This is a genomic window from Amycolatopsis orientalis DSM 43388, from assembly GCF_000411975.1.
Lineage (GTDB): Bacteria > Actinomycetota > Actinomycetes > Mycobacteriales > Pseudonocardiaceae > Amycolatopsis > Amycolatopsis orientalis_D.
The window spans coordinates 55,916-111,743 of record NZ_ASXG01000126.1; the positions used below are offsets into that span (position 1 = coordinate 55,916).

Here is a 55,828-nt window from a genome sequence, read left to right on the forward strand (position 1 = left end):
CGCGCACGGCGCCTTGCAGGGCGAGCACGCCGACCGCCGGCCGTGCTCCCGTAGCTGTCGCCACCAAACCTCCCGTGAGACGTTCACTCCAGCTTAGGGGGACCGTCCGGAACGCAACCGGGCAGGTCAGGCGGGCAGCGCCGGGGTGCCCGCCCACCCCGGGAGCGCTCCGGCGGCCGGTCGCGAGCCGGCGTGAAGTGGACTGCTGAAATCTGTCGCCAGTGGCCACCTCAAAGGTGATCTCCACCGGTACCGGACCGGCTCCGGTGCTTCGGGCCGGTCCCGTCTGCCATGGTAGGCCGATGCGGAAGACCCAGGTCAACGCTTCCCTCCCGAAAAGTGACCCAACGCAAGCAGAGCGATCAGCGCCGGAAGTGGCCTTCCGAGATAGCCGCGAAATGGCCTGCCTCAGCGGTCCACCGTCGTCTTACGCTGGAAGAGAAGACCACTTCCGCTCCCCCGAGAAAGGCCCGCAAGGTGTCGCAGCAGCAGAACGCCGAACCCCAGACCGTCACCGGCACCGCGAAGGTGAAGCGCGGCATGGCGGAGATGCTCAAGGGCGGCGTGATCATGGACGTCGTGACCGCCGAGCAGGCGAAGATCGCCGAGGACGCCGGCGCGGTCGCCGTTATGGCGCTGGAGCGCGTCCCCGCGGACATCCGCGCCCAGGGCGGCGTCGCGCGGATGAGCGACCCGGACCTGATCGACGGCATCATCGAGGCCGTCTCCATCCCGGTCATGGCCAAGGCGCGGATCGGGCACTTCGTCGAGGCCCAGGTGCTGCAGTCGCTCGGCGTCGACTACATCGACGAGTCCGAGGTGCTCACCCCCGCCGACTACGCGAACCACATCGACAAGTGGGCGTTCACCGTGCCGTTCGTGTGCGGCGCGACCAATCTGGGCGAAGCCCTGCGCCGGATCACCGAGGGCGCGGCGATGATCCGCTCGAAGGGCGAGGCGGGCACCGGCGACGTCTCGAACGCGACCACGCACATGCGCAAGATCCGCGCCGAGATCCGCCGCCTGCAGTCCCTGCCGGAGGACGAGCTGTTCGTCGCGGCCAAGGAGCTGCAGGCCCCGTACGAGCTCGTCCGCGAGGTGGCCGAAGCGGGCAAGCTGCCGGTCGTCCTCTTCACCGCGGGCGGCATCGCCACCCCGGCCGACGCGGCGATGATGATGCAGCTGGGCGCCGAGGGCGTGTTCGTGGGTTCGGGCATCTTCAAGTCCGGCAACCCGGCGCAGCGCGCGGAGGCGATCGTGAAGGCGACCACCTTCCACGACGACCCGGACGTGCTGGCGAAGGTGTCGCGCGGGCTGGGCGAAGCGATGGTCGGGATCAACGTCGAAGACGTCCCGGAACCGCACCGGCTCGCCGAGCGGGGCTGGTGACCGCTCGGCCTGAGGCAGTTTCCGACGCGAACGGCGAGGGCATCGTCCCTCGCCGTTCGCGTGCGGCCGGCCCATTCGCCAGGTGCGCTCAAACGGCGCTTTTCACCCGGAATTCCTTCGCCGATCTTCCGCCGGAAAAGCACCAGATCGCGATCACCGGGTCGCAGATCGCGCAGCCCAGCGACGAGGTGTGCGCGAACGGGAGGATCGGCGCGCCCTTGAGGTGGTGCAGCACGTCCAGGGTCGTGTGCAGCAGCCAGGCGACGCCGATGAACGCCCAGGATTTCAGGCCGCGGTCGGCGCAGTAGGTCACCGCGGCGGTGAAAGCCAGCTCCCAGGGCCCGAACGCGCCGCTGCTCAGGTAGGCGGCTCCGGCGCCCGCGACCATGACCGCGTTGAGGCGGCGGCGGTGCGGCTCGGCGATGAAGGAGTTGAGCACGCAGTAGGCAATGCCGATGAGGATGGCGGAAACAACGATCACAGCGGAACGCTATGGTCGCCGGCCTCGTCGCGGAACCGGCCGGAGAGACAGGTTCCGCCGGGATCTTGCCACCTTTATTCTCCCTCCGGCACATGCCGTGCCTGCCATTGCCCGGGGCGGATGCCGGTCTGGTGCCGGAAGAACGCCGAGAAGTTCGACGGGTCGGGGAATCCCAGCCGCTCCCCGCAGCGGGCCGCGCTGAGCCGGTCGTGTGCGAGGAGTCGCTTGGCCTCCAGCACCAGGCGTTCGGACAGGTAGTCCTTGCCGGTGCGGCCGGTCGCCGCTTGGACGCTGCGCGTCAGGGTCCGCGAGGAATAGCCGAGTTTGCGCGCGTAGTGGGCGACGTCGTGGTGGCCGCGGAAATCCTCCTCCACCGCGGCGCGGAATCGGTGAAAAAGACGGTGTCCGGTGTCGACGCCGGATGGCGGAGCGAGTCGCAACAGCAACGCGGACAGCACCAGGCCGAGCAGATCGCCGGTGTGCGCGTCCGGCGCGCCAGTCTCACTGCGGAGATGCGCGAGCGCGGCAGTGATCAGCGGCCACTGCTCGGCGTCGGCGGTCCAGCACGCCGACGCACTCGGGCCGGCCGCCAGTTCACGCCCGCCGGCGACCGGCGCGGTGGGCACGAACAGCACCAGATCTCCGGCTAGGTCGCCGAGGTCGTCCCAGCGGTGCACGACGCCGGGCCGGATCCACACCACGCTTCGAGCGGCCAGCGGACAGTCGGCGAAGTCGGCGGAAACGCTGCCGTGTCCGCGTCGGACCACCCCGAGGACGTGGAAGTCGGCCCGTTCGGTCGTTCCGCTGTTCAGCCGCCGCAGCTTGGCGAAGGACATCATCTCGACCGGCGCACTCCGCGGCGGCTGATAGGTGAGCTGACGAATTCGGGGCACGTTATCCATTTTTCACCATGCCCGGTCCCTCCTCAGCAATGCGCCCGCGCACCCCGCCCGGTTGACTCGATGCTGCGAAATCGACCGAGACAAGGACATCCCTATGACCACGAGCACCTCGCTCCAGCTTCCCCGCTACGACTACCGTCCGGGCAACGGTCCAGTGCTGGTCTTTCTTCACTACTGGGGCGGCTCGGCGCGCACCTGGCAGCCGGTGCTCGACCGGCTGCCGCGGCGTGCCGCATTGACCGTCGATCTGCGCGGGTGGGGACGCTCGCGCGACCTGCCCGGCCCCTACACCCTCGAGCAGCTCGCGCACGACACCCGTGCGGTGCTCGCCCATGCCAGGGTGAGCGAATACGTCCTGGTCGGGCATTCGATGGGCGGCAAGGTGGCGCAGCTGGTGGCCGCGGCGCGTCCCGCAGGGCTCGCTGGCCTCGTCCTCGTCGCACCGGGACCGGCCAAGCCCGCCGCGGCGGTGACCCCCGAGTACCAGGAAGCGTTGTCGCACGCCTACGACTCCGACGAGTCGACCGCAGCCGCCCGCGACACGGTTCTCACCGCCGCCCCGCTGAGCGAGACACTGAAAGCACAGATCGCGGAAGACTCCCGTGCCAGCAACGAAGAAGCCCGGCTCGTCTGGCCACGGCAAGGAATCGCCGCGGACATCAGCGACGCGGCGCGCGCCATCGACGTTCCCGTCCTGGTCGTCGCGGGCGAGCACGACCGAGTGGAGCCGCCCGAGGTGCTGCGCAGCAACCTGCTGCCGTACCTGGCCAACGCGAGCCTGACCGTCCTCCCCGGCTGCGGCCATCTCGTGCCGCTGGAAGCGCCGGACGCACTCGCTCAGGTGCTCCGGCGACACGCTCGTGCGCGTGGCCGGGCCTACCTCCACAATGGACAAACGGCACCCCTACCGCACCCCCTGAACGACGGGAACGTGCGGTATCATCTCGGTTACCAACGGTAACGTCGGGCGCATGAAAATCGGACTTAACATCGGCTATTGGGGCGCCGGCAACGACTCGACAAACCTCGAACTGGCCCGGGAGGCCGACCGGCTCGGGTTTTCGGTCGTGTGGGTGGCCGAGGCGTACGGTTCGGACGCCGCGACGGTGCTCGGCTGGCTCGCCGCGCGCACCGAGCGCATCGACCTCGGCAGCGCGATCCTGCAGATCCCGGCCCGCCGCCCGACGATGACCGCGATGACCGCCGCGACGCTGGACAATCTGTCCGGCGGCAGATTCCGGCTCGGGCTCGGCGTTTCCGGTCCGCAGGTGTCCGAAGGCTGCTACGGCGTCCCGTTCGGGAAACCGGTGCAGCGCACCCGGGAATACGTCGACATCGTCGGCAAAGCGCTGCGCTGCGAACGGGTCCGGCACCACAGCACGCACTTCCAGCTCCCGCTGCCCGGCGGCCCGGGCAAGGCGCTGCCGCTCGCCGTGCCGCCCGTGCGCGAGCACATCCCGCTCTATCTCGCTTCCCTGGGCCCGAAAAACCTGGAACTCACCGGCGAAATCGCCGACGGCTGGCTCGGCCTGTTCTTCTCCCCCGAGCACGGCCGGGAATCCCTGGACCGGATCCGCGCCGGCCGCGCGAAAATCGGCGCCACGCTCGACGGATTCGACGTGGTGACCACCGCCCCGCTGGCCGTCGGCGACGACTGGCGCTCGGCGGCCGACCACGCCCGCCCCTACGTCGCCGGATTCGTCGGCGGAGCGGGCAGCCGCAAGCAGAACTTCTACCGAGACCTCGTGGCCCGCATGGGTTACGCGTCCGCCGCGGACGAAATCCGCGACCGGTACCTGACCATGGACTACGCCGGGGCGATGGCCGCGATCCCGGCGGAATTCCTGGACGCGACGTCGCTGCTCGGCCCGAAGGACCGGATCGCCGACCGGATGCGCGCCCTGGCCGAAGCCGGGGTCACCACGCTCGCGCTCTCGCCCACGCATCCGGAACCGGAGGCCAGCAAGGCCGCGTTGCGCGTGGCGGCCGAAGCCCTCGACGCGTCCGGGGTCGGTGACTGACCCCATGGTCGAGTTCGAGAGGACAGTCCACAATAGACTGTGAGGTGTTTGGTTCCCGCCGCCGCGGTCGGCCAGGTCGCGCTCAGTCCGTCCGGCCCGGCGGCAGACGACCCCGAGTTCGCCAAAGCACTGATCAGGTCACCAACCTTTCAGGACACGATCCAGCGCGGCCCGGCCCAACGATCCCCAATGCGATTTGCCGCCGGGCAGGCCCTTCTCTCCGTTCTGTCCCATGAGGATCAGGAAAAGGCACTTCATCGCGGCCAGCCCGCGGGCGCGCCGGATCGCCGATTCGTCCGCGCGTGCGTAGCTTTCGAAGAACCGCGCGGCTGTGCCCGCCGGCAGCAACACCCAGGCGGCGGCGAGGTCCCACGCCGGATCCCCGGCGAACAGGTCGCCGAAGTCCACGACCCCCGCGAGGGTTCCTTCTGAGACAACGACATTCGCCGGATGGAGGTCGCCGTGCACCCACACCGGCGGACCCTTCCACCCGCGGGCCGCGACAGCGTCTTCCTATACCGCTCGGGTTTCGCTCGCGATGTCGTCGAGAGCGACCGCCTCGAGGAATTGTTCGAAGCCGCCAGTGCACTCCTTCGGATGGGCACCACGATCCGGCGAGATCGGCGCGTCGGCGGGGGCCTCGGCGTGAAGGGCTCGGAGGAAGCCCGCCAGCGTGTCGGCCGCGTGGGTGCCGCGGCTGATCGTGCCGTGGTCGAGCGGTTCGCCGGCGACCCAGGTCATCACGGTCCAGTGCTTCGGGAAACGCTTGGACGGTTCCCCCAACCGCACCGGAACCGGCACCGGGAGCGGCAGGTGCGGGGCCAGGACCGGCAGCCACCGCCGTTCCTTGAACTGGAGCCGCGGCGTGGGGTCCCTGCGCTGCATGCGGACAGCCAGTTCGTCCCCGAGACGCCACATCTGGTTGCCCCAGCCGCCCGCGACCTCGCGGATCGGCAGACCGGCCAGGTCCGGATGCTGGTCCCGGAGCAGGTCGCGGACCAGGTCCGCGGTGATCGCGATCTCCGGGCCGGTCATGGGGGCGACAGTACCGAGACGGCCGTCGAGGCGGTGGCCGCCCTTCCAGACAGGCCAAAATTATCTCGACTCGCTGCTTGACACAATCTCCAGCCCGCGCTATAGAAATTTCTAGACGCGAGAACTGACCTGGGTGCCGGAACACGTAGCCGGGGAGTGATCGACGATGCCGGACGCCATCGGCCGCACGGACGCGACCGCCCGCGAATTCGCGGAGCTGGTCTGCGCGGACGCGGCCTGGCTGCGCGCCGAGTTCGAGGCGATCATGGCCGCCGGGTTCGGTCCGGAGCCGGTGCTCCCTCCGTTGCCCGGCAACGGTTCCCGCCCGCCGAATCCCGGAGGCGTCCCCGCCGGCCGGCAAACACCCGCGAGCGTGTGGCGGACGTGGCCGCCGGAACGCCGGGACCGTTCCCCGCCGGTGCGAAGCACGAACCGGAAATCCGCGCCCTCGCCTGGGAGGTGATAGTGGACGCGGCCAGCCGGGAGGCCTGCCACGACGCTTGGCCGAAGCGGCTCGCACAGCCCCGGCATCGCGTCTCGTGACGTGGTCTCGCGGCCACCCGGCAGCACTGGCCCGCACCATAGATCGTCAGCACGGTTGCTTTCACCCGAACTGGTTCCGGCCCCGCCGCAGCGTCCGGCGGGGCCGGATCTCCGCGAAGAGGGATTCGGAGCGAGTCGTCAGCAGAGCAGAGGGGACTAGCGAGCGCCCGCCCCGGCCGCGGGCACGAGGGAAGGAGAAAGGGAGGCGCATGGTCATGTTGATGCGAACTGACCCGTTCCGGGAGCTCGATCGGCTGACCCAGCAGTTCTTCGGCGGCAACGGCACCACGACCCGTCCGGCGGTGATGCCGATGGACGCCTACCGGTCCGGCAACGACTACGTGGTGCAATTCGACCTGCCCGGCGTCGCGCCGGAGTCGATCGACCTGGACGTCGAGCGCAACGTGCTGACCGTGAAGGCCGAGCGCAGGCCCGACTACGGCGAGGACGCGGAAGTCCAGGTTTCCGAGCGGCCGCGCGGGGTGTTCTCCCGGCAGCTGTTCCTCGGCGACACCCTCGACGCCGACCACATCAAAGCCGACTACGACGCGGGCGTCCTCACCCTGCGGGTGCCGATCGCCGAACAGGCCAAGCCACGCAAGATCGCCATCGGCAGCAGCGGCGAAGCCAAGCAGATCCGCTCCTGACCGTCCCGATGCCGGCCCCGTTCCGCAGCGAGCGGGGCCACGGCTTCCAGCGGGAGGTCCCCGCGCGGGCAAAAGCACCGCCCTGACCGCCGCTACCCCCGCGCGACCGCTGTGCCGGAATCGCGGTTCCCGGCTCGCTAACCGGTCGGCAAGCTCTCGCCGCTGCTCCCCCTCGGCCGCTGTCCGTCCACTCGCGACCTCGCCGACGTCCTAACCCGGCCCAGTCCGATGTGGACAGTTCGGGCGAGCACGGACTAGGGGCACCTCCGGTCGGCGGTAGCGCGCCGGTCCCCGGCTCCGTCACCCTGGGCAGTCGAGGACGGGAGGCAGCGGGTGAAGGTCGTCATCGTCGGAGCGGGCGTCGGCGGGCTGACCGCGGCCCTGCGGCTGCACCGCGAAGGCATCGAAGCCACGGTGTACGAACAAAGCACCCGGATCGGCGAACTCGGCGTCGGGATCAACGCGTTGCCGCACGCGGTCGAAGAGCTCGCCGCGCTCGGATTGCTCGACCAGCTGGACGAGATCGGGATCCGGACCCGCGAGCTGTTCTACACCCACCGGCTCGGGCAGGTGATCCTGCGCAGGCCGTGCGGGCTCGACGCCGGATTCGCGCTCCCGCAATACTGTCTGCACCGGGGCCGGCTGCAAAGCATGTTGCTGCGAGCCGTCCGGTCCCGGCTCGGGCCCGCAGCGGTGCGGACCGGGCACCGGCTGATCGGGTTCGAGCAGGACTCGCGAGGCGTCCGAGCGCACTTCGCCGATCGGGACAGCGGCGAGCCGGTCACCGTGGCCGGGGACCTTCTGGTGGCCGCCGACGGGATCCACTCGGCCGTCCGGTCCCTGCTCTTCCCGCAGGAAGGACCGCCGCGCTGGAACGGGGTCCAGATGTGGCGCGGCGCGACCGACTGGCCGGAATTCGGCGGCGGCGCTTCGATGATCGTCTCCGGCGGGACGGCGGCCAAACTGGTGCTCTACCCGATCGGGCCGGGCCGGACCGCGGGCACCCGGCTCACCAACTGGGCGGTCTGCGTCCGGACCGGGAAGCCCGGCGACCCTCCCCCGGACCGGCAGGACTGGGCCAAACCCGGCGACCGCGCCGAGCTGGCCCGGCACCTCGGGCGGTTCCGGTGCCCGCAGGTCGACCACGCCGCGCTGGCCGAGGCCACCGAGGAGATCTTCGAGTTCCCGATGTGCGACCGCGACCCGCTGCCCGCCTGGTCGCACGGACGCGTGACGCTGCTCGGCGACGCCGCCCATCCGATGTACCCGATGGGGTCGAACGGCGCCGGCCAGGCGATTCTCGACGCGTCCAGCCTCGCCTCGCAGCTGGCGCGGCACGCCGGCCCCGCCGAGGCGCTGCGCGCGTACGAAACCGACCGGCTGGCGGCCACCAGCGAGATCGTGCTGCGCAACCGCCGGGGCGGCCCGGAAAACGTCATCGACGAGGTCGAGCGGCGCGCACCGAACGGCTTCGACCGCCTCGAGGACGTCATCGACGCGGCGACGCTCGAGGAGATCGTCAGCGGCTACGCGAGGGTTTCCGGGGCGTCCTAGCAGCAGGTGCACCGCGCCTGAGCCGGTTCAGGCGCCTTCCACCGAACCCGGCGGCAGGAAGTCGACGTCGTGCAGTGCCGACACCCGGACCACCTCGGCCGGGTCGGTCAGGTTGTGCAGTTTGTCGAACAGCGTCGCGAGCTTCCCGGCCGGGCTCACCCAGAACAATCCCCGGGTGATGCCCTCGCTGCGGTTGTAATAGGCGTGCGGAAGCCCCTTCGGCATCCGCACGGTGTCGCCGGGGCCCGCGGTCTCCCATTGGCCGTCGAGGTAGAGCGTGAAGACGCCCTCCAGGATGTAAATGTGCTCGTCCTGGGTCGGATGGACATGCGGCGGCACCCCGGTGCCGGGCGGGTCGAGGGTCTCGAAGGCGAAGCTCGACTCGCTCGCCGCCTTCATCGAGTAGGTGTGGCCGAGCACGTTCCAGACCTTGTTCCGCATGCCCTCGCGGGCGGGCGTGATCCCCTTGGGCAGGGGACCGAGCACGATTTCCTCGCCGGTCATCACACCTCCTGGCCGATGGTTTCTCCGCCAGGGACTCTGCGCCATCCGGTCGCGCGTGTACAGCCGCCAGTCCGCCGACCTCGCGGGAACGACCGAGCCAGCGGCAGGAGGTCAGTTGTATTCGGAGATCTCCACGCCGAACGTCCCCGGCTCCAGTGCCTCGAAGATGTGCGGCACGTCCCCGGGGTAGCAGATGTAGTCCCCGGGCAGCATCTCCACCGGATCGTCCATGATGCCGATCCTCGCCCGCCCGGCGCACAGCACGGTGTGCTCCACCACGCCGCTCATGTGCGGGTCCGAGCGCCGCGGGGTGCCGGGTTCCGCGCTGACCAGGTAGATGTCCCGGCGCGCCGCGGACGGACAGGCGGACAGCAGGGTGCACGCGTAGTCGGCGTGTTCGGCGAACACCGTGGGGCCCTTGCCCGCGCGGATCACCTTCACCTCCTGCCGTTCCGGTTCGACCAGCCGGGAGAACGGGACGTCCAGCGCGACGCCCAGCGCCCACAGCGTCTCCACGCTCGGGTTGCCGGAGCCCGATTCCAGCTGGGACAACGTGGATTTCGCCAGCCCGGCGCGCCGGGCGACCTCGGTCAGGGAGAGGCCGGCGCGGGCCCGTTCGCGGCGCAGGGACGCCGCGATGATGTCCAGCGGCGCGCCGGTGCTCTCGTTCGGCATGTGTTCGCTCCATCAGTCTTCGCGTTCGCCTTGACGAACAGGGCCGGACCTGTTCAGCATAGGACACTATGCGTTCGATTTGGCGAACACTCGATCGCGGCCTGGCCCGCGACATCGGTCTCGTGTGCCTGGCCGACGCCCTCGTGGGCGTGTCCTACGGCGCCATCGCGGTGGGCTCCGGCTTCCCGCTGTGGGCGCCGATGCTGCTGTCCCTGCTGGTCTTCGCCGGCGCGTCGCAGTTCATGTTCGTCGGCATCGTCGCCTCGGGCGGCAATCCGCTCGCCGCGGTCGCCGCCGGGCTGCTGGTGAACGCGCGGCACGTGCCCTTCGGGTTCGCGGTCGGCGACGCGCTGGGGCGCGGCCTGCTCGGGCGGCTGGCCGGGAGCCACCTGATGATCGACGAATCGGTGGCGTTCGCGCTGGCCCAGCGCGACGCGGACCGGAGGCGGGCGGCGTACTGGGCGTGCGGCGCCGGGCTGTTCGTGTGCTGGAACCTCGGCGTCGTGGTCGGCGCGTTCGCCGGCGCCGCGATCAGCGACACCGACGCGTTCGGCCTGGACGCGGCCTTCCCGGCGGTGCTGCTGGCGCTGGTGCTGCCGTCGCTGAAGGACCGGGCCTCGCGGCTGCCGGTGCTGATCGGCGTGGTGGTCGCGCTCGCCGCCACTCCCCTGCTCCCGGCCGGGCTGCCGGTGCTGCTCGCACTGGTCGGCGTGGTCGCCGGCGCGGCGGCGAAAGAGCCGAAGTCGCTGGAAGGAGCGCACTGATGGACGGCGCGGACCTGATCATCGCGACCCTCGTGCTGGCGGCCGGGACGTTCGCGTTCCGGCTGGCCGGACCGATGCTGCGGACGAAAGTGCGGCTGTCCCCACGGGCCGAACGGCTGATGACGCTGTCGGCGGTGGTGCTGCTCGCCGCGCTGGTCGCGACCAGCGCGCTGACTCAGGGGCACGAATTCGCCGGGATCGCCCGGCCGGCCGGAGTGCTGGTCGGCGGCGTGCTCGCATGGCGGAAGGCGCCGTTCGTGGCGGTCGTGATCGCCGCCGCGGCGACCGCTGCTCTGCTCCGGCTCGCCGGGGTGCCGTAAATAGTTCCCGGGAATTGCGCCGCATCTTTCGCGGACTGAATTCGCGGCAAAAGAAACCCGCCCGGCAAGCGATAATGCCGCGGGAGGGAGAGACGAGTGCTCGCCTCCCCCTCCCGCCGGCGGGAAATCAGTTTCGGTTCATCGCGCGGAAACCGCCCGCGAACTGACCGCGCCGCACGTCGGTTCGTCCGGCTGCGCGGACACGCTCACCGCGTCCCAGGCCGCCTTGACCGTGTTGAATTCGGTGCAACCGTTCGGGAAAAGGTTCTTCGCCGCGGTCAGCGTCCAGGTCCGGTAGCTCTGGTAAGAGCTGGCGCTGGTCTTGAGCAGCATCGCGTTGTAGAAGATCTTCACCGCGGTCTGCACGCCGAGCCCGGCGACCGTGGAGTTGTTGCAGGTCGGGCTGGCCGGCTGGCCGTTGGCCGGGTTCGTCCCCTCGGCGAGGAGGTAGAACCAGTGGTTGCCGGGGCCGGCCGCGGCGTGCACCTCGGTGCCCGGGATCGAGTCGTCGTAGCAGTTCGCGTGGCCGAGCTGGGACGGGTCGTACATGTTGCGGATCGGCCCGCTGCCGGTGAGGTTCACCTGGTTGCCGACGAGGAAGTCCGGCACCGCGTAGGGCGCGGGCTCGTTGGCGAACCATTCCGACGATGCCCCGAAGACGTCCGCGACGAATTCCTGGGTGCCGCCGCCGGACATGCTGCCCGGCGTGTGGTCGTCGATGCCGTGGCCGAACTCGTGCCCGATCACGTCGAGCGAGCCGATCCACTGGCCCGCGGTGTTGTTCCCGACCTGGACCTGGGTGCCGTCGTAGTAGGCGTTCTGCTCGTTGAGCCCGACGCGGATCGGCCAGGCGCCGCCGTTGCCGTCGAAGCTGTTGCGGCCCAGCCATTGCGACAGCATCTTGTTCTCCTGCTGGATGCCGTAGAGGGCGTCGGCGCAGCCGGTTTCCTTGTCGGTCTCGTCGCCGTTGCCCCAGCTGTCGCTGGACTTGGTGAAGGTCTGCTGGGTGGCGGCGTCCTGGCAGCTGAGGTTCGCGATGGCCGGGTCGGTCATCGAATAGCCGCCCGCGCCGTCCGAGGACGTGTCGAGGTGCAGCGGCTCCGGGCCGTTCCACACGCCCTGCGCGTCGCCGTAGGCCACGTGTTCCTGGGTGTGCAGCACCTTGCCGGTCATCGCGTCGACGACGACGTCGAGCTTGCTGGGCCCTTCCGCGTTCCGCCCGGTCACGCGGGTCGTCCACGCGAGTTTCGGCGTTCCGAGCGCATACGTGGCCAGCGTCGCGGGCTGCACAGTGTCCACAGTGGGCACTTGGGTGCGGGCGATCGCTTCGGCTTGCTTCGCGGACAGCTTCGGCGACGTGCTGGGCAGATCGATCGCGGCGGTCTGCGCGACCGACGTGGCGAGGACCTGGCCGGCAGAGTTCGTGGCCACGACGAAGTCGCCGCCGATCACCGGCAGGCCCCGGTAGGTGCGGTCGTAGGGCACGTACTTCAAGCCGTTGGTCGACGAGATCACCTTGTGCTGCTGGAAAACGTCGTCCTTGCCGGCGTGCAGCGCGGCGGGCCGGGACGCCACCAGCGCCTGCGCGGCGCTGGCCGCCATGGCCTCGGCGGCCTGCGGACTCTGCGGTTCGAGCGGTTGCGCGTGGGCGGCGGTGGCCGTGGTGACGGCCCCGGCCAGCACCCCGGCTGCGAGCAGCACGAGCGGTCGGCGCGATTTCATCGGCGGTGTTCTCCTCCGGACAGGCCGGATCAGGCCCGGGGGTGGGGGCCGGATTCGGAGGTGGAATGGGATCGAACCCCGCCAAGAGTCGGGTTTTTCCCAACTCCGGACAACCGACGAAGGTCGTTAAGTTATCAACTTCGGCGCATCGGTCCGCATTTCCGGCGCTCGATTCCCGGGATTCCTCTTTCGCCCAAGAATCACCGTCCGCCCACTCCGGCAGGAGCCCGGCTTTCCGGATGAATCCGGCGGTGAACGGCCCAGGAATTCCTTTGTGGACAGTCGGTGCCGGGTGGCGTCCACAATGGAATCGGGCGTCCCGGGCGTCGCGGGCGGCCGGTCAGCGAACGGCTGGTCCCGGGCCTCCCGCCTTGCTTCCCGGCGGGTCGCGGGTGTGTGATCGGAGACACAGTTCTTCCATCCGCGTCGCTGAGGAGGCCGTCATGGCCGACAAGCAGAACAGGAGTGCCGACCCCGGGGCCGCCGTCGCTGTGGACGACCCCGCCAAGGTGCGCAACGTCGTCCTGGTCGGGCCCTCCGGGTCCGGGAAGACCACGCTCACCGAGGCACTGCTCGCCGCGTCCGGCACGGTGCCGCGCGCCGGCTCCGTCGTGGAGGGCACCACGGTGTGCGACCACGACCCGGCAGCGGTGCGCCAGCAGCGCTCGGTCGGGCTTTCCGTCGCCCCGGTGCTGCACGCCGGGCACAAAATCAACCTCATCGACACCCCGGGGTACGCCGATTTCGTGGGCGAGCTGCGCGCCGGGCTGCGGGCCGCGGACGCCGCGCTGTTCGTCGTCTGCGCCGCCGAGGGCGTGGACGCCGCCACCATCGCGGTGTGGGAGGAATGCGCGTCGGTGGGCATGCCGCGCGCCGTCGTGGTGTCCCGGCTCGACCACCACCGCGCCGACCCGCTCGCCGAGATCGCCGCCTGCCAGGCCGCCTTCGGCGCGGGCGTGCTGCCGCTGTACCTCCCGGTGCCGGACGGCCTGGTCGGGCTCGTCACCCAGCGCCGCTACGACTATTCCGCCGGCTATCCGCCGCGCGTGAGCGACCCGGACCCGGGCGGGTCCCAGGAGTTCGCCGACGCCCGCAACGAGCTGATCGAGGGCATCATCGCCGAGAGCGAGGACGAGACGCTGATGGACCGCTACCTCGGCGGCGAGGAGATCGCCGAGGACGTGCTGATCGCCGACCTCGAGACGGCCGTCGCGCGCGGGTCGTTCCACCCGGTCATCCCGGTGTGCGCGACCAGCGGGATCGGGCTCGCCGAGGTGCTCGACGGCATCGTGCGGGCCTTCCCCTCGCCGCTGGAGCACACTCCGCCCGGGGTGACCAGCCCTGACGGCGCCGAGCACGCCGCGTTGTCCGCCGATCCGGACGGACCGCTCGCCGCCGAGGTCGTGCGCACCGCTGTGGACTCGTACGTGGGACGAGTTTCGCTCGTCCGGGTGTTTTCCGGGACGCTCCGGCCGGAGAACCCGGTGCATGTGTCCGGCCACGGGCTCGCCGAACGGGGCCACGAAGACCACGACGCCGACGAACGCGTCGCCCACCTGTACTCGCCGCTCGGGTCGAACCTGCGCGAGGTGCCGTTCTGCGTCGCGGGCGATCTGTGCGCGCTCACCAAAGTGGGGTCCGCGGAAACCGGCGACACGGTGTCTTCGCCGGATGATCCGCTGTTGATCAAACCGTGGCGGATGCCCGAACCGCTGCTGCCGGTCGCGGTGGTCGCGAAGTCCCGCAGCGACGAGGACACGTTGTCCCGCAACCTTTCCCGGCTCGTCGCGGGCGATCCGACCCTGCGGCTGGAACGCAATGCCGAGACCGGGCAGCTCGTGCTGTGGTGCATGGGCGAGGCGCACGCGGAGGTCGTCCTCTCGCGGCTGCGCGCGGGCGGGGCGGACGTCGGCACCGAGCCGGTGCGGATCAGCCTGCGCTCCACGTTCGCGAAACCCGCGCGCGGGCATGGCCGGCATGTGAAGCAGTCCGGCGGGCACGGGCAGTTCGCGGTGTGCGACATCGAGGTCGAGCCGCTGCCCCGCGGCGCCGGGTTCGAGTTCGTGGACAAGGTCGTCGGCGGCGCGGTGCCGCACCAGTTCATCCCGAGCGTCGAGAAGGGTGTGCGAGCGCAGCTGGAGCGCGGCGTCCAGGACGGCTACCCGGTGGTGGACGTGCGCGTGACGCTGACCGACGGGAAGGCGCACAGCGTCGACTCGTCGGACGCGGCCTTCCAGACCGCCGGCGCGCTGGCCCTGCGCGAAGCCGCCGCGGCCAGCCGGATCTTGCTGCTGGAACCGCTGGACACGGTCGAGGTGAGCCTGCCGGACGAACACCTCGGCACCGTGCTGGGCGACCTGTCGTCCCGCCGGGGCCGGGTGCTGGGCACGGAATCCGGCGAGGGCGGGCGCACGGTGGTGCACGCCGAGGTGCCCGCGGCGGAACTGCTGCGGTACGCGGTGGATCTGCGGTCGCTCACCTCGGGGACGGCCACGTTCACCCGGCGGCACGCCCGGTTCGAGCCGATGCCGGAGGGGGCGGCGGTCCCTTCGTGAGTGTTCGCGCCGGTTAGAACCGGCACCGCCACTCACGACGGCCCAGACGCTCAGGACCGAGCTGACGGCAGCGGTGCAGCGAAGCTGGTGGCTCGTGAGTGCCTAGGCCGGTTCTAACCGGCCTAGGCACTCACGAGTCAGAACTCGAAGCCGCCCGGTCGCCCGTTCCGGTCCGCCACCAGTCCGGCCAGCGTCGCCACCGCGATTTCCGCCGGGGTGCGCGAGCCGATGTTCAGCCCGACCGGCCGGTGCACCCGGGCGATGTCCGGTTCCGGCACGCCCAGCGCGCGCAGCGCTTCCACGTGCGGGCCCGGATGCCGCGGGTTGCCCAGCACGCCCACCCACCGCGTCGGCGTCGCCAGTGCGGCTTGCAGGACCGTCCCGAGCTCCGGGCGGTGATGGTCGGTCACGACGACGTCCGCGTCCGGACCTGGCGAGGGCGGGGTCGTGCGGACCTCGACGCCCTCGGGAGCGTCGCTGGCCCGTGCCTCGTCCGGTTCGAACAGCACGGCTCGATAGCCCAGATCGGTCGCGTAGCGCAGGAGGTACTTGGCCACCGGCGAGGCGAACACGGCCACCAGGGTGCGTTCGGCGGGCGGCTCTTCGACCTCGCCGTGCGCGACGGCGCAGGCATCGGGTTCGGTCGTCATGCGCCTCAGTCTGCCTCAGAGGTCCGGCTCGGCGAATTCGAAGTACTCCGGCAGCGGCGCGGTCCCGGCGAGCTTGAAGTACCGGACCTTCCGCCGCCGCCGCAGCGCCAGCGTGTCCCGCACCGCGTCGTTGTGCACCCGGCGCGCGATCACGACCCGGTGCTCGGCGTCAGTCAGTTCCTCGACCAGCGCTTCGGGCAGCCGGGACCGGTCGATCCGCGCCAGGACCAGCGTCAGTTCGTTCTCCGCGGCCTCGCGGTCCGGGCGCGCGGCAGCCTCGGCCCGCGCGGCCGCGGCGTGCAGTTCGGCTCCGTCGGGCAGAACCGCGGCGACCGCCCGGGCGACCACGGCTCGGCGGGCCAGGGCGGCTTCCAGGGCGGCCCAGCCCGCGTCGGTCCGGACGTGCAGGCGGTCGAGCCGGTTCGCGGTCGCGACCAGGAACAGCCCGCCGAGCACCACGATCGCGGCCGCCGCCCCGAGCAGCCACCCGAGCACCGTCACGCCAGCTCCCGCTCCCCCGCGGCGACCAGCCGGGGGTCCGCCGCGATCGCCGTCTCGTACACCCGCAGCACCTGCGTGACCACGACTCCCCAGTCGTACGCCGTGACCCGTTCGCCCGCGGCGGCCGCGAGCGACGCCCGGCGCGCCGGGTCGCCCAGCAGTTCGCGCAGGCCGTCGGCGAGGGAGGCCGGGTCGCCGGTCGCGTGCAGCATTCCGGCGTGGCCGTCGTCGAGCACGCGGCGGAACGAGTCGAGGCCGCTCGCGAGCACCGGAGTGCCCGCGGCCATCGCCTCGGTGAGGATCATCCCGAAGCTCTCGCCCCCGGTGTTGGGCGCGCAGTAGACGTCCACGCTGCGCAGCGCCCGCGCCTTCGTCTCGTCGTCGACCTGGCCCAGCAGCTCGATGTGCGGCCACAGCCGCGGCCCGGCCATCCGCCGCAGCTGGTCCGGCTCGCCGCGGCCGACCACGAGCAGCCGCAGGTCCTCGAACTCCGGCAGCAGCCGCCGCGCGGCCTCCAGCAGCACGTCCATGCCCTTGCGCGGTTCGGTGAACCGCCCGACGAACCCGATCGTGCCGCCCGCGCGCGGATAGCCGTCGAGCGGGGTGGCCCGGGAGAAGAACTCGACGTCGACCCCGTTCGGGATCTCGACCGCGTCGCCGCCCGCGTGCTCCACCTGCACCCGCCGGGCCAGCGCCGACACCGCGATGCGCGCGGTGATCTTCTCCAGCAGCGGACGCAGCACCGGCTGGAACGCCGCCAGCGTCCGCGAACGCGTCGTCGCGGTGTGGAAAGTGGCCACGATCGGGCCGTCCGCGACCTTCAGCGCCAGCAGCGACAGGCTCGGCGCGGCCGGTTCGTGCAGGTGCAGCACGTCGAAGCCGTTGTCCCGGATCCATCGCCGCACCCGGGCGTAGGAAACCGGCCCGAACTGCAGCCGCGCGACCGAGCCGTTGTACGGGATGCCCAGCGCTTTGCCCGCCGGGTGCACGAAATCCGGCAGCTGGGCGTCCTCGTCCGCCGGGGCCAGCACCGACACCCGGTGCCCCCGTTCGAGCAGCGCCTTCGCCAGGTCGATCACGTGCCCCTGGACCCCGCCCGGGACGTCGAACGAGTACGGGCACACGATCCCGATCTTCAACCCGCGCGCCACCCGGGTCAGCTCGCTTCTTCCAGCGCCGTCGCCGCCGCATCGGCGGGCCAGAACGGCTGCAGCATGTGCCAGTCGGCTGGATGCGCGGCGATGTCGCCGGCGAACACGTCGGCCAGCGCCTGCGTCGCCGCGGGCACCTCGGCCCGCTGCGTGACGCGGATGCGCGGGTGGATCCGGATCTCCCAGCCGTCCTCGGTGAACCAGCAGCCGGTCGGCAGCAGCGCGGCCCCGGTGGTGGCGGCGAGCCGCGCCGGTCCGGGCGGCAGGTGCGTCTGCTCGCCGAAGAAGCCCACCGGGATCCCGGACGACGTCAGGTCCCGGTCCCCCAGCAGGACCACCACCTTGTTCTCGCGCAGCCGCCGCAGCAGCAGCCGCATCGCCGCGCTGTCGCCGGTCAGCGGCACGATCTCGAACCCGAGCGACTCCCGGAACGACACGAACCGGCGGTACAGGGACTCGGGCTTGAGCCGCTCCGCGACGGTGGTGAAAGTGCCCGCGTAACTGGCGAGCCAGACTCCCGCGATGTCCCAGTTCCCGCTGTGCGGCAGCGTCATCACCGCGCCGTTGCCCTCGGCGAGCGCCGCGTCGATGTTCTCCGCGCCGGTCACCGTCACCTGCTTCGCGACCGCCGCGTGGTCCATCGCCGGGAGCCGGAAAGTCTCGAACCAGTACCGCGCGTACGACCGCATCGCGCGCCGGACGAGCTCGTCCAGCTCCGCCTCCCCGGCCTGCGGCACGACGCGGGCGAGGTTGGCGCGCAGCTGCCGCACTCCTCCGCCGCCGCGCCGGGCGGCCATGTCGGCGCCGAAGGCGAAAGTCGCCGACCCGAACGACTCCGGCAGCCGGCGGACGAAGCGCCAGCCCGCCGCGTAGCCGAACTCGCCGAGCCGCTGGGACAGTGTGCTCACGGTTGCGCCCCGCCCGCCGAGGAGTCGGCCTGTTTCGCGGCCGCCCGCGCCGCGCTGGCCACCGCCGCCGCCCGCTGCAGCAGCGTGATCACCGAAAGCACGGCGAGCAGCCACAGCGTGATCTCGACGGTGTAGGGCACGCCGAGGCCGTGCAGCCCGGTGCCGACGAGGGCGATGATGAGCCGCTCCGCGCGTTCCACCAGCCCGCCGTCGGCTTCGAGGCCGGACGCTTCGGCGCGGGCCTTCACGTAGGAAATGACCTGGGCCAGCACGAGGCAGATCAGCGCGGCGGCCGCGGCCCGGTTGTTGTGGTCCTGCACGAAGCACCACCACGCGATCGCGGCGAACAGCGCGCCGTCGACCAGCCGGTCGCAGGTCGCGTCGAGCACCGCGCCGAAGGGGGTGCCGTACCCGCGGGCGCGGGCCATCGCGCCGTCGAGCAGGTCGAGCATGGCGAAGCCCCACACGGTGAACGTGCCCCACAGCAGCAGGCCCTGCGGGAAGAACGCCAGCGCGCACGCGACGGCGCCCGCGGTGCCGAGCACGGTCATCGCGTTCGGGGTCAGTCCGGCGCGGACCAGGGCGGCGCCGATCGGGTCCGTCACGCGGGAGACCGAGGCACGGGCGAAAATGTTGAGCATCTTCCTCGTCTGTGCACCTGATTCGGGGGCGGGTGGGCGACGAAAGCCTATCGACCCCGCCGTCCGAACCGGACCCGCCCGCCCGCGACCCGCCGGAACGTCAGCCGGATTTCGGCAGTTCGACGACCGGCACGGCGAATTCCGCGTCCTCCTCGGCCTCGCGGACGGCCTGGCACTTGGGCCGCAGCCCGGCCAGGATCGCCTCGGAAATCTCGCCCAGCTGGCGCACCTGCTCGTCGGTCAGCTGGTCGAACAGCGTCTCCCGGACGGCCTCGACGTGTCCCGGGGCCGCCGCCTTCAACGCGTCGAACCCGGCGTCGGTGAGCACCGCCCACGACCCGCGTTTGTCCGTGGGGCACGACTCGCGCCGGACCCAGCCCTTCGCCTCGAGCCGCGCCACCGCGTGCGACAGCCGGCTGCGCGACGATCCGCGCACGGACGCCAGCTCGCTCATCCGCAGCCGCCGTCCGTCCGCTTCGGACAGCGCGACGAGCACCTCGTAGTACGTGTGCGGCATGCCCGAATCGTGCTGCAGCTGTCCTTCGAGATGTGCCTGCAGCAGCGAGCTGGCCTGGGCGTAGGCGCGCCAGACCCGCTGCTCGTCGTCGGTCAGCCAGCGTGGTTCGGACATATCGTCATCATACGCTGGTTGAGCACTCAATTACTGCCGCGCGACAGGCCTCACCACGCGTCCGCGAGCAGGTCGCGGGTTTCGCCGAGCAGCTGCGGCAGCACCTTCGTGTGCCCGATCACCGGCATGAAGTTCGCGTCGCCGCCCCAGCGCGGCACCAGGTGCTGGTGCAGGTGCGCGGCGATGCCCGCCCCGGCGATCACGCCCTGGTTCATCCCGATGTTGAACCCGTGCGCCGCCGACACCGCCCGGATCACGCCCATCGCGTGCTGGGTGAACTCGGCCAGCTCGCGCGTCTCCTCGACGGTCAGGTCCGGATAGTCCGCGACGTGCCGGTACGGGACGACCATCAAATGCCCCGGGTTGTACGGGTACAGGTTCAGCACCGCGAACACGGTTTCGCCGCGGGCGACGATCAGCGCGCGCTTGTCGTCGCCGAGACCGGGCAGGCGGCAGAACGGGCAGCCGTCGGACTCCTCGCCCTCGGGCTTGTCCTGGCCGCGGATGTAGGCCATCCGGTGCGGGGTCCACAGCCGCTGCAGCGCGTCCGGGACCCCGACCCCGTCCTGTTCGACGAGTTCCGGCTCGGTCACTTCAGGATCTTCTCCACGGCCTCGGCCGAGGGCGACGCGTTCTCCCGGCGGGCGACCCATTCGGCGATCGCCTCGACCGCCTGGTCCACCGGGACGCCGTTGATCTGGCCGCCGTCGCGGAACCGGAACGACACCGCACCCGCCTCCGCGTCCTTCGCGCCGGCCAGCAGCAGGAACGGCACCTTCTGCGTGGTGTGCGTGCGGATCTTCTTCTGCATCCGGTCGTCGCTCGCGTCGACCTCGACGCGGATTCCCTTGGCGCGCAAGGCGTTCTCCACGCCGCGCAGGTACTCGACCTGGTCGGCGGTGATCGGGATGGCGACCGCCTGCACCGGCGACAGCCACGCCGGGAACGCGCCCGCGTAGTGCTCGGTCAGCACGCCGAAGAACCGCTCGATCGACCCGAACAGCGCGCGGTGGATCATGATCGGCCGCTGGCGGCTGCCGTCGGGCGCGGTGTACTCGAGGCCGAACCGCTTGTTCTGGTTGAAGTCGAGCTGGATGGTCGACATCTGCCAGGTGCGGCCGATGGCGTCCTTCGCCTGCACCGAGATCTTCGGGCCGTAGAAGGCCGCGCCGCCCGGGTCCGGGACCAGTTCGAGACCGGAGTCGACGGCGGCCTGGCGCAGCGTCTCGGTGGCCTCCTCCCATTCCCAGTCCTCGCCGATGAACTTGTCCGAGTCCCCGCGCGTGGACAGTTCGAGGTAGAAGTCGGACAGGCCGTAGTCGGCCAGCAGATCCAGCACGAACTTGAGCAGCGACCGCAGCTCGCCCGGCATCTGCTCCTTGGTGCAGTAGATGTGCGAATCGTCCATCGTCAGGCCGCGCACGCGGGTGAGGCCGTGCACGACGCCGGACTTCTCGTAGCGGTAGACGGTGCCGAATTCGAACAGCCGCAGCGGCAGTTCGCGGTAGGACCGCCCGCGCGAGCGGAAGATCAGGTTGTGCATCGGGCAGTTCATGGCCTTGAGGTAGTAGTCCTCTTCCTCGAACTGCACCGGCGGGAACATGGTGTCCGCGTAGTACGGCAGGTGCCCGGAGGTGTGGAACAGGTCGCCCTTGGAGATGTGCGGCGTGTTCACGAACTCGTAGCCGGCTTCCTCGTGCCGGCGGCGCGAGTAGTTCTCCAGCTCGCGGCGGATGATGCCGCCCTTGGGGTGGAACACCGGCAGGCCGGAGCCGATCTCCTCGGGGAAGGAGAACAGGTCCAGTTCCGCGCCGAGCTTGCGGTGGTCGCGGCGCTCGGCCTCGGCGAGGCGCTCGAGGTGCGCGTCCTGCGCCTCGGCCGATTCCCACGCGGTGCCGTAGATCCGCTGCAGCTGCGGGTTTTTCTCGTTGCCGCGCCAGTACGCGGCGGCGACCCGGGTGAGCTTGAAGGCCGGGATGAACTTGGTGGTGGGCACGTGCGGGCCGCGGCAGAGGTCGCTCCACACGCGCTCCTTGGTGCGCGGGTCGAGGTTGTCGTAGATGGTCAGCTCGCCGCCACCGACCTCCATCACCTCGGTGGTGTCCACATCGGACTTGATGTCCACCAGTTCGAGCTTGAACGGCTCGTCCTTCAGCTCTTCCTTGGCTTCGTCGGTGGAGGCGAAGACGCGGCGGGAGAACTGCTGCGCGCCCTTGACGATCTGCTTCATCCGCTTCTCGAGCTTCTGCAGATCCTCGGGCGTGAACGGCTTTTCGACGGCGAAGTCGTAGTAGAAGCCGTCGCGCACCGGCGGGCCGATGCCGAGCTTGGCGTCCGGGAATTCCTGCTGCACGGCCTGGGCGAGCACGTGCGCGGCGGAGTGCCGGATCACGCTGCGGCCGTCCTCGGTGTTCGCCGCGACGGCCTCGACCTGGGCCTCGGCCTCGGGAGCCCACGCCAGGTCGCGCAGCTTCCCGTCGGCGTCGCGGACGACGACGATCGTGTCCGGGCCCTTGGTGGGCAGCCCGGCTTCGCGCACCGCGGCGCCCGCCGTAGTGCCCGCCGGCACCACCACGCGCGGGGCGGGTACGGCGGCAGCTGACGACGGTTGGGACACGATCGGACTCCTTTTGCGGATGTGGCTGAAACGGCTTCCGCTGATGCTAGTCGGCGGCGGGATCGCCGATTCGACCGCCGTCAGCCAACCCTGCCCCGGACACGCCGAAAGGCCGCCCCGGGCGTGCGGGGCGGCTTCTCGGCGGCGCGGCAGGGGTCAGAGGGTCTCGACGACCTGGTCGAAGTCGAGCCGCGGCAGGCGGTCGAACCACGGGTTCTCGCCCGGCTTGCCGACGTTCACCACAACGAGCGAACGCCAGCTGTTGCCGGAGAAGAACTCCTTGTCCACGCCCGCGGCGTCGAAGCCGGTCATCGGGCCCGCGGCCAGTCCGGCGGCGCGCACGCCGATGATGAAGTAGCCGACCTGCAGCAGCGAGTTCAGCTTGGAGAACTCGACGCGGCCGGACTCGTCGGCGAAGTTGTCCTTCACGCCCGGGTTGTGCGGGAAGACCTGCGGGATGTTCTCGTGGAAGTCGACGTCCGCGGCCAGGATCACGGTCAGCGGAGCGGCCTCGGTCTTGGCGCGGTTGCCCTCGAACAGGTGCGGCAGCAGGCGCTGCTTGGCTTCGTCGCTGCGGATGACCAGCGCGCGCAGCGGCTGGGTGTTCATCGAGGTCGGGGCCCACTTGACGAGGTCGTAGATGGCGCGGACCTGCTCGTCGGTCACCGGCTCCGAGCTGAAGCTGTTGGCCGTGCGGGCCTCGCGGAACAGCAGGTCCTGCACCTCGGCGGGCACCTGCAGCTGCTCGGACTCTGCGAAAGTAGTCATCGGATCCCTCGTTCCTTCCCGTGCTGTCGCCTACGCCCGGCACCAACATGGTTGAACGCTTGACTATTTCGCTCGCCGCCCGGTTGTGACTCAGCGCACGAGGACGGCCGCCGGGCCCTCGCGGGACCGGCGGCCGTGGGCGGAACGATCTTCGCAGGTCAGTAGGCGCCTTGCCCGGCGAGCACGGCCCGGAAGGTCTTCCAGAGGATCACCAGGTCCAGTGCCAGCGACCAGTCCTCGACGTAGCGCAGGTCGAGGCGGATGCTCTCGTCCCACGACAGGTCGCTGCGCCCGCTCACCTGCCACAGCCCGGTCAGCCCGGGTTTCACCAGCAGCCTGCGGCGCGCGGCCGGAGCGTACGTCGCGGTCTCTTCCGGCAGCGGCGGCCGGGGCCCGACCAACGACATCCGGCCGGCGAGGACGTTGAACAGCTGCGGCAGTTCGTCGAGCGAGTACCGGCGCAGCAGGCCGCCGACCTTGGTGACCCGCGGGTCCTTCTTCATCTTGAACAGCGGCCCCGCGCCTTCGTTCGCGTCCTCCAGGTCGCGCCGGATCAGGTGCGCGTTGACGACCATGGTGCGGAATTTGAGCATGGTGAACGCTTCGCCGTCCTTGCCGATGCGCCGCTGCCGGTAGACCACCGGACCGCGGTCCCCCGCCTTCACCGCGACCGCGATCGCCAGCAACAGCGGCGAGAACAGCGCGAGCAGCAACGCCGCGCCGCACCGGTCGACGACCTCCTTGACCAGGCGGCGTCCGCCGGTGAACGCGGGCGCGGTGACGCGCAGCAGGGGCATGCCCAGCACTCCGCTGACGTTCAGCCGCGGCCCGGCGACCTCCATCAGCACCGGCGCGACGACCATTTCCGACGACGTGCCTTCGAGATCCCAGGCGAGCCGCTGCAGCCGCTCGGGATTCCAGTACTGGTCGGCCGTGATGGCGACGACGCGGTATCCGCCGCGGCGGACGTGCCGGGACAGCTCTTCGAGCCGCCCGACGACCGGCACCCCGTCGATCTCCCCGGTTCCGGTGGACGTGCACACCGCCTCGACCCGCCAGCCGACGTGCGCTTCGGTCCGGGTCCGCTTGATCAGGTCCGCGACCGTTTCCGCGCTGCCCGCCGCCATCACCGGCAGCAGGCACAGCCCGCGCCGCCGTTTCCGGTGCAGAATCTGGCGAAGGGCGTACCGCTGGGGAAACAGCACCAATGCGACGGCCGGCACTACGAAAAACACCCAAGGCTGCACTTCGAGCGCGCCGAACAGCAGTCCGCCGAATGCGACCAAGACCGCCGCGGTGATCAGCGCGCGGCCCAGCGTGCGGTATTCCTCGGGACCCTCCCCCAGCACCCGCGGGCTCCACGCCCGGCTGACCGGAAGGGCGCAGAGGATCGCGAACGCGGTGCCGAACGCGTGCATGTCGTGCGGGGCGAGCCGGTCGATGACGAACGCGCTGATCGCGATCACCACGCAGGCCGCGACGAGATCCGAAGCGATCACCGTCCGGCGGTAACGTTTTTCCCACTCGGCGGGGTGCGTTTTCGGCGGATCCCCCTCCGCCGGGCACACCGTGGCCGGGTCGAGGCTCTCGTCGGCGCGACCGGGCGGCGCGGCCGCCACGTCGACCGGCGGTGCGGGGACCGCCTGAAGGTCGACCCGCGGCAGCGAAACGCCGTCCGCGGGCCAGGGCGGCACCGGTTCTTCCATCAGTCCTCCCGCGCTGCGCAAGCTCCCCGGACCTGATCGCCGCCGGCACGCTGAGTCAGAACTGGTGATCACAATGTGTGATCACCGCGGCGGTCCGACCCGCGTCACCGAAGGTGTGACACTCGCCAAGGTATCGGGTGCTCAGCGAGCGTTGTTACAGAGATTTTCCAGCCACGGCCTGCGGGTCTTCTCTGTCAGGAAGCACCCGGAAGATAACGGGGAGGTCACGACGGGTCACGCTGACTCGGCAACGGAAATTACCCGCAGTAGTCAAGTTTCCCACTACCTACCCCGAACGGCCCAGCAGACCCGCAGCCGGATCAGCTCCCCCGCACGGGTCACCGGCGGGGCCCGCGCCCGCCCAACCGCCGTTCGGGCGCCAGCGCTCCGCCGACTCGCCGATTTCCCTTGCCCACCGCGCGATCCACGGCGGAATGCGCGGGTCGTCCGGCCTCCGGCCATCTGTCTGGTCTGAACCATGCGAACCGCCTTCCGCCAGGCCCCCGCCGCACATTTCTCGCGGACTACCGCCGTGTCCGCTTCGCAATCAGGTCCACAGTGGAGCAATCCCGCTTCACGCTGTCGGCGGGGCCGCGGCCGTCGCGTTCAACGCGGTCACCACTGCTTGCTCCTCGAAGGCGAAATGCGCCTCCAGTTCACTGGCGAGCCGTTCCAGCTCGGTCCGCAGCCGCACCGGGTCGGATTCGCCGGGAACGAAGCCGTCGACCAGTTCCCGGATCGACTCCTGCAGCCGCGCCACCTCCTGGTGCTGCCCGGAGAGCTGCTGCAGCACCGGCGCGAGCGCGGGGAACTGCCCGGCCAGCGCCGGGAATACCGCCGAATCCTCGCCGGTGTGATGCCGCCGCAACGCGGCGCAGAAGCCGAGGCAGTGGGCGCGCATTTCCTGTGCCAGATCCGGTTTCGGCCAGACGAGCGCGGTCGCGCTGCCGTCGGCCAAGCGGTCCGCCTGGTCGCGCAATGCCCGCAACTCGTCGCGAAACCACTGGTGCACTTCGACGAGCCAATCCCCCATGCCTTTGCCGCGTTTGTCGATCCGATGCAAGACGACCACCGGAATCTCGCGCGTCGCCCTCGCTTGGTATTCGCCGTAACCCGGAGCTTCCGCCACCACGCGCGCGAAAAGCTTCTCGTACTCGGCTCCTCGCGGAATGGCCGCCATCGCGGGATAAGTCTCGTCGCCGGTCTCGACGGTCACCCGCGGATTCCGCCGGATGTTGTGGTACCAAGCCGGATTGCGATCCGCCCCGTTCGCCGACGCGACCACCACTCCGTTGCCGTCGATCTCCAGGAAACCGAGAATGACCTCCCGGCTCCGGCCGGTCCTCGCGCCGGTAGTGGTCAGCACGGCCAGCGGCCAGCCCTCGAACCTGCCGCCCAGCGCGCCGCCGTTCGCCCGGAACTCGGCGATCAGCCGGCGCTGAAAATCGTTGCTCACACAATTCCTTTCGGTTTTCGCGGAAAGGAGGCGTCGAGCACAGGATGGGACGCGAAAAGACCCCGCAGGCACAGGCATGGCGCAGCGATCCGGTCTTCGGATCCGCGGAACTGCGAGAGACGGAGAGCCCGATCTCTGTGCTGGCTGGTTAGCCGCTACCTCCATGCGTAGGCCCATCCGGGGCGCACGGCCAAGTTAGCACAGCCGCTGATCTCGTGCGGCTGAATTCTTTCGCGGAGCCGCTCTCATGGACATGCCGAACGAGGTGCGACGACCGCCGTCGTTGTCTCGGCAGCAGTCGGGGCGGTTCTGGGGTGTAGCAGCGCGGTGTTCCCAGCGCGCGGAAAGTCGAAGCGTGAGCCTGGCTGGCCGCCCACCTCGCCGCGACGGCGCAGCGCGGCTGGTCTCCGGCGCGTACCCGCACGTCCGGAGGTTCGTGCAGCCAGGCCGCCGAGGACACGGCGCAGGAGGCGATGAGCGTCCCGTTCCGGACTCGCGGAAACGCCGATGGCCTGCCGACGAAGATCGTCGGCAGGCCATCGGCGAAGTGCTGGTGGGCGATACTGGGATCGAACCAGTGACCTCTTCGGTGTGAACGAAGCGCTCTCCCGCTGAGCTAATCGCCCGCTCGCGGTGCTGCATCAGCCTACCCCACGACTTTCGGGGGCCTGCAAACGGGTGGTTTGCTCCGACTACAGCGCGTCTGCCTGCGAATACGGTACGGATAACCCCGAGCTAACCAAGGCCTTGCCCGGGCGGGGGCGCGTGCGGCCGTCCGCGACATCCGTGCGACGGTGCTATCGCACGGCGGCCGAACCGCGCAAGATGTACTGGTGGCTCCCCACCGGGCGCCCGCTGAAGGCTGCGCGGCACGGACGGCGACGGACCGGACGGACCTCGGGGCAGACGGTCTCGAACGGGTGATCTCGAGCGCACCCGCGACGGATCGCGGCCCTTGGTGCGTCTCACCGTTGTCCTCGGTCGTCCGGGCCGGGAAGGGAGACGAAGGGTAGGACGATGCGCAACGATCACGTGACGCTCCGCTCGACGGCGGTCTTCGACCTGCTGGCGCCGCGGACCCCGGCGGTTCCGGTGAAGGTGGAGCTGCGCTACGACACCCGCGACCCCTATGCCGTCGTCGCCGCCTTCCGCACCGGGCGGGCCGGCTGGGTCGAATGGGTCTACGCGCGCGACCTGCTCGCCGACGGCCTGCTCGCCGACGCCGGCGACGGGGACGTCCGCATCCGGCCTTCGGTGGAGGACCCGGAGTCGGTCCTGATCGAGCTGAACTCGCCGTCCGGGCACGCCATGTTCGAGGCGTCCGCGCAGGAGCTGGCCGATTTCCTGGACCGCACGTACGACGTCGTGCTGCCGGGCAACGAGCACCTGTGGGTCGACGTCGACGACGCGCTCACCCACCTGATCCCGAACGATCTGGCCTGATCACCGGCTCGCGGGCGGGCCAACAACCCCCCGGTGCCAACGCGGTTGCCGGGGTCCGATATGGTTTCTTCACACCACGGCGACGGGGTGCGAGCCGGAATCGCGAGATTCCCGGCGCCGCCTCGCAGCCACGGTAGTGCGGACGTAGCGCAGCTGGTAGCGCATCACCTTGCCAAGGTGAGGGTCGCGGGTTCGAATCCCGTCGTCCGCTCGGAGGGCTTCAGCCCCATGCGGTGGAGTGGCCGAGAGGCGAGGCAACGGCCTGCAAAGCCGTGTACACGGGTTCGAATCCCGTCTCCACCTCGCGCGATTAGCTCAGCGGGAGAGCGCTTCCCTGACACGGAAGAGGTCACTGGTTCAATCCCAGTATCGCGCACCATCGCGTTCCGGAAGCCCTGCTTCTCTTCGGAGAGGCAGGGCTTTCGTCGTTCGCTCCCCACGCCCGGCGGCGGGTGATCGACAGCGCGCGCCTCGGTCACCGCGCTCGCGTCAACCACTCCGCGACGTCGGCCACCACCGCCGCGTCGACGTGCTGCGGTCGTCGGTAACTGTCCGGAGCAGACGGACCGGTCCTGGGGAAGAACAGATGGTCGTCCGCCGGATAGACGCGGACGTGGACCTCCGGCCGTCCGGCCAGCCCGCTCCGCCACCGGCTGAGGTCGTCCTCGACGGTGACCTGGCAGTCCCGGCCGCCCTGCCCGAGAAACATCGGCAGCCCCAGCCCCGCGGCAGTCGCGACGGGGTCGTACTCGCGCAGCTCCAGCCAGTACGACCCGGGATAGCCGAACAGCAGCCCCTCCCCCGGCGTCGACGGCGACAACCCCGGATCAGCCACCGCTTCGGCCTGCCGGGCGATCGGCTCGACGAGTGCCTCGACTTTGGCGTCCAGGGCAGCGAGATGCCGGACCACGCGAACAGCGGCCTGGTGCATCGGCTCGGCATCAGCCGCCAGAAGGACCAGCCCCGCGACCGACGGCTCGGCGGCCGCCACCAGCGGCGCGACCTTCCCGCCCATGCTGTGCCCGGCGACGAACACCCGCGAAGCATCGACGCTTTTTTGCGCCTGCAGGAGACGGACCGCGGCGGCGGCATGCGGCACGTACTCCGCGGACATCGTGAAGCCGGGCGCGGTCGCCAGCTCGGGATGGGCGTACGTCACCTTGTCGAACCGTGCCACCGCGATGCCCCGGGAAGCCAAGCCCCACGCGAGATCCTTGAGCGGTTTGTTCGGCCCGGCCGTCTCGTCCCGGTCGAAAATTCCGCCGCCGCTGAGCAGGACCGCACCCGGCCACGGTCCCTCCCCACGCGGCACGCTCAGCGTTCCCGGCACCGGATGGGGTTCCGCGGAAAGCACGACGTCCTGTTCAACGAACGCAGATTCGTCCGCATAGGACGGTCTGCTCCACGTCGCGGCGGACGCAAACCGAAGCCCCGCAACGATTCCGGCCGCATCGACGGACAACACGACAACGAATTCCCCACGCGCGCAGACCACCGGCACCTGCACCCGCGTCAGCCCGGGACCCGCTGGCTCCGTGACCGGTGCCCCGAGCGCGCTCACCGAACCGTGCTCGCCAGTCTGCGCGCGCCACGCCGTTTCCAGCGCCGCTCCGGACACCGCCCTCCGCAACTCCGGTGAGAACCGTGTCTCCGCCTCCCGAAACCGCCGCTCCCGCAGCTGCTCGACGACCGCCACCGCCCGTTCGCTCGGATTCATCCCAGCCCCCATCATTCTCAAGTTATGCGAACGGTAGCACTCTATGAGAACATTCGGGGGTGGACGTCTTGACTCTCCTGGGACATCCGGTACGGCTGCGGATCGTGCACGCGCTGCGCGGCGATCGGACGCTCACTACCGCACAGCTTGGCGCGCTGCTCCCGGATGTTTCGAAGGCGACGGTCTACCGGCACGTCGAAGTCCTGGCCGACGGCGGCATCCTCGAGGTAGCCGACGAACAACGCGTGCGCGGCGCGGTCGAGCGCACCTACCGGCTGCGCAAGGAACGCGCTTCGATCGGCCAGGACGCGATCGCCCAGCTGACCCCGGAGGACCACCGGCGCGGGTTCGCCGCCGCGACCGCCGCGCTGGTCGCCGAATTCGACGCTTATCTCAGCCGGGACGAGGCGGATCCGGTCGAGGACCTCGTCGGCTACCGGCAGCACGCCGTCTGGCTGGACCGCGACGAACTGCTCGCGATGATCGACGGCATGCGGCAAGCGATCGCGCCGATGCTCGCGAACGGGCCCGCGCCGGGGCGCAGGCGCTACCTGCTCAGCCCGGTCCTTTTCCCCAGCGAAGACTGAAAACCCCCGCCCAGCCGGAGCCGGACGGGGGTTTCGGCGAATCGCTCAGGACAGCGCGCGCAGCCGCGGCAGCACGTCCTCGGCGAACTGGCCCAGGTAGCGCTCCTGGTCGTGGCCGGGGCCGTGGAAGACCAGGTGGTTCAGGCCCGCGTCGAGGTACGGCTTGATCTGCGCGACCGCCTCGTCCGGGTCCGAGGCCACGATCCACCGCTTCGCCACCTGCTCGATCGGCAGCTCGTCGGCCAGCCGCTCCATCTCCTCCGCCGACGACACCGAGTGCTTCTGCTCCGCGCTCAACGACAGCGGCGCCCAGAACCGGGTGTTCGCCAGCGCCTGCTCCGGATCCCGGTCGTAGGACATCTTGATCTCGATCATCCGGTCCACGTTCGACGCGTCGCGCTCGGCCGCGGCCGCGCCCTCGGCCATCGCCGGCATCAGCTTCTCGGTGTAGAGGTCCATGCCCTTGCCGGACGTGCAGATCATCCCGTCGCCCGCGCGCCCCGCGTACTTCGCCACCACCGGACCGCCGGCGGCGATGTACACCGGCACCGGACGGTCGGGCCGGTCATAGATCTTCGCGTTGACCAGCTGGTAGTAGTCGCCCTCGAAGTCGACGCTGTCCTTGCTCCACAGCTCGCGCATCAGCCGCACCGACTCGCGCAGCCGCGCGAACCGCTCCTTGAACTCCGGCCATTCCCGGCCCGACACCGCGATCTCGTTCAACGCCTCGCCGGTGCCCGCCCCCAGGATCACCCGGTCGCCGGACAGCAGCGCCATCGTCGCGAACGCCTGCGCGATCACCGCCGGGTTGTACCGGAACGTCGGCGTCAGCACGCTGGTCCCGATCAGCACCCGGCTGGTCCGCTCCGCGACCGCCGGCATCCACGCCAACGCCCACGGCGCGTGGCCGCCCTCGTGCCGCCACGGCAGGAAATGGTCCGACACCCACACCGAGTCCAGCCCCAGCTCCTCGGCCCGCACCGCGAACTCCACCAGCTCGCGAGGCCCGAACTGTTCCGCCGACGCCTTGTACCCGACCTTCAGCTCCACGATCGCCCTTCCCCGTCCGCATGAACCACGCAGGATTCCGTGGCACCGTCAACCGTACCCGGATGGGCCTGGCGGAGGCGGGTGTGCTGTCGATCACTTACGGCTACTGCGTGGCCTTCATGAGCGCTGATGGCCCTGCCTGTTCTTCGCGCGGGAGGGCTGCTCGGGAGTCGTTGCGGGACTGCGCGGAATCCGCTTGCCTGACCGGGAAACCGGTGGATCGCGGCGTCCAGTTCGGACAGACCGGTCTATCGGGTCAGCGACGTGCGGTCGGAGCACCGGCAACGTAGGCGCGACCCGCACCGCTGCCTGCTCAGGCCCCGCCCGGTTCCCCCGGACGAAGCTCCCCGCGCGGCGCGGTGCGGGTCGGCGAAGACAAGGCCTGGCGCGCGAATCCGCCGGACGCGCCGGGCTACCGCGCCGCGAGGTCCGGGAGGTCGTCGAACTCCACGACCTGGCGGACCTCGACCTCGATCTCGTCGAACAGCTCCGCGTACTGGCGCGCGTACTCGACCGCCTGGGCCCGGTTCTCGGCGTTGACGAGGGCGAACCCGCCGATGACCTCCTTGGCCTCGGTGAACGGGCCGTCCGTCGCCACCGGGGTCGCGCCGCGGGGTTTGCGGACGATCGCGCCCTTCTCCGACGGGTGCACGCCTTCGGCGGTGATCAGGATGCCGCGTTCGGTCCAGTCCTGGATGAACGCGCCCATTTTCTCCATGAACTCGGGGCTCGGGTTCCAGGCCTCGGGGGCGTTCTCGTCGAGCCGGTGCATCATCAGGAAACGCATTGACCGCTCCTCGGTGTCGGGGCTGGTTCCGTCCAGCCGGCACATCCTCGTCGAACGGCCCCGCCCGGAATCGACACGCCCTTCAGCACCGATGCGAAGGAGACCTTCTCGGCCGGGCCGCCCACGCCGCGCCCGCCGCCGCCAGCGTCGCGGCCACGCCCGCGATCGGACTGTCCAGCAGCATGAGCCCGGCGAGGAACGCAGTGCCGGCGAGGAGAAGCAGCGCCATGCGGAGCGCGGGTGCCCAGGCGACGACGAAATCCGCGGCCCGGGACGTCCAAGACTCGCGGGTGTCGGGTTTGCGATGCCGGCCGCGCTGGCGACGAGCCAAGACGCGGTGCGCGGCGGCGACCATCTCGTCCCGGGTCGCCACGCGCCGGGGCGGACGAGAGAAGGGATCCCAGTCGACGACGACTCGGACTCGGGCGGGGCGATCGGGGTCTGTTTGGTGGGCGGATTGCGCTGGCTGCGCTTCGGTGGTGGGGGTCGGGTGGGCGGTCGCCGGGTTGCTGGCACCCGGCCTCGTTGCCGCCGAGCCGTTTCCGGCCTGGCTCGATTTCGCTGCTTTGCTCGCGACCGGGCCGGATTTCGCCGCGCCCCTTGCGGCCGGGGCGGAGTCCGTTGCGAGCGGGCCTTCTTTCGCCGAATCGCTCGCGACCGGACCGATCTTTGCCGCGCCCCTTGCGAGCGGAGCGGAGTCCGTAGCGAGCCGGCCTTCTTTCGCCGAACTGCTCGCGACCGGACCGATCTTCGCCACGCCCCTTGCGAGCGGAGCGGAGTCCGTAACGTGCGGGCCTTCCTTAGCCGAACCACTCGCAACCGCATCGGTTCTCGCCACGCCCCCTGCGACCGGAGCCGAGCCCGGAGCGCGCGAGCCTTCCTCCGCCGAACCACTCGCAACAGGGCCGGTTTCCGCCGCGACCCTAGCGACCGAAGCGGAATCCGTAGCGGGCGAGTCTTCTTTCGCCGAATCGCTCGCGACCGACGTTTCTTCCGCCGAGCAGCTTACGGCCGAGCCCGTGTCCGCCGAGTCCGCGGCGACCGCGCCCGCCTCCGCCGAATCGCATCCGGTGGAACCCGCCTCTGCCGAGACCTCTGCAACCGGGCTCGTCTCCCCCGATTCGCACTCGGCCAAGCTGCGTTCCGCCGAATCCTCTTCGACTGCGCCTGCCGAGCCGGACCCTGCCAAGTCCGTTTCCGCCGAAAGCCAGGCAACCGGGCTTGCCTCCGGCAAATCGCGATCGGTCAAGCTTGCGTCCGGCGAGTTGCTCGCGGCCACTTTGCCCAGCTGGGCGCGCTCGGCAGCAGCCGAGTCGGATTCGGTCGCGGTGCTCGCACTGGCGTCGGCACTCGCGGTGGCCGCATCGCCGGGCCGGGCAGGGCCGGACTGCGCGTCCGCGCCGCCCAAGCGCGATTCCCCGGCAGGTCCGGGCAGCCCCTCGGGGTGCGGCGCATCGCGGGGCGGCATCGCTTCCCCGGCAGGCTCCGAGTCACGGCGGCGGCTCGGCCGATTCGGGTGCGGCTCCCGGACCAGCACCACGCCCTCCTCCGGTTCGGGCGGCTCGCCGGTCTGGCGCGGCTGCCCGGTGCGGCGCGGCTGGTCGGGGAGGCAGGGAACCACCGTCATGAGGTCGTCATCCCTTTCTCCTCCGGCCGGCGGACCGGTTCCGACGGCTGTCCGGCACCCGGCCCTCGTGCGGCGCGGGTCCCGGATGGGCTCATCCTGGCGAAGACGGTGCGTTACCAGCCAGTTCTACTGGCAGTGTCGCGGTGAACGGTCGCCCAGCGTCGCCCAACGGTTCGAGTGACGGTTTTAGCTACTCTTCGCGGTCGCCATTTCGGCCTCCGGCGGCGAGGCACGCACCGACTTGTCCAGACCTCTTGCCGGGTCTGCGAACTGCAGAGAACCGGCGCTGCCACGGGAATATGCACGTTCATTCGCACAGTCGCCAGACGGAGAATCTCGCGCTCGCCGACGCCCGCCGACCGGCAGTGATACACAGAGTGTCACTGCGAGTCGAGTCATTGAGCAATCAACCGTCACCCACATGAGTGACACGGAGAGTGATCGACGCGGCAGCGCGACGACCGATCGACTGACCCGAACGGATGCATCCGCGCTAGGCGAGACGTACGCACAGCGGCGGCCAGGGCAGTTCCACCCTTGCCGTTCGGAGATCAGACCGGCTAGCGTCCAATAGGTAAGCCTTACCTAACTGGAACAGGACCACCATGCCGACTCTCCCCCAGCGCCGCACGCCCGGCAGCAGACGGCTGCTCCGGGCGTCCGTGCTGCGCGCCGAACGGACCTCCACGCATTTCGTGACCCTGACCGTCGGCGGGGAGGGTCTCGAGGATTTCGCGCCGCTCGGGTTCGATCAATGGTGCCGGTTGTTCTTCCCCCGCGAGGGACAGCGCGAGCTGCGGCTTCCCACCGCTTCGAGCAACCGTTGGCTCGCTCAGCACCTGCTCATGAGCAGCGCGTCCCGGCCCTGGGTACGGAATTACACAGTCCGGGCGGCACGGCCCGGCGAGGTGGACATCGCGTTCGCGGTGCACCGCGACGGCGGGCCCGCGTCCAAGTTCGCGGAGAACGCGCGGCCGGGCGACGAGGTCGGGATCCTCGACGAGGGGATCACTTATCTGCCGCCGGCGGGCGGGCACCAGCTGCTTCTCGCCGACGAAAGCGCGGTTCCGGCCGCGCTCGCGATCCTGGAGTCGTCCCCGCATTTCCGCGGCACCGTCTTGCTGGAGGTCGGGGCGCGCGACGACATCCAGCCGATTGACGCGCCGCTCGGAGCCGACGTCCAGTGGCTGGTCCGCGAGGACGACCGGCTGCCCGGACGGCTCGCGCTCGACGTCCTCGGCCAGCTTGATCTTTCCGATCCGCCCGGTTACGCGTGGGTCGCCGGGGAAAGCGGGCTGGCGACCGGCGCGCGGCGGTTTCTCAACCGGGAGCGCGGGGTGCCGAAGCAGGCGATCGCGTTCCAGGGGTATTGGAAACACGATCGCGCCTCGCTGGGGTGACCGCCTCAGAACAGCCGTCCGGCGTCGTCGGCGGGTGGTTCTTCCAACTGCAGCAGGAACCGTTTCCGGTCGACGCCGCCCGCGTATCCGGTGAGACCGCCGCTGCTGCCGACGACCCGGTGGCAGGGCACGACGATGCTCAGCGGATTCCAGCCGTTCGCGTTGCCAACCGCCTGTGCCGCGCCGGGTTCGCCCAGTTCGACGGCCAGGTCGCGGTAGGTGCGCGTCTCGCCGTAGGGAATGCGGGTGAGCAGCTGCCACACGCGGCGTTCGAACTCGGAGCCGCGCAGGTCCAGTTCGAGCTCGAAGGCCTTCCGCTGACCGGAGAAGTACTCGTCGAGCTGCCGGGTCGCGTCGGCGAATCCGTCGTCGGCGCGCGGGCCGAAGTCCGGGAAGCGCGGGGTCCGGCTGTGGCCGTCGAAGTAGACGGCGACCAGTGCGCTGCCGTCGGCGACCAGGGTGAGGTCGCCGACCGGGGACGCCACGACGGTGTGCCGGAAAGCCATCTTCTCCTCCGTGATCGGTGCCACGGAACGGTATCCGGCCGGGCCGCGCGTGAGAGCATCGCCGTCCATGGACGACGGTTTCGCCGACATCCCGACCACGACGCTCGCCGACCTGCTCGGCCGCGGCCAGGTGCTCGACCACGGCGTGCGGCCCCTGTGGGGCCCGGTGCCGCGAATCGCCGGGCCTGCGTACCCGGTGCGCTGCCCGCCGGGGACAACCTGATGCTGCACGCGGCCATCCATCGCGCGCCGGCGGGAGCGGTGATCGTCGCGGAATCCGGCGACGTCGATTACGCGCTGGCGGGCGGCAACGTCTGCGCCACCGCTCAGCGCCGCGGCATCGCGGGTTTCGTCCTGGACGGCGTGATCCGCGATCTGCAGGAGGTTCGCGAGGCGCGCTTCCCGGTCTTCGCGCGGGGCGTGATCCCGATTCCCGGCACCAAGGCCGCGGTGACGCCGTTGGGCGAGCCCGCGCGCTGCGGCGGGGTGACGGTGCATCCCGGGGACATCGTCGTGGCGGACGAGGAAGGCGTGGTCGTGGTGCCGGGGGCCGACGCGGCGCAGGTGCTGGCGGACGCGCGGGCGAAGCTGGCCAAGGAGGAGGCGCAGACGCTCGACGAGTGGGCGGAGGCGCACCGGGCGAAGGTGGACGCGGCGCTGGAGGCGGGCGGGTTCCGCGGCTGAGCGGCACGGAGTGGTCAGCGCGCCTCGCGAGACTACCGGCGGTGAGCCGCAGTACTCGGCGGGCAAGGGCTTCGCGCGGCAGCTCGCTGCTCCACCGCGCTCGGGTTTCGCAACCGCGGCTAGCGGCGGCGCGAGCACGCCAGGAACCCCGCGGCCGAAGCTGACGGCGGGCGCGAGCAGGCGACTTCGGAGAACCCGGCGGGCAAACGGCGTCGCACGCCCCTTCGGCGGGCACGGGTCTCAGCAGCGCACCAGGCTTCGCAACCGGGCCTAGCGGGCGGCGAGCGGACGCGATTCCGCCGGGAACCTCTCGGCCGAAGCTGACGGCGGGCACGAGCACAGAGAACCCGGCTGGCGAAGCGCTCGCCTCGATCGGCGGCCTGACCAGGCACTAGGACCGGAAACCTCCGCGGACCACCGGCTCCGAGCCGACGGGGCGAACCACCGGATCGCCCGTCCCCGACCGGTTCACTCCGGCCGGACTGTCCACAACGGACCCGCCGCCGCCAGTTCGGGGCCGGGTTCCGATTCGGGCGGGAGGGGTTCGGGGTCGGGCAGCGGGCGGTCCGGTCCCGGGGTCACCGGGTCGGGTTCCACCGGGCCGGGCGGGACGGGCTCCGGCGGGGCGGGCGGCGCGGTCGAGCGGGGGCGCGGCATCGCGGGCTCCTTTCTCTCCCTGATGGGCTACCGCACACCGGCGGCGGCGAAACATCCGCCCCGCCCGCGCGAGGTCGGCTAGGGTCGAAGGCGAAGCCGACGACCGAGAAGAGGCGAGACGATGAGCGCGGACCAGCCTGGCGAGCAGCAGCCGCTCGACGCGGAGATCGTGGAGAGCCCCGGCACGCCGCCCGCCGATCTTCCCGAACCCGACTACGCGGACAACGGGGCCCCGTCGTTCGACTTCGTGCGGGACCGGATCGAGAAGCGCTACACCACCTCGGTCGGCGCGCAGGAACTCGCCGGGATCGGCGGGCCGGAGGATCTGCGGTCGCTGGACAAGAAGATCGCCGACCGGAAGGAAGCGGCGAAGGACAAGCTGGCCGAGATCCGCCGGTCGATGGGCAAGGAGTAGCCCCCTGTTCCATCCGGGGCGGGCAACGGACGGACCGAGCTGGCGCGCGAAGACTCGGCGAGCCCGGAGGCACCGCGGTACCGGCACAGCTCGGACGAGCCGTCCGCGGCGCCTGCGGGCCGGCGAACGGCCCGACCGTCCACAATAGACTCCACCGGCCGATTTCCGTGGCCCGGCATACGCTCGTTCTGGTTGAATCGCCCGTATGGCAACCACCGTGCGCCTTCCCGGCCTGGTGCTCACCGAGCACGAGTTCTCCGTCCCCCTCGACCACTCCCGCCCCGAAGGCGCGAAGATCACCGTCTTCGCGAGGGAGGTCGCCGACCCGGACGGGCTCGACCGGCCGTTTCTCGTCTATCTCCAAGGCGGCCCGGGCCACGAGGCGCCGCGGCCGTCGCGGGGCGCGCCGAGCTGGCTGCCGCGGGCGTTGCGGGAGTACCGGGTCCTGATGCTCGACCAGCGCGGCACCGGGCGTTCCACCCCGGTCGGCACGCTGCCGGGCACGCCGGCCGAGCAGGCCGAACACCTCAGCCACTTCCGCGCGGACGCGATCGTGCGCGACGCGGAGTTCGTGCGGCGGCGGCTGGGCGTCGAGAAGTGGAGCGTGCTCGGCCAGTCGTTCGGCGGGTTTTGCGCGCTCGCCTACCTTTCCCGGCATCCCGAGGGCCTGGCCGAAGCCTTCTTCACCGGCGGGCTCCCGCCGGTCGGGCGGCATCCGGACGACGTCTACACCGCGACGTTCGCCAACCTGCTCGAGCGCAACCGCCAGTACTACCGCCGCTACCCCGGCGATCGTGCCCGCGTCGAAGCGCTGCTGCCGCTGCTCGACGACGGGGCCGTGGTCCTGCCGGACGGCAGCCCGCTCACCGCGCGGTTGTTCCAGCAGCTCGGTTGCCTCCTCGGTGCCAGCGGCGGCGAGGAAGCGCTGCACTACCTGCTGGAACGCGACCCGAAGTCCCCGGCATTCGCGCACGACGTCTTCAGCTCGCTGCCGTTCACCGGGCGCAATCCGCTGTATTCGGTCATCCACGAATCGTCCTATTCCGACGGGTTCGCCACCCGCTGGTCCGCCGAGCGCGTGCTGCCGGACGATTTCCGCACCGACCGGACGCTCTTCACCGGCGAGCACGTCTTCCCTTGGCTCTTCGACGACCTCCACAGCCTCCGGCCGATGAAGGACACCGCGGAACTGCTTGCCGCGCACGAATGGCCACGGCTGTACGACGCCGACGTGCTGCGCGAGTGCACGGTCCCGGCGGCGGCCGCGATCTACGCCGACGACATGTACGTCGAGCGGGTGTTCTCCGAGGAAACCGCGCGGTTGATCCCGACGCTGCGGCCGTGGATCACGAACGAGTACGAGCACAACGGCCTGCGCGCGTCGGGCGAGCACGTGCTCGGGCGGTTGATCGACCTCGTGCGCGGTCGCGTCTGACCTCAAGCGACCGTGACGCCGCCGTCGGCGGAATCGGTGGAAAGCGTCAGGTCCTGCCAGGCGTCGAAGTCGGCCTGGACGCGCTGGCGTCCGGCGGTGACCAAGCGCAGCGCGTCCGAGCCGAGCAGCAGGTGCACCGGCGGGTTTTCCTCGTCGAGCAGGCGGAGGAGCGCGTCGCCCGCGCGGCCGGGGTCGCCGATGCCCTGGCCGGCCAGGGCTTGGCGGCGCGTCCGGATCGGGTCGAACAGGGCGTCGTAGTCGGCGATCCGGCGCGGGGCGCGGACCAGCGACCGGCCCGCCCAGTCGGTTTTGAACGCGCCGGGAGCCACCGCGGTCACCCGGACGCCGAACTGCGCGACCTCCTGGGCGAGGGTGTCGGTGATGCCTTCCAAGGCGTGCTTGCTGCCCTCGTAGAACGCCAGCCCGGGGAACGTGGTGTGCCCGCCCATCGAGGTGATGACGAAGATCTGGCCGTCGCGCCGTTCGCGCATCGCGGGCAGGACCGCCTTGATCGTCGCGACCGTGCCGAAGACGTTGACCTCGAACTGGCGGCGCACGTCGGCCATCGACGACTCCTCGAAAGTGCCTTCGAGTCCGTACCCGGCGTTGGCCACCAGCACGTCGAGCCGGCCCAGTTCCTCCTCGGCTGCCCGCACCGCGGGCTCGATCCGGTCGGCTTCGGCCAGGTCGAGGACGAAGGCCCGGGCGCGTTCCGGGTCCAGCGCCGCGAAATCGGCCGCGTGTGCTTCGGTGCGCACGGTGCCCGCGACCTCGTGCCCGGCGGCGAGCGCTCGCTGGGCGACGGCCCGTCCGAGGCCGGTGCTGACGCCGGTGATCAGGAATTTCTTGTGCATCGCGGAAGGTCCTTTCGGGGAAGTCGGGCAGGACTGCATGGACCTCGCCGGTACGGCGGGGCCCGAGGTGGAATGGAAGGTCAGGACTCGGCGGAACGCGCCGGTTCACGGCCCCAGCTGGCGAGCAGCCGCAACCGTTCCTGAGAGGGCGAACCGGCGGGCGCGCTGTAGACGACCATCGACTGGCCCGGATCGGCGACCGAGGTGAAGATCTCGTACTGCAGGTCCAGCTCGCCGGCGACCGGATGCCGCAGCCGTTTCAGGCCGGTGCTGCGTTCCTGGACGCGGTGTTCCGACCACCACGCCGGGAACTCGGGCGAACGCAGCATCAGCTCGCCGATCAGGTTGGCGATGTGCTGGTTCCGCGGCTGGGCGGCGGCCGCCAGCCGCAACCCGTGCACGTAGTCGCGGGCGACGCGTTCCCAGTCCCGCCACACGAGGCGGGCCCGGGGATCGAGCAGCGTCCAGCGCGCCATGCTGCGTTCGCGCCGCGGCAGCTCCGCGACAGCGGGAAACAGCAAGGCCCACAACGCGTTTCCGCCGACGACCGTGAGATTCCGGTCGCTGACGAACGCCGATGCCAGCTCCATCGAGTCCAGCACCTGCCGAAGCGCCGGACGCAGCCGCGACGAGTGCTCGGCCCGGTCCAGGCGTTCGGCCGTGGCGCCGGCGAGAGCGAACAGATGCCGCCGTTCGATGTCGTCGAACCGCAGCGCGTCGCACAGGGCGTGCAGCACCTGCTCGGACGGCTGCCGGGCCCGGCCTTGCTCCAGCCGGGTGTAGTACTCGGCGCTCACCCCGGCCAGCTGCGCGACCTCGCTGCGCCGCAGGCCGGCGACCCGCCGTCCGCCGCCGGCTCCGGCCGGAAGGCCGAGGTCGTCCGGCGTCAACCCGCCGCGGCGGGCCCGCAGGAAATCGCCCAGGTCGTTCGTGCTCATGCCTCGAGTCTGCCTGCCGCGCCTTCGCTTCCCAAGGCCGTAGCTGGCCCTGCCAGTACTACTCAGGCGACCGGGCGAGGATCACCGCCCGGGCAGCGAGGTGCAGGGCCAGCCGTTCGTCCGGCCGGGACAGGTCGACGTGCAGCAGCTGCTCGATCCGGCTGATCCGCGCCGCGACGGTGTTCCGGTGGATCCCCAGCACGGTCGCGGTTTCGGCGAGCGAAGACTCGGCGTCGAGGTAAGCCGCGAGGGTGCGGATCAGGTCCCCGGGCGCAGGGACCAGCGGGGCGAGCAACGCGCGCGCGGCGGGTTCGAAGGTGTCGGTGCGGGTCCATTCCAGCAGCAGCTGGGCCATGCCGAGCTGGTCGACGTGCAGGAAATGCCCGGTCTCCGGACGGGTCGCGGCGAGCCGGGCGGCGTCGGCGGCTTCGGCGACTGTCGCGGCGAGACCGTCGGCATGCGGACGGCCGACGCCCAGGTGCGCGTCGAGCGTGCGGCGCAGGCTGCGATGCACGGCGCGCAACCGTGCGGAGAGCGCCCGCACTCGCTCGGCGGTCGGTTCCTGGTCGAAGGTGACCCAGCCGGTCCAGCCCTCGCCGTGTTCGACGGTCACCGCGTCGATCGACTCCGCGCGCAGCGCGCGCACGACTTCCTGGGTACGGGAGACGGTGTCGACGTCCGCCGGAACTCCGATGCGCAGGCCGATGTGCCAGCCGCCGAGCCGCCAGCCCGCGTCGGCCGCGCGACGGCGAAGGTCGGCGCCTGGTTCGGTGTCTTGGCGCAGCAGATCGCCCAGCAGAGCGGAGCGGGAACGAGCGTCGCGTTCCAGTTCCAGGCGATGGGCCAGCAGCCAGCGCTGTACGGCGCCGGCGGCGACGGCCAGGGTCGCGGCGACGACGTCCGCGCGCGGAGCTTTCGCCCCGGTCAGCGCGGCGGCGAGCCAGACCGACGGGTGCGGCAGGACCGCGGGATGCGCGAGCAGGACACCGTCCGGAAGCGCGACGCGTTGCGGGACCGGCTCGTGCACTCGCACGCGGCCCGCCTCGGCGAGCTCTCCGGCGAGCACCTCGCCGCGGTCGTCGAGCACGGCGACGGGAGCGTCCAGCAGCCGCCGCAGCACGGTCACGATTTCTTCCGGCGGACGCAACCGCTCCCCCAGCGCCCGGTGCGCGGCGAGCACGGCGTCGGCGCGGTCGAGGTCCGGAGCGGCCAGCGCGAGCCGAGCGTCCACGAGCAGATCGAGCGGATCGGCGGACGTGACCAGCAGCGGCACCGACAGCCGTTCGGCCAGAAGCCGGGACGCGGCAAGCGGTTCCGCGCCGGGGAGCAGAACGCCGGCGGCTCGGGCGTCGGCGCACCGGCGCAGGAGCGCGTCGATCTGCCAGTCGGAGCCGAGCGGGCGGACGACCACCACCAGCTCGCCGGGAGCGGGCGCGCCGGAGGCGTCCAGCGCGGCCGTGACTGTCTTCAGCGGACGGTCCAAACCGGACTCGCCGGAGCACACCCGGACCGCTCCCGCCCACGAGGGCAGCGCGAGCAGCTGGCGGAGAATCATCGCGCCACCACCGGATCGCAGTCGATTCCGTACGCGCGCGGTTCCAGCAGCGGGCGCCGGCGCGGATCAGTCCAGAACGGGGACGCGGCGAGGCAGACGACGTCCACCTCCACCCCGGCGCGGATCGCGTCGCACTGCAGCGGGACGCCGGTGCGGCGGTCGAGCACCGACAGCACGTCCGGAGTGGACGCCACCGGCAGCCCGTCCCGCAGCGCCAGCAGGTACTCGTTCTCCATTTCCAGCCGCAGCAACGCACCGTCGCGATGGTCGGTCAGGGTCGCCGAGCCGCGGCCGAAGCCGGGGTGGCCGTGCTGTCCGGGGCCGACGTGCCGGGACACCTCCAGCACCCGGCCGCGGGCGAGCACCCGGCCGTCGAGGGCGGTCTCCAGCGCGGCGAGGTCCGGGCTCTCCCCCGCGGCGAGCACCCGGGAGCCGAGGGCGAGCGCCTCGCTCGTCGTGTCCAGGACGGCGTGGTCGGCCAGTTCGCCGGCCGGGATCGGGGAAAGCGCGATCGCCGCCCACCCGCCGGAGCTGGACAGGAAGGCGCGGACCCCGTTCTCGACCACGGAGTCGGCCGCGGCGGCCAGCACCACCACCCGGCCGCCGGGTTCGGCCATCGCCGCCGGAGCGACGCCGCGGCCGGTCGCGGCGACCGAGAACTGGTCGAGCCGCGGCAGCCCGCGCCCGGAGAGATCCGCGTCCGCATAGGCCAGCCCCAGCTCCTGGGCGACGACCAGCGGAAGCAAGCCGTTGAGACCGCCGATCTCGATGGTCATCAGCGCCTGCGCGCGCTGCCCGGTCCAGCGCTCGATCGCCGCGATCGCCGACGCGAACTCGTCGCCGCTGGGCAGCTTTTCGGCGAACGCGGCGGTCGCGCCGACGATCCCGGTCGGCACCACGAGAGTGTCCGGCGCCAGGTCGGCGATCCGGTGCACGACCGGTTCGCGCCCGGATTCGGTCAGCCGCCGCAGCAGCACCGCCGCGGTGACCGTGTCCCCGCCCCCGCCGGACCCGAGCAGCGCGACGCCGCGTTCGAGTGCCGGCACGTCCGCGGCGGTGATGCGCATGGCTGGTCAGCGTATCAGCGGAAGCTGTAGCCGCCGTCCGGATAGAGCGTCGAGCCGGTGGTGTAGGTGCTGGTGAACAGGTACAGCACGGCATCGGCCACTTCGGACTCCCGGCCGACGCGGTGCAGCAGCGTGTCCGCGCGGTACTGCGCGAAACTCGCCTCCCGCGCGGCGGCCGGACGCCCGGCCCACAGGTTCCCGTCGATCGTGCCCGGCGACACGACGTTCACCCGGACCGGGGCCAGTTCCACCGCGAGCCCGCGGCCGAGGCCCTCGATCGCCGCGTTGCACGCGATGTACGCCGGGGCCGCGGCGGGCGGGCGCACGCTCGCGACGCCGGACATCAGCACCACCGAAGCGTCGTCCGACAGTTTCGGCGCGGCGTGTCTCACCGCGTGGTACTGGCCCCAGAACTTCGTGACGAACGGGCTTTCCGCCTCCTCGTCGCTCAGCTCCCGCATCGGGCCGACGGTGTAGGACGCGGCCGGGGTGAACAGGTGGTCGACCCGCTCCAGCGCGCCGAAGAACTCCGCCAGCGACGCCTGGTCGGTGGTGTCCACCGCCTGCCAGGTCGCGGTCGGGCCCAGTTCCGCCGCGGCGGCCCGGAGCTTGTCGCCGGTCCGGCCGCCGAGGTGGACCAGGGCGCCCGCCGCCGTCGCGCGCCGCGCCACCTCCAGCCCGATCCCGGAACCGCCGCCGAGCACCACGACCGTCCGGCCCTCGAGCGAACTCACGAGACCACCTCCACGGGGACGAATTCGTGCGCCAGCCCGAACGCCGCCGGGCCGAACGTGGCCAGCGCTTCCGGGGTGCGCATCAGCGCCGGCGTCGAGATCCCGACCACGGTGACCCGCTGGCCGTAGCGCAGCGTTTCGGTGGTGATCGGTTCGGCGGATTCCGCCTCCAGCACGCAGATCAGGTCCGGCACGAGGCAACGGACCGCTCCGTCGACGAGGGCGACCAGGTTTTCGTTCTGGAACTGGATTTCCAGCTTGTGTTCGCCGTCGAAAGACACCGCCGCGGCGCGTCCGCGAGCGAATCCTTCTTCGGTCCGCCGTTCCACATCGGACACTTTGCCGCGGAACAACACACGGAGATGCGAGTACAACGTGTCGCTGAGCGCGGTCGCCAACGCGGCCACCGGATCGGCATTCTCTTCACGGGCAAGGCGAATCGCGCGCCCGACGCTCAATGCGAGCGAGAGCGTCCGCGGCACGGCGGTGCGTTTCACGTCCGCGCCGCGCATCGAATACTCGGCGATGTGCGCGACGCCACCGAGCCGGATGGTAACCCCGCGCGCGAGCCATTCCATCCGCCGGTTGTCGGCCCCGGTGTCGATCACCGTGGTCTCGCCACGCTCCCCGGCGATCCCCATCGGCGAACCGGGGACGCCGTACACGCCGAAGGTCTCCATCTGCAGTTCCGGGAACGCGCGGCCCATGCCGTCCGCGTCGACGACCGGCAGCCCCAGCCGCGCGCCGACGACCAGCGGGATCATCGAGTTGATCCCGCCGCATTCGATCGGCATCGTCGCGCCGGCCTTCGCGCCGAGGTGCTTTTCCAGCGCCCGCAAGGCGAGTTCGGGTTCGGCGCCGTTCGGGAGCTTCTCGTGCACGACGGTCGGCGCGCCCATTTGCGCGGTCGGGATCACCAAGGCGTCGTCGTCGAGGTCGTCCGGGTCCAGCACCGTGACGGGTCCGTGCTCGCGGATCGCCTCGCGCACCAGCAGCCGTCCGACGTACGGATCGCCGCCGCCCCCGGTGCCGAGGACGGCCGCGCCGCGCGCGAGGTCCTCGAGGTGCTCTTCGGTCAGAGTCCAGCTCATCCGGCGACCCCGATCGGGTCGAGGTCGTAGCCGAAGTAGCGCGGACCAGCCAGCGCGATGCCTTCCGGGGTGTGCCAGCGCGGATCCGCCGGGGCCGCGATCACCGTCACCCGCTGGCCGTAGCGCAGGCCCTCGGTGGTCACGGCCTCGCCGGACTCGCGGTCGAGGGTGCAGATGAGGTCCGGCACCGAAGCGCACACCTCGCCGTCCACCTCGGCCACCAGGTGCTCGTTCTGGAAGCGCAGCAGCATTTCCGCCCCGGTGTCACCGTCCATTCCAGACAGCCGGGCCTCGCCGCGAGCGAACCCGGTGACGGTGCGGCGGGCGACGTCCACGACCTTGCCGCTGAACAGCGTCCGGCCGCTCAACCGCGCCACGACGCGCTCCACCGGGTTCTCGTGCTCCTCGCGGGCCTGCCGCACGAGCGCGCCGAGTTCCGCGCACAGGGTCAGCGTGCCGGGCACCATCGACTCGCGGGCCTGCGCGCCGGACATCGCGTAGTTGCTGATCATCGCCGAGCAGCCCATGTCGACGGTCGCCGACCGGGCCAGCCGCTCCGCCCAGTGATTGTCCACAGTGTCCAGTACGCCGCGGTTGCCCTTCTCGTCCGCGATGGACATCGGCGTCGCGCGAATCCCGTACAGGGTCGGCAACACCATCTGCAGTTCCGGGAACGCGCGGCCCATGCCGTCCGCGTCCACCAGCGGCAGGCCCAGCTGCGCCGCCGCGACGACCGGGATCAGCGAGTTCACGCCGCCCGCTTCGGCGCAGGCGATGTGCGTGAGTTCCTTGCCCAGGTAGGCGGCCAGCGTCCGGGCGGCGAGGCCGACCTGTTCGGCGGACGGCAGCTTCTCGACCATCACGGTCGGCGCGCCCATCATCGCGACCGGGAGCACCACGGCGTCGTCGTCCAATTCGGACAGTTTCACCAGCGGCACCGAACCGTGCTCGCGGACCGCGGAATGCGCCAGCAGGCGGCCGATGTACGGGTCTCCCCCGCCGCCGGTGCCGAGGATCGCCGCGCCGCGCGCGATGTCGTCCAGGTCCTCCGCAGTGATCTCGGATTTGCCCTCTGCCATGGTGTCACGCCCCCAGCTGCAGGTCGCCGACCGCCTTGACCCGGATCCGGGTGGCGTTGCCGGGCAGGTACGGGATCGGCACCTCGTCGAAGTCGACGATGCCGACCGACGCCGGGCTCGCCCCGGCGGCCACCGCGCGGTCGACCGCCTCCTGCTTCGCCTCGTCCACCACCGCTTCGCGACGGCCGGGCTCGATCACGTACACCCGGTCGACCTCGCCGCCGATCTGCGCGATCGCCGCGCCGATCGCGTTGGCCACCGCGTAGTGGTCCGGTCGGCGGACCTCGCCGGAACCGGCCAGCTCGTCCGGCAGCAGCACCGAACCGCCGCCGACCGCGACCACCGGAAGCGGCTCGGACGACGTGCGCATCCGGTCCACCACGTCGGACACGTCCGCCGCGATCCGGTCCAGCGCGGCCTTGACGAAGTCCCGGTCGAGGTGCGCGACCAGCGCCGGGTCGCCGATCTCGGCCCGTCCCGCGGCGACCGCGATGTCCGTTGCGGTCAAGGTGTCTCCGCCGAACACGAGCGCCTTCGAGGTCAGCTCGTAACCGACGGAATCCGGTCCGACGGTCACGCCGGCCGCGTCGCCGCGGACCCGGCTGCCGCCGCCGATGCCGATCGAAAGGACGTCCGGCATCCGGAAGTTCGTGCGGATCCCGGCCACGCTCACGTCCGTGGTCGCCTCCCGCGGGAATCCCTGGCGCAGCACGCCGACATCGCTCGTGGTGCCGCCGACGTCGACCACCGCGCAAGTGTCCAAACCGGACAGCACCGCGGCGCCGCGCATCGAGTTGGTCGGGCCGGACGCGAAGGTCGCCACCGGGTAGCGGCGGGCGAAGTCGACGTCCATCAGGGTGCCGTCGTTCTGGCTCAGGTACAGCGGCGCGGTGATGCCCGCACCGGTCACCGATGCGGCCAGCCCGTCCACGATGTGCGCCGCCAGCTCGCGCAGCGCGGCATTGATGACAGTCGCGTTTTCCCGCTCCAGCAAGCCGATCCGCCCGATCTCGTGGGACAACGAGATCGCGACGTCCGGCAGCTGGGAGGCGATGATCTCCGCCGCCCGGGCCTCGAACTCCGCGTTCACCGGCGAGAACACCGACGTGATCGCGACGCTGCGGACGCCGGCCGCGCCCATGTCGTCGGCGGCCTTGCGCAGTTCGCTCTCGTCCAGTTCGGCGATGTGCCGCCCGTCGAACTCGTGGCCGCCGTGGACCAGGTAGCTGCGCCCGGACACCGCGTCGACCAGCCGCTGCGGCCAGTCGACCATCGGCGGCAGCGACGCGCCGGCGGGCAGGCTGAGCCGCACCGCGGCGGTCGGGGCCAGCCGGTGCGCCTCGACGAGCGCGTTGATGAAGTGCGTGGTGCCGATCATCACCGCCCGCACCGTGGCCGGGTCGAACGCCCGCTGCCGCTGCAGCCCGTCGATGGCAGCGACGATGCCCGAGGTGACGTCCTCGGTCGTGCTGGTCTTGATCGAGGCGAGCACCTCGCGGCCGTCCAGCAGGACCGCGTCGGTGTTGGTGCCGCCGACGTCGATGCCGATGCGCACGGAGAAAGCTCCTTCCAGGTCGGGGAATCAGGCGGCCGGGGCGGGTTCGGCGTCCGCGGTGGCACTCTTGCCGACCCCGCGGACCAGGCCGAGCTTCCCGGCGGCCACGTACAGAACGAATGCGACGACGAGCGAGTTGATGCTGGGCAGGCCCCAGTCCACGAACTCGCCGAAGAGCGCGGCGGCGATCCAGACGACGATCGTCGCGGGCACCCACACCGGGGCGTCGGTGGGCACCGCGCCGCGGGCCCGCGCCTCCTCCAGCTCGCCGCGCCACTGCTTCACCACGAAGTACTCGGCCACCATGATCCCGGCGATGGGCGGGAACGCGACCCCGAGCACGGTCAGGAAATCGGTGAACTTCGACAGGATCCCGGCCGCGGCGAGGACGCTGCCCACCACGCCGAGCACCGCGGTGACCAGGCCGCGGTGCGCCCGCTTCCCGGACACGGTGCCGATGAAGTTCACGACGCCGAGCCCGGACGAGTACAGGTTCCAGTCGTTGATCTTCATCGTGCCCGCGATGACGATCAGCAGCCCGACCCAGCCGACCGACGACGTGACGATCGTGGTGATCTGCGCCGTGCCGACCGCGTGCGCGAGCAGCACGCCGGCCAGGCCGATCACGTACTCGCCGAGCGTGACGCCGACGAGTGTCTGCTTCACGACGTCGCCGGTGGTGCGGTTGAACCGGGTCATGTCCGGCGTGATCACCGCGCCGACGATGAAGCCGCCCGCGACCAGCGTCGTGCCCTGCAGCAGGCTGAGGTGCGGGCCGGGCGGCGCGGACGCCACGAGCGCGCCGAGGTCGTGCCGGGTCAGCTCGGACACCACCGACCAGCCGACCAGGATCAGGAACGCGGGCACCATCAGGTACGCAGTCCACGCCATCGAGTGGAAGCCGCGCACCACGATCGCGGTCACCACCAGGCCGAACACGAGTGCCCAGCCCCATTCCGGCAGGCCGCCGACCAGCGCGGCGAGGCCCTGCGCGGACACCGCGGACTGGATGCCGAACCAGCCGATCAGGCTGATCCCGATGGCCAGCCCGATGAGCGCGGAACCGCCGCGGCCGAAGCCGGTCCAGCGCGCGATCATCGAGGTGGCGAGGCCCTCGCGGACGCCGATGACGCCGACGAGGACGGTGATCAGTTCGAGGATGACCGAGCCGAACGTGAACGCCAGGACGGCGTTCCAGAAGCTCATCCCGAAGCCGATCGTGGCGCCGAGGAGGAACTGCGACAGCGCGGAAACCTGGCCGAACCGCTGCACAGCGACCGACCACCACGAGTAACGGGCGGAATCGGGCACCCTGGTCAGCGCGTAATCGTCGACACCGACAGCCGAGGCCATGGCGACCTCCTAATCCGGGAGGGGAACGGTTCCCAGCACCGTAAGCAGCGGCTTCGGCGAGGTCACCGTGCGATCCGCACAGCCGGAGCAGCTCGGCTGTGCAGATCGCACCCTTACCCGACCAAAGCGTGGACAGCCTCGTACGCGAACGCCGCCGCGCCGACGCCCGCGGCGACGCTGACGACCACGTTCGCGGCCGCGGCGAAGTACGCCTGGCGCTCGACCAGCCGGACGGTTTCGTAGCTGAACGTGCTGTACGTCGTCAGCGCCCCGCAGAATCCGGTGCCGAGCAGCGAGTAGACCGCCGCTGGCAGCGCGGTCCCGGCGCCGGCGAGCCCGCCGAGCAGGACACAGCCGATCAGGTTGACGGTGAACGTGCCCCACGGGAACAGGCTCTGGTGCCGGGACTGGACGGCCCGGTCGGTCAGGTACCGCATCGGCGCTCCGACCGCGGCTCCGAGGAAGACGAGGAGGACGGTCATCAGACGGCCGCCTCCACCGGAACGAGCTTGCGGGTGATCGCGTGCCCCAGCAGAACGGCGAGCAGCGCGGCGGCGAGCGTGCCGCCGAGGTAGGCGAAGGCGAGCGGTACGGTGTCCGGCCGGAGCAGGTTGCGCGCTTCGACCGCGTACGTGGAGAACGTGGTGAAGCCGCCGAGGACGCCGACGCCCAGGAACGGCCGCACCAGCCGGTGCGCCGACCACGCCTCGGTGACCAGCACCATCAGCACGCCGATGAGGAAGCAGCCGGCGACATTCGTCCAGAAGGTCGCCCACGGGAAGCCGCCGGGCGCGGCGGGAAGAGCCTGGGCGAGGCCGTAGCGGGCCAGCGCGCCGAGCCCGCCGCCGAGCGCGATCACCCCGAGCACCGAGACGTGGTGCCGGACGAGTTCGCGTTGCTGCACGGGATCCCGGAGGTCGACATCCGGGTCGAGAGGTTCTTCGGGCACAGTCTTCTCCTACTCCACGGGCGTGGCTCACCGTTCGAGTAGGGACTGTTGGCGGCGCGAGCCGCGGTTGTCCGGGCGATGCCCGGAGCGGCGAGCCCCACCGCCGCGCGTACGCGAGCCTACCTGATCAGTTCCCGGCCTCCCGCAACGCGGTCAGCGCCGGACCGAACATAGTGGACTTGATCGCGCCGAGCGTGCTGCGGTCCTTTCCGGCCAGCGGGGCGACTCGATCCACCGCCGCCGCTTGGAGATCTTCCAGCGCGGCGGTCTCGTCGACCAGGCCGAGCGCTTTCGCTTGCGCACCGCCGAACCGGCTGCCGGTGGTCATCGACGCGACCGCGGCGGCCGGGGTGAGCTTCGCCTGGACGAGTGCGGCCATGCCCGGGGTGAACGGGAGGTTGAGATCGGCCTCGGGGAAGCAGAAGTAGCCCCGGTCCTCGCGCATGACCCGGAAATCGTGGGCCATCGCGAGCATCGCGCCGCCGCCGAAGGCGTGCCCGTTGACCGCGGCGACGGTCGGGACCGGCAGCGCGAGCACGCGCGCGAAGAGTTCGTGGATGCTCGTGACGTACTTGCCGGCGTCATCGGGGTGGCTGGTGAGCCAATCGAGGTCGAGGCCGTTGGAATAGCACTTGCCGCTGCCGATCGTGACGAGCGCGGCGGGTTCCTTTCCCGCGGTGACCGTGTCGAGATGCGTGTGGACTTCTTCCAGCCACGTTGGGGCGAAACGGTTTTCGTCGGCCCCGAAGTCGAGCACGTGGACCGGGCCGGTGGTGGTAAGGGTGGGCATTTCAGTCCTTTCTGGACTTTTTCGGCGGTTCGAGGGCGAGAATGGCGCGGACCGCCGCGGCCAGCCTCGCGCGGCTTTCCGCGCTGGCCGGCCCGGTGGCGAGTTCGCGGCGCAGCAGGGCGGTCGGGAGGTCCACGACGCAGGCGGTGATCACCTCGACGGCCTGCCCGTCGCCGCGGTTCCAGAGCTGCCGGGCGAGCCGGACGAGGAGGCGGACCAGGCGTTTGTCCAAGGCGTACAAGGCTTCCGCGAGTTCTTCGGGCAACTGCGGGCCCAGGACTCGCTTCGCCGGGACGGCGATCATCATCCGCGCGGCGTCCGGCCGGGCGTCGGCCACCACGGCCGGGGTGCAGGCCGCCGCGACCACCGCTTCGACCGGGTCGGACGCTTCGTCGGCGAGCCGCTCTTGTTCGTCGAGGAAGAAGGTAGCGGCACGGAGCCAGGTCTGGCCGATCACGGCGGGGAGGTTGGCGAAGGCGTGGTAGATCGTGCTGTTCGGGACGCCCGCCTCCTGGGCGAGCTTCCGGACGGTGAGCGCCTCGGGGCCGTGGTCGGCGATGAGGCGCTCGGCGACGTCGAGGATCAGCTCGGGATCGTGGATCCGGGGGCGGGGCATGGTTCGGATAGTAATGGAGCGGGTGCTCCAAAACCAGGGCGGGGTGATGTGCGGCTCAGGAATGGTGAGTGCTGGTGCGGTGAGAACCGGGTACCTGCGCACGCGGGCCGGGCGGCGGAACCGCTGCGCGGCATCGACTGCCGCCGCGGAACCGGTCTCGCCGGGACGCGGGCTATCACGCGGCCGACAGGTGTTCCGGGCGAGCGTTCACTGCCGGAGCTTTGCCCGCTTCGGGGGCCATCCCGCTGGCGCGCCCGAGGCGCCCTGCGACGGAACTGGCCCGCCGCCCGCGCGCAGCGGCAAACCCGCCCGTCGCGAACGAAAGCGTCCGCGCCTCGCACGGACCGGAGCAACTCAGCCCGCGACACAGCGGCGGTCCCGTCCGTCGCGGACGAAGGCCTCCGCGCCTCGCACTGACCGGCGCAGCTCAGCCCGCGTCACAGCCGCAATCACGCCCGCCGCGAACGAAGCCTTCACGTCCCGCCAGGACCGGCGCGTCAGTCCGCGATGTACAGGCAGTCCCGCCCGTCGCGGGCCGGGGCGTCCGGGTCGTCCAGCCAGCGGCCGCCCGCGGCCAGGTAGCGGAAGCGCAGCCGCGAGCCCGCCGGGACCTCCACCGCGGCCGAGCGCGTGCCGTTCGAGCGTTTGCGCAGTTCGTGACGACCGGGCTGCCAGTCGTTGAAGTCGCCGACCACGCTCACCGGGCCGGGCGGGGTGTCGAGCGGCAGGACGAACGTCACCCGGCGAGCCCCGGAACCGGTGCTCCGGCTGGTCTTGATCACGGCTTTCCCTTTCCCGTTCCCGCGAAATCGGTCGATCTGAATCGTTCCACGACCGCGGCCGGAAACCCGGACGCGGACCGTGCCGCGTCCGGGTGAAAACCGGGGTCAGGTGGTGGAAACGTCGTCCAGTTGCTCGGCCGCCGGGCGCACCGGGAACAGGTCGCCGCCGGGCGGAACCGGGATGCGGCCGACCGCGGCGCGGGCTTTCCGGTCCCCGGCGTCAGCGGCGGCGTGCACGCTGTCGAGAGCGGCGTACTGGATGAAGTGGATGTCCGGCAGCGGCCACGGCGCCGCGCCGGTGGCCGCCGGGAGCAGGTGGTCGACGGCGGCGAAAATGCTGCCGCCCTGCGGATTCCGGTACGACCACAGGTCGACGCCCAGGTGCCGGCCCAGCTGCGCGAGCCGGGTCAGGGCGACCAGGTTGAACGTGTGGTAGTGGTACGTCCGCGTGCGAGTCGACTCCTCGGGCTGACCGCCGTCCGCGGCGATCTGGTGGTCGATCCGGCCCCGGCCGGAGTCGCGGACGATCCGGCGGGCGAGGTCGCGCTGGCCGACGTAGCTCGCGGTCGCGGCGGTGAGCAGGTCGTAGAAGGTGCCGTGGTTGTTGGTCGCCTTGGCCTCGTCGGCGCCGTTCTTGCTGGTGCGCAACCAGGTCAGGAAGTCGGCCGACCAGCCGCGGAACGCCTGGCCGTCGGCCTTCGTCCAGCCGGGCGCGCCCGCGTCGAGGATCCGGGCGGCGTCGAGGACCTGGGTGAAGGTGTAGGAGAACTCGATGATGCCGATCCCCCGCCCGTCGGTCTTGCACGGGATGCCCTGCGCGAAGTTCAGGTTCGGGTTCATTTTCGTTGCCGCGTCGAGGAACCAGGTGCGCAGGTCGAGCGCGGCGCGCTGGGCGTACTCGGCTTTGCCGGTGTAGAACCAGGCGAGCGAAAGCTGGTAGATCGAGTTGAACGCGACCAGCCGCGCGGCCTTGTCCGGCACGTTCTTCATCTCGGGGTTGACCTGGCCGTCGCGGTCGACGTACGGGCAGCCCTGCGGATTTTCCGGCGTTTTCGGCCGGCTGGGCCAGTAGTACGGGGCGAGGCTCAAGTAGTCGTGCTTGTCGCCGCTCGGCGGGACGCGCTCCTTGTCGACGACCGTCCACGGGCCCTTGGTCAACGCGTCGTCGGCCTGCTTGAGCAGGTTCGACAGCGACGTGCGCAGGGTCGGATTCCCGGCCCTCAGGCCGATTTTGTTGGCGGCGAGCCGCACACCGTCGAGCACCACGGTGTCCGGCACGCAGACGAACGAACAGGACTTCGGCGCGGGGGCGGCGGTCGCCGCTCCGGCAGTGGTCGCGAGCAGGCCCGCGACCGTCGCGAGAACCGCCGCGAGACGACGCGGGCGGGAAGACCGGGAAGGAGGCAGCACCGCAACTCCGTTCAAGAATATGAATACTCCACAGATATGTGAACCGAGATTGAATAACCGAACTCGCGGGGCGTCGTCAAGAGGAGGTCAGGCGAAACGGCCGCGCCGGACCGGGTTCCGGAGGGTGCCGATGCCCTCGATCATGATGGTGACCTAGTCGTCTGCCTCGAGCGTGACGTCCGGGCCGGGAACAGCGGATGTACCGGTGGCCAGGACGGCGCCGCGCGGGAAAACGTCGCCGCGGTAGAGCCACGCGACCAGATCCGCGAGGCGCCGGCGCAGCCGCTCGGTGGACGTCTCCCCTGCCCAAAGCAGTTCGCCGGCGCGACGGATCGCCACGGTGATGCCGAGCGTGTACGGGTCCGGGATCTCTTGCGCGGGCACGATCCACGGCCCGGCCGCGCACGAACCGCGGTACATCTTCGCCTGCGGCAGGTACAGCGGGTTCTCGCCTTCGATGCTGCGGGAACTCACGTCGTTGACGATCGTGTAGCCGACGATCTCCGCGTGCGCGTTGCACACCAACGCCAATTCGGGTTCCGGAACGTCCCAAGTGGAGTCCTCGCGCACGCCGATCGGCTCGCCCGGCCCGCGCACGCGATGGCCGATGCTCTTGAAGAACAGCTCCGGCCGCTCTGCCTCGTAGACGCGAGCGTAGACGTCGGCGTCGCCGCTCTCTTCCATCCGCGCCTCGCGCGACACCTCGTAGGTGACCCCGGCGGCCCACACCTCGGTGTCGTCGTCGACCGGAGCTCGCAGCTCGGCCGGTGCTCCGGGCGTCAGCTCGATCGCCAGTGCTTCGGCGGAATCCTCCGCGGGCAGGGCGAGCAGGGAGCCGAGCGTGATGCCGGTTGGCAGCGCCCCGGTGGACTGGCCGTCGGTGACCTGCCAGCCCGCGGCGGTCTTCACCAGGCGGCGCATCAGTGCGAATCCCTCGGCACGGCGGACCCGCGGGCGCCGTGCAGGAAATCGAAGTCCGCGCCGAGATGCGCCTGGGTGACGTGCTCGCGGTAGAGCCAGGTGTATCCGCTGCGGTACGGGCTTTCCGGCGGCGTCCAGGCTTCGCGGCGGGCGGCGAGTTCGTCGTCGGGCACGTGCAGGGTCAGCTGGCGCGCCGGGGTGTCGAGCGTGATCCGGTCTCCGGTGCGGACGAGCGCGAGCGGGCCGCCGACCGCCGATTCCGGGCTCACGTGCAGCACGACGGTCCCGTACCCGGTGCCGGACATCCGGCCGTCGCAGATCCGCACCACGTCGGTGATGCCCTGTTCGAGCAGCTTCTTCGGCACCGGGACGTTCGCCACCTCCGGCATCCCCGGGTAGCCCTTCGGGCCCGCGCCGCGGATGACCAGGATCGTGTCCGCGGTGACGGGCAGGTCCGGGTCGTCGGCGACGCGGTGGTAGTCCTCCGCGGCGTCGAAGACCAGTGCCGGACCGGTGTGCGTGAGCAGTTCCGGCGAAGCGGCCGACTGCTTCAGCACCGCGCCTTCGGGAGCGAGATTCCCGGTGAGCACCGCGGTTCCGGTGCCGGGCGGCTGGAACGGCGCCTCGACGGTCGTGATCACCTCGTCGTTCCAGCACTGCGCGGGTTCCCACGGCTTGCCGGCGACCGTGCGGACGTCGGTGTGCAGGAGTCCGGCATCCGCGAGCCGGGACAAGACCACGGGAACTCCGCCCGCGTAACAGAAATCCTCCATCAGGAACCGGCCCGAGGGCATCAGGTCGACCAGCGTGGGCACCGCTCGGCCGAGCTCGTCGAAGTCGCTCATCGCGAGCGGGACGCCGACACGCCCGGCCAGCGCGAGCAGGTGCACGATCGCGTTGGTGGACCCGCCGATCGCCGCGTTGACGCGGACCGCGTTCTCGAACGCCGCGCGGGTCAGGATCGCCGACGGTTTCAGGTCTTCCCGCACCATCGCGACAATGCGCTGCCCGGCGGCCTGCGCGGTCTCGAAGCGGCGCACGTCGACCGCGGGCCAAGTCGCCGAACCGGGCAGCTGCATGCCGAGCGCTTCGGCGAGACAGGCCATCGTCGAGGCGGTGCCCATGGTCATGCAGTGGCCGTTCGAGCGGGCCATGCAGCCTTCGGCGAAGAAGCATTCCTCCTCGGTCATCCGGCCGGCTTTGAGCTCTTCCTCGAACTTCCAGACGTGCGTGCCCGAGCCGACGTCGCCGCCGCGGAACTTGCCGTTGAGCATCGGGCCGCCGGTCACCATCACCGCGGGCAAGTCGACGCTCGCCGCGCCCATGAGCATCGCCGGGGTCGTCTTGTCGCAGCCGGAGAGGAGGACGACGCCGTCCAGCGGGTTGGCGCGGATCAGCTCCTCGACCTCCATCGCCATCAGGTTGCGGTAGAGCATCGCGGTGGGGCGCATGAGCGTTTCGCCGGTCGCCATCGTCGGGAACGCGAGCGGGAAGCCGCCCGCCTGCCAGACGCCGCGCTTGACCGCCTCGGCGACGCGGTCGAGGTGGACGTTGCACGGGGCCAGCTCGGAAGCGCTCACCGCGATCCCGATCACCGGGCGGCCGTCGAACACCTCCGGGCCGAAGCCCTGGGACCGCATCCACGACCGGTGGATCATCCCCGCCCGGCCGGACGCCCCGAACCA

At 71.0% G+C, this 55,828-nt stretch carries 55 protein-coding genes, 4 tRNA genes and 2 pseudogenes (2 of these 61 cut by a window edge); 19 read left to right on the forward strand and 42 right to left on the reverse strand.

The features are described 5' to 3' along the window. Window positions 1-64, reverse strand: the 5' end (the start) of a protein-coding gene (gene pdxT, locus L942_RS25720) for a pyridoxal 5'-phosphate synthase glutaminase subunit PdxT (RefSeq protein ID WP_037365188.1). The gene continues 572 nt to the left of window position 1, outside the view; 64 of the gene's 636 nt are visible here — the first part of the coding sequence; its start codon is at window positions 62-64; its stop codon lies beyond the left edge, outside the window. A 413-nt stretch (window positions 65-477) separates the two neighbouring features. Here pdxT and pdxS point away from each other — a divergent pair, with 413 nt between their 5' ends. Next, the gene (pdxS, locus tag L942_RS25725) at window positions 478-1,389 is read left to right on the forward strand and encodes a pyridoxal 5'-phosphate synthase lyase subunit PdxS (protein WP_037365190.1); all 912 of its coding nucleotides are present in this window, start codon (window positions 478-480) and stop codon (window positions 1,387-1,389) included. A gap of 88 nt (window positions 1,390-1,477) precedes the next feature. Here the strand turns inward: pdxS and L942_RS25730 are convergent, their stop codons facing one another. Together L942_RS25730 and L942_RS25735 are read right to left on the reverse strand one after the other, a co-directional pair. Then, window positions 1,478-1,867 carry a DUF6010 family protein gene (locus L942_RS25730; RefSeq protein ID WP_200862918.1) on the reverse strand — a complete coding sequence of 130 codons (390 nt, stop codon included), beginning with the start codon at window positions 1,865-1,867 and terminating at the stop codon, window positions 1,478-1,480. A gap of 77 nt (window positions 1,868-1,944) precedes the next feature. Beyond that, the gene (locus L942_RS25735) at window positions 1,945-2,763 is read right to left on the reverse strand and encodes a helix-turn-helix domain-containing protein (protein ID WP_106965031.1); all 819 of its coding nucleotides are present in this window, start codon (window positions 2,761-2,763) and stop codon (window positions 1,945-1,947) included. Window positions 2,764-2,866: 103 nt separating this feature from the next. Here L942_RS25735 and L942_RS25740 point away from each other — a divergent pair, with 103 nt between their 5' ends. Further along, the gene (locus L942_RS25740) at window positions 2,867-3,733 is read left to right on the forward strand and encodes an alpha/beta fold hydrolase (RefSeq protein WP_063695804.1); all 867 of its coding nucleotides are present in this window, start codon (window positions 2,867-2,869) and stop codon (window positions 3,731-3,733) included. Between the two features lie 10 nt (window positions 3,734-3,743). Next, a complete protein-coding gene (locus tag L942_RS25745) occupies window positions 3,744-4,793 on the forward strand; it encodes an LLM class F420-dependent oxidoreductase (protein WP_037365196.1) in 1,050 nt (349 codons plus the stop codon). Window positions 4,794-4,931: 138 nt separating this feature from the next. On the opposite strand, the pseudogene L942_RS25750 reads toward L942_RS25745, so the two are convergent. Continuing rightward, a pseudogene (locus tag L942_RS25750) lies at window positions 4,932-5,828 on the reverse strand (phosphotransferase). A gap of 166 nt (window positions 5,829-5,994) precedes the next feature. On the opposite strand from L942_RS25750, the gene L942_RS25755 reads away from it, so the two are divergent. From L942_RS25755 to L942_RS25765, 3 genes are all read left to right on the forward strand, one after another. Next, window positions 5,995-6,291, forward strand: coding sequence for a hypothetical protein (locus L942_RS25755; protein WP_037365198.1), 297 nt, complete (start codon window positions 5,995-5,997; stop codon window positions 6,289-6,291). Between the two features lie 295 nt (window positions 6,292-6,586). Beyond that, window positions 6,587-7,018, forward strand: a complete 432-nt coding sequence (locus L942_RS25760; RefSeq protein ID WP_037365464.1) for an Hsp20/alpha crystallin family protein — start codon at window positions 6,587-6,589, stop codon at window positions 7,016-7,018. A 333-nt stretch (window positions 7,019-7,351) separates the two neighbouring features. After that, window positions 7,352-8,572 carry a flavin-dependent oxidoreductase gene (locus L942_RS25765; RefSeq protein ID WP_037365200.1) on the forward strand — a complete coding sequence of 407 codons (1,221 nt, stop codon included), beginning with the start codon at window positions 7,352-7,354 and terminating at the stop codon, window positions 8,570-8,572. A gap of 27 nt (window positions 8,573-8,599) precedes the next feature. Here the strand turns inward: L942_RS25765 and L942_RS25770 are convergent, their stop codons facing one another. Together L942_RS25770 and L942_RS25775 are read right to left on the reverse strand one after the other, a co-directional pair. After that, window positions 8,600-9,076 (reverse strand): cupin domain-containing protein, encoded by a 477-nt coding sequence (locus L942_RS25770; protein ID WP_037365202.1) that lies wholly within the window; start codon window positions 9,074-9,076, stop codon window positions 8,600-8,602. Between the two features lie 111 nt (window positions 9,077-9,187). Continuing rightward, window positions 9,188-9,751, reverse strand: coding sequence for a helix-turn-helix domain-containing protein (locus L942_RS25775; RefSeq protein ID WP_037365204.1), 564 nt, complete (start codon window positions 9,749-9,751; stop codon window positions 9,188-9,190). A gap of 68 nt (window positions 9,752-9,819) precedes the next feature. Here L942_RS25775 and L942_RS25780 point away from each other — a divergent pair, with 68 nt between their 5' ends. Both L942_RS25780 and L942_RS25785 read left to right on the forward strand, forming a co-directional pair. Further along, window positions 9,820-10,515, forward strand: coding sequence for an AzlC family ABC transporter permease (locus L942_RS25780; RefSeq protein ID WP_037365206.1), 696 nt, complete (start codon window positions 9,820-9,822; stop codon window positions 10,513-10,515). Then, window positions 10,515-10,835: an AzlD domain-containing protein gene (locus L942_RS25785; protein WP_037365208.1), complete on the forward strand. Its 321-nt coding sequence runs from the start codon at window positions 10,515-10,517 to the stop codon at window positions 10,833-10,835. The genes L942_RS25780 and L942_RS25785 overlap by 1 nt, the downstream gene beginning before the upstream one ends. A gap of 138 nt (window positions 10,836-10,973) precedes the next feature. On the opposite strand, the gene L942_RS25790 is transcribed toward L942_RS25785, so the two are convergent. Further along, complete coding sequence (locus tag L942_RS25790) at window positions 10,974-12,557, reverse strand: M4 family metallopeptidase (protein WP_051166240.1); 1,584 nt, start codon at window positions 12,555-12,557, stop codon at window positions 10,974-10,976. A 443-nt stretch (window positions 12,558-13,000) separates the two neighbouring features. Here L942_RS25790 and L942_RS25795 point away from each other — a divergent pair, with 443 nt between their 5' ends. Continuing rightward, the gene (locus tag L942_RS25795; protein ID WP_037365210.1) at window positions 13,001-15,112 is read left to right on the forward strand and encodes an elongation factor G-like protein EF-G2; all 2,112 of its coding nucleotides are present in this window, start codon (window positions 13,001-13,003) and stop codon (window positions 15,110-15,112) included. Window positions 15,113-15,249: 137 nt separating this feature from the next. Here L942_RS25795 and L942_RS25800 read toward each other — a convergent pair whose 3' ends face one another. The 12 genes from L942_RS25800 to L942_RS25855 form a co-directional block, all read right to left on the reverse strand. Continuing rightward, complete coding sequence (locus L942_RS25800) at window positions 15,250-15,762, reverse strand: XdhC family protein (RefSeq protein ID WP_037365212.1); 513 nt, start codon at window positions 15,760-15,762, stop codon at window positions 15,250-15,252. Between the two features lie 15 nt (window positions 15,763-15,777). Further along, window positions 15,778-16,263 carry a hypothetical protein gene (locus L942_RS25805; protein WP_037365214.1) on the reverse strand — a complete coding sequence of 162 codons (486 nt, stop codon included), beginning with the start codon at window positions 16,261-16,263 and terminating at the stop codon, window positions 15,778-15,780. After that, the gene (locus L942_RS25810; RefSeq protein ID WP_037365470.1) at window positions 16,260-17,402 is read right to left on the reverse strand and encodes a glycosyltransferase family 4 protein; all 1,143 of its coding nucleotides are present in this window, start codon (window positions 17,400-17,402) and stop codon (window positions 16,260-16,262) included. Before L942_RS25810 ends, L942_RS25805 begins: the two co-directional genes overlap by 4 nt. A 17-nt stretch (window positions 17,403-17,419) precedes the next feature. Continuing rightward, window positions 17,420-18,322 (reverse strand): phosphatidylinositol mannoside acyltransferase, encoded by a 903-nt coding sequence (locus L942_RS25815; protein ID WP_037365216.1) that lies wholly within the window; start codon window positions 18,320-18,322, stop codon window positions 17,420-17,422. After that, a complete protein-coding gene (pgsA, locus tag L942_RS25820) occupies window positions 18,319-18,963 on the reverse strand; it encodes a phosphatidylinositol phosphate synthase (protein WP_037365219.1) in 645 nt (214 codons plus the stop codon). The genes L942_RS25815 and pgsA overlap by 4 nt, the downstream gene beginning before the upstream one ends. 100 nt (window positions 18,964-19,063) lie before the next feature. Further along, window positions 19,064-19,594, reverse strand: coding sequence for a MarR family winged helix-turn-helix transcriptional regulator (locus L942_RS25825; RefSeq protein ID WP_037365221.1), 531 nt, complete (start codon window positions 19,592-19,594; stop codon window positions 19,064-19,066). Window positions 19,595-19,644: 50 nt separating this feature from the next. Then, complete coding sequence (locus L942_RS25830) at window positions 19,645-20,187, reverse strand: HIT family protein (RefSeq protein WP_037365223.1); 543 nt, start codon at window positions 20,185-20,187, stop codon at window positions 19,645-19,647. Beyond that, entirely contained in the window at window positions 20,184-22,211 is a 2,028-nt protein-coding gene (gene thrS, locus L942_RS25835; protein ID WP_037365225.1) for a threonine--tRNA ligase, read from the reverse strand. Before thrS ends, L942_RS25830 begins: the two co-directional genes overlap by 4 nt. Window positions 22,212-22,367: 156 nt before the next feature. Beyond that, window positions 22,368-22,979 (reverse strand): malonic semialdehyde reductase, encoded by a 612-nt coding sequence (locus L942_RS25840; protein ID WP_037365227.1) that lies wholly within the window; start codon window positions 22,977-22,979, stop codon window positions 22,368-22,370. Between the two features lie 158 nt (window positions 22,980-23,137). Then, window positions 23,138-24,685 (reverse strand): sugar transferase, encoded by a 1,548-nt coding sequence (locus tag L942_RS25845; protein WP_037365229.1) that lies wholly within the window; start codon window positions 24,683-24,685, stop codon window positions 23,138-23,140. A 574-nt stretch (window positions 24,686-25,259) separates the two neighbouring features. Then, window positions 25,260-26,141: a nitroreductase/quinone reductase family protein gene (locus L942_RS25850; RefSeq protein WP_037365231.1), complete on the reverse strand. Its 882-nt coding sequence runs from the start codon at window positions 26,139-26,141 to the stop codon at window positions 25,260-25,262. Between the two features lie 551 nt (window positions 26,142-26,692). Then, a tRNA-Val gene (locus L942_RS25855) sits at window positions 26,693-26,767 on the reverse strand. A gap of 391 nt (window positions 26,768-27,158) precedes the next feature. On the opposite strand from L942_RS25855, the gene L942_RS25860 reads away from it, so the two are divergent. The 4 genes from L942_RS25860 to L942_RS25875 all read left to right on the forward strand — a co-directional run bounded on the left by L942_RS25860 (window position 27,159) and on the right by L942_RS25875 (window position 27,963). Next, window positions 27,159-27,584 carry an SsgA family sporulation/cell division regulator gene (locus L942_RS25860; protein WP_005159130.1) on the forward strand — a complete coding sequence of 142 codons (426 nt, stop codon included), beginning with the start codon at window positions 27,159-27,161 and terminating at the stop codon, window positions 27,582-27,584. A 138-nt stretch (window positions 27,585-27,722) separates the two neighbouring features. Next, window positions 27,723-27,795: transfer RNA gene (locus tag L942_RS25865), tRNA-Gly, on the forward strand. Window positions 27,796-27,816: 21 nt separating this feature from the next. Next, window positions 27,817-27,887, forward strand: a tRNA-Cys gene (locus L942_RS25870). Between the two features lies 1 nt (window position 27,888). Beyond that, window positions 27,889-27,963: transfer RNA gene (locus L942_RS25875), tRNA-Val, on the forward strand. Window positions 27,964-28,059: 96 nt separating this feature from the next. Here L942_RS25875 and L942_RS25880 read toward each other — a convergent pair. Then, on the reverse strand, window positions 28,060-29,301 hold the full coding sequence (locus L942_RS25880) for an alpha/beta hydrolase family protein (protein ID WP_235079401.1): 1,242 nt from the start codon (window positions 29,299-29,301) through the stop codon (window positions 28,060-28,062). Between the two features lie 59 nt (window positions 29,302-29,360). On the opposite strand from L942_RS25880, the gene L942_RS25885 reads away from it, so the two are divergent. Then, window positions 29,361-29,888, forward strand: coding sequence for a helix-turn-helix domain-containing protein (locus L942_RS25885; RefSeq protein WP_037365235.1), 528 nt, complete (start codon window positions 29,361-29,363; stop codon window positions 29,886-29,888). Between the two features lie 45 nt (window positions 29,889-29,933). On the opposite strand, the gene fgd is transcribed toward L942_RS25885, so the two are convergent. The 3 genes from fgd to L942_RS42170 form a co-directional block, all read right to left on the reverse strand. After that, a complete protein-coding gene (gene fgd / locus L942_RS25890) occupies window positions 29,934-30,938 on the reverse strand; it encodes a glucose-6-phosphate dehydrogenase (coenzyme-F420) (RefSeq protein WP_037365237.1) in 1,005 nt (334 codons plus the stop codon). Window positions 30,939-31,350: 412 nt separating this feature from the next. Beyond that, window positions 31,351-31,725, reverse strand: a complete 375-nt coding sequence (locus tag L942_RS25895; RefSeq protein WP_106965021.1) for a YciI family protein — start codon at window positions 31,723-31,725, stop codon at window positions 31,351-31,353. A gap of 82 nt (window positions 31,726-31,807) precedes the next feature. Then, window positions 31,808-32,098, reverse strand: coding sequence for a hypothetical protein (locus tag L942_RS42170; RefSeq protein WP_051166241.1), 291 nt, complete (start codon window positions 32,096-32,098; stop codon window positions 31,808-31,810). Window positions 32,099-33,957: 1,859 nt separating this feature from the next. On the opposite strand from L942_RS42170, the gene L942_RS25905 reads away from it, so the two are divergent. Beyond that, window positions 33,958-34,752 (forward strand): siderophore-interacting protein, encoded by a 795-nt coding sequence (locus tag L942_RS25905; protein WP_037365238.1) that lies wholly within the window; start codon window positions 33,958-33,960, stop codon window positions 34,750-34,752. 5 nt (window positions 34,753-34,757) lie between these two features. Here L942_RS25905 and L942_RS25910 read toward each other — a convergent pair whose 3' ends face one another. Then, window positions 34,758-35,282 carry a methylated-DNA--[protein]-cysteine S-methyltransferase gene (locus L942_RS25910; protein ID WP_440201341.1) on the reverse strand — a complete coding sequence of 175 codons (525 nt, stop codon included), beginning with the start codon at window positions 35,280-35,282 and terminating at the stop codon, window positions 34,758-34,760. 43 nt (window positions 35,283-35,325) lie between these two features. Between L942_RS25910 and L942_RS45005 the strand changes: the two genes are divergently transcribed. Beyond that, entirely contained in the window at window positions 35,326-35,481 is a 156-nt protein-coding gene (locus L942_RS45005; protein WP_200862915.1) for a hypothetical protein, read from the forward strand. Then, window positions 35,481-35,942, forward strand: a complete 462-nt coding sequence (locus L942_RS25915) for an RraA family protein (protein WP_200862916.1) — start codon at window positions 35,481-35,483, stop codon at window positions 35,940-35,942. The genes L942_RS45005 and L942_RS25915 overlap by 1 nt, the downstream gene beginning before the upstream one ends. A gap of 468 nt (window positions 35,943-36,410) precedes the next feature. On the opposite strand, the gene L942_RS25920 is transcribed toward L942_RS25915, so the two are convergent. Further along, the gene (locus L942_RS25920; protein WP_037365240.1) at window positions 36,411-36,599 is read right to left on the reverse strand and encodes a hypothetical protein; all 189 of its coding nucleotides are present in this window, start codon (window positions 36,597-36,599) and stop codon (window positions 36,411-36,413) included. Window positions 36,600-36,720: 121 nt separating this feature from the next. Between L942_RS25920 and L942_RS25925 the strand changes: the two genes are divergently transcribed. Continuing rightward, window positions 36,721-37,014, forward strand: coding sequence for a hypothetical protein (locus tag L942_RS25925; RefSeq protein ID WP_037365242.1), 294 nt, complete (start codon window positions 36,721-36,723; stop codon window positions 37,012-37,014). Between the two features lie 205 nt (window positions 37,015-37,219). Then, on the forward strand, window positions 37,220-38,449 hold the full coding sequence (locus tag L942_RS25930; protein WP_037365244.1) for an alpha/beta fold hydrolase: 1,230 nt from the start codon (window positions 37,220-37,222) through the stop codon (window positions 38,447-38,449). A gap of 2 nt (window positions 38,450-38,451) precedes the next feature. Here the strand turns inward: L942_RS25930 and L942_RS25935 are convergent, their stop codons facing one another. The 17 genes and pseudogenes from L942_RS25935 to L942_RS26015 form a co-directional block, all read right to left on the reverse strand. Continuing rightward, window positions 38,452-39,303, reverse strand: coding sequence for an oxidoreductase (locus L942_RS25935; RefSeq protein ID WP_037365246.1), 852 nt, complete (start codon window positions 39,301-39,303; stop codon window positions 38,452-38,454). 80 nt (window positions 39,304-39,383) lie between these two features. Continuing rightward, a complete protein-coding gene (locus tag L942_RS25940; protein WP_037365248.1) occupies window positions 39,384-40,241 on the reverse strand; it encodes a helix-turn-helix transcriptional regulator in 858 nt (285 codons plus the stop codon). A 58-nt stretch (window positions 40,242-40,299) separates the two neighbouring features. Beyond that, a complete protein-coding gene (locus L942_RS25945; protein WP_037365250.1) occupies window positions 40,300-41,796 on the reverse strand; it encodes a helix-turn-helix domain-containing protein in 1,497 nt (498 codons plus the stop codon). Further along, window positions 41,793-42,863 (reverse strand): DUF917 domain-containing protein, encoded by a 1,071-nt coding sequence (locus L942_RS25950; RefSeq protein ID WP_037365252.1) that lies wholly within the window; start codon window positions 42,861-42,863, stop codon window positions 41,793-41,795. Before L942_RS25950 ends, L942_RS25945 begins: the two co-directional genes overlap by 4 nt. Window positions 42,864-42,877: 14 nt before the next feature. Continuing rightward, a complete protein-coding gene (locus tag L942_RS25955) occupies window positions 42,878-43,597 on the reverse strand; it encodes an SDR family oxidoreductase (RefSeq protein WP_081655232.1) in 720 nt (239 codons plus the stop codon). After that, window positions 43,594-44,688: a DUF917 domain-containing protein gene (locus tag L942_RS25960; protein ID WP_037365254.1), complete on the reverse strand. Its 1,095-nt coding sequence runs from the start codon at window positions 44,686-44,688 to the stop codon at window positions 43,594-43,596. Before L942_RS25960 ends, L942_RS25955 begins: the two co-directional genes overlap by 4 nt. Continuing rightward, the gene (locus tag L942_RS25965; RefSeq protein WP_037365256.1) at window positions 44,685-45,767 is read right to left on the reverse strand and encodes a DUF917 domain-containing protein; all 1,083 of its coding nucleotides are present in this window, start codon (window positions 45,765-45,767) and stop codon (window positions 44,685-44,687) included. The genes L942_RS25960 and L942_RS25965 overlap by 4 nt, the downstream gene beginning before the upstream one ends. Window positions 45,768-45,771: 4 nt before the next feature. Further along, window positions 45,772-47,322 (reverse strand): hydantoinase/oxoprolinase N-terminal domain-containing protein, encoded by a 1,551-nt coding sequence (locus tag L942_RS25970; RefSeq protein WP_037365257.1) that lies wholly within the window; start codon window positions 47,320-47,322, stop codon window positions 45,772-45,774. A 27-nt stretch (window positions 47,323-47,349) separates the two neighbouring features. After that, window positions 47,350-48,675 (reverse strand): purine-cytosine permease family protein, encoded by a 1,326-nt coding sequence (locus L942_RS25975; RefSeq protein ID WP_037365259.1) that lies wholly within the window; start codon window positions 48,673-48,675, stop codon window positions 47,350-47,352. 113 nt (window positions 48,676-48,788) lie between these two features. Next, the gene (gene crcB, locus L942_RS25980) at window positions 48,789-49,157 is read right to left on the reverse strand and encodes a fluoride efflux transporter CrcB (protein ID WP_037365260.1); all 369 of its coding nucleotides are present in this window, start codon (window positions 49,155-49,157) and stop codon (window positions 48,789-48,791) included. Next, entirely contained in the window at window positions 49,157-49,534 is a 378-nt protein-coding gene (gene crcB, locus L942_RS25985; RefSeq protein WP_200862919.1) for a fluoride efflux transporter CrcB, read from the reverse strand. The genes crcB (L942_RS25980) and crcB (L942_RS25985) overlap by 1 nt, the downstream gene beginning before the upstream one ends. A 217-nt stretch (window positions 49,535-49,751) precedes the next feature. After that, complete coding sequence (locus tag L942_RS25990) at window positions 49,752-50,414, reverse strand: enoyl-CoA hydratase/isomerase family protein (RefSeq protein WP_037365264.1); 663 nt, start codon at window positions 50,412-50,414, stop codon at window positions 49,752-49,754. 1 nt (window position 50,415) lies between these two features. Next, window positions 50,416-51,030: a TetR/AcrR family transcriptional regulator gene (locus L942_RS25995; RefSeq protein WP_037365266.1), complete on the reverse strand. Its 615-nt coding sequence runs from the start codon at window positions 51,028-51,030 to the stop codon at window positions 50,416-50,418. A gap of 497 nt (window positions 51,031-51,527) precedes the next feature. After that, window positions 51,528-51,812, reverse strand: a complete 285-nt coding sequence (locus tag L942_RS26000) for an isoamylase early set domain-containing protein (protein WP_037365268.1) — start codon at window positions 51,810-51,812, stop codon at window positions 51,528-51,530. 105 nt (window positions 51,813-51,917) lie between these two features. Beyond that, a complete protein-coding gene (locus L942_RS26005; RefSeq protein WP_051166242.1) occupies window positions 51,918-53,222 on the reverse strand; it encodes an alginate lyase family protein in 1,305 nt (434 codons plus the stop codon). Window positions 53,223-53,375: 153 nt separating this feature from the next. Continuing rightward, window positions 53,376-54,143, reverse strand: a complete 768-nt coding sequence (locus tag L942_RS26010) for a fumarylacetoacetate hydrolase family protein (protein WP_051166243.1) — start codon at window positions 54,141-54,143, stop codon at window positions 53,376-53,378. After that, window positions 54,143-55,828: pseudogene (locus L942_RS26015) on the reverse strand (IlvD/Edd family dehydratase) (its annotated part continues 21 nt past the right edge of the window); the annotation flags it as partial. The gene L942_RS26010 and the pseudogene L942_RS26015, both read right to left, overlap by 1 nt.

Excerpts from the sequence above, each read along its gene's own strand:
- L942_RS25740 (WP_063695804.1), top strand. The coding sequence starts at position 2,867 with ATGACCACGAGCACCTCGCTCCAGCTTCCCCGCTACGACTACCGTCCG.
- L942_RS25745 (WP_037365196.1), top strand. The coding sequence starts at position 3,744 with ATGAAAATCGGACTTAACATCGGCTATTGGGGCGCCGGCAACGACTCG.
- L942_RS25755 (WP_037365198.1), top strand. The coding sequence starts at position 5,995 with ATGCCGGACGCCATCGGCCGCACGGACGCGACCGCCCGCGAATTCGCG.
- L942_RS25760 (WP_037365464.1), top strand. The coding sequence starts at position 6,587 with ATGTTGATGCGAACTGACCCGTTCCGGGAGCTCGATCGGCTGACCCAG.
- L942_RS25770 (WP_037365202.1), bottom strand. The coding sequence starts at position 9,076 with ATGACCGGCGAGGAAATCGTGCTCGGTCCCCTGCCCAAGGGGATCACG.
- L942_RS25775 (WP_037365204.1), bottom strand. The coding sequence starts at position 9,751 with ATGCCGAACGAGAGCACCGGCGCGCCGCTGGACATCATCGCGGCGTCC.
- L942_RS25780 (WP_037365206.1), top strand. The coding sequence starts at position 9,820 with ATGCGTTCGATTTGGCGAACACTCGATCGCGGCCTGGCCCGCGACATC.
- L942_RS25785 (WP_037365208.1), top strand. The coding sequence starts at position 10,515 with ATGGACGGCGCGGACCTGATCATCGCGACCCTCGTGCTGGCGGCCGGG.
- L942_RS25790 (WP_051166240.1), bottom strand. The coding sequence starts at position 12,557 with ATGAAATCGCGCCGACCGCTCGTGCTGCTCGCAGCCGGGGTGCTGGCC.
- L942_RS25795 (WP_037365210.1), top strand. The coding sequence starts at position 13,001 with ATGGCCGACAAGCAGAACAGGAGTGCCGACCCCGGGGCCGCCGTCGCT.
- L942_RS25800 (WP_037365212.1), bottom strand. The coding sequence starts at position 15,762 with ATGACGACCGAACCCGATGCCTGCGCCGTCGCGCACGGCGAGGTCGAA.
- pgsA (WP_037365219.1), bottom strand. The coding sequence starts at position 18,963 with ATGCTCAACATTTTCGCCCGTGCCTCGGTCTCCCGCGTGACGGACCCG.
- L942_RS25825 (WP_037365221.1), bottom strand. The coding sequence starts at position 19,594 with ATGTCCGAACCACGCTGGCTGACCGACGACGAGCAGCGGGTCTGGCGC.
- L942_RS25840 (WP_037365227.1), bottom strand. The coding sequence starts at position 22,979 with ATGACTACTTTCGCAGAGTCCGAGCAGCTGCAGGTGCCCGCCGAGGTG.
- L942_RS25845 (WP_037365229.1), bottom strand. The coding sequence starts at position 24,685 with ATGGAAGAACCGGTGCCGCCCTGGCCCGCGGACGGCGTTTCGCTGCCG.
- L942_RS25860 (WP_005159130.1), top strand. The coding sequence starts at position 27,159 with ATGCGCAACGATCACGTGACGCTCCGCTCGACGGCGGTCTTCGACCTG.
- L942_RS25880 (WP_235079401.1), bottom strand. The coding sequence starts at position 29,301 with ATGAATCCGAGCGAACGGGCGGTGGCGGTCGTCGAGCAGCTGCGGGAG.
- L942_RS25895 (WP_106965021.1), bottom strand. The coding sequence starts at position 31,725 with ATGCGTTTCCTGATGATGCACCGGCTCGACGAGAACGCCCCCGAGGCC.
- L942_RS25905 (WP_037365238.1), top strand. The coding sequence starts at position 33,958 with ATGCCGACTCTCCCCCAGCGCCGCACGCCCGGCAGCAGACGGCTGCTC.
- L942_RS45005 (WP_200862915.1), top strand. The coding sequence starts at position 35,326 with ATGGACGACGGTTTCGCCGACATCCCGACCACGACGCTCGCCGACCTG.
- L942_RS25915 (WP_200862916.1), top strand. The coding sequence starts at position 35,481 with ATGCTGCACGCGGCCATCCATCGCGCGCCGGCGGGAGCGGTGATCGTC.
- L942_RS25920 (WP_037365240.1), bottom strand. The coding sequence starts at position 36,599 with ATGCCGCGCCCCCGCTCGACCGCGCCGCCCGCCCCGCCGGAGCCCGTC.
- L942_RS25925 (WP_037365242.1), top strand. The coding sequence starts at position 36,721 with ATGAGCGCGGACCAGCCTGGCGAGCAGCAGCCGCTCGACGCGGAGATC.
- L942_RS25930 (WP_037365244.1), top strand. The coding sequence starts at position 37,220 with ATGGCAACCACCGTGCGCCTTCCCGGCCTGGTGCTCACCGAGCACGAG.
- L942_RS25935 (WP_037365246.1), bottom strand. The coding sequence starts at position 39,303 with ATGCACAAGAAATTCCTGATCACCGGCGTCAGCACCGGCCTCGGACGG.
- L942_RS25940 (WP_037365248.1), bottom strand. The coding sequence starts at position 40,241 with ATGAGCACGAACGACCTGGGCGATTTCCTGCGGGCCCGCCGCGGCGGG.
- L942_RS25945 (WP_037365250.1), bottom strand. The coding sequence starts at position 41,796 with ATGATTCTCCGCCAGCTGCTCGCGCTGCCCTCGTGGGCGGGAGCGGTC.
- L942_RS25950 (WP_037365252.1), bottom strand. The coding sequence starts at position 42,863 with ATGCGCATCACCGCCGCGGACGTGCCGGCACTCGAACGCGGCGTCGCG.
- L942_RS25960 (WP_037365254.1), bottom strand. The coding sequence starts at position 44,688 with ATGAGCTGGACTCTGACCGAAGAGCACCTCGAGGACCTCGCGCGCGGC.
- L942_RS25965 (WP_037365256.1), bottom strand. The coding sequence starts at position 45,767 with ATGGCAGAGGGCAAATCCGAGATCACTGCGGAGGACCTGGACGACATC.
- L942_RS25975 (WP_037365259.1), bottom strand. The coding sequence starts at position 48,675 with ATGGCCTCGGCTGTCGGTGTCGACGATTACGCGCTGACCAGGGTGCCC.
- crcB (WP_037365260.1), bottom strand. The coding sequence starts at position 49,157 with ATGACCGTCCTCCTCGTCTTCCTCGGAGCCGCGGTCGGAGCGCCGATG.
- L942_RS25990 (WP_037365264.1), bottom strand. The coding sequence starts at position 50,414 with ATGCCCACCCTTACCACCACCGGCCCGGTCCACGTGCTCGACTTCGGG.
- L942_RS25995 (WP_037365266.1), bottom strand. The coding sequence starts at position 51,030 with ATGCCCCGCCCCCGGATCCACGATCCCGAGCTGATCCTCGACGTCGCC.
- L942_RS26010 (WP_051166243.1), bottom strand. The coding sequence starts at position 54,143 with ATGCGCCGCCTGGTGAAGACCGCCGCGGGCTGGCAGGTCACCGACGGC.